This is a genomic window from Mycobacterium sp. E3247, from assembly GCF_001667785.1.
In the GTDB taxonomy this organism is placed as follows: Bacteria; Actinomycetota; Actinomycetes; order Mycobacteriales; family Mycobacteriaceae; genus Mycobacterium.
Genome location: NZ_LZJG01000116.1, coordinates 1 through 50,519 on the forward strand (window position 1 = coordinate 1; position 50,519 = coordinate 50,519).

The following is a 50,519-nucleotide window of genomic DNA, read 5'->3' on the forward strand; positions in this document are numbered from 1 at the left end:
CGTTGGATTTCACCGAACCGAGCAGGGCGCCGCCGCCGGGCGCCGTGTCGCCGTAGGTGTGTGCCAGCGACCGCAACTCGGTGCGGTCACCGAGGCGGGTGCCCGTGCCGTGGCCCTCGACCATCCCGACGTCTCCGGGCCCGATCCCGGCCTGCGCCATGGCGCGCCGGAACAGGCGGACCTGGGCGTCCCCGCTGGGGGCGCTCAGTCCGGCGCTGCGACCGTCCTGGTTGACGGCGGTGGCGCGCACCTCGGCGACGACCGGGCGACCGGCGCGCAGCGCGGCCGATTTGCGTTGCAGCACAAACATCGCCGCCCCTTCGGCCCACACAGTCCCGCTGGCCTGTGCGCTGTACGGCCGGCAGTGGCCGTCGTCGGAGAGGGCGTGCTGTTTGGAGAACTCGACGAAGAACCCGGGCGAGCCCAGCACGTTGACCCCACCCGCCAGCGCCAGATCGCAGTCACCGTTCTGGATCGAACGCACGGCGAGGTGGAACGCCGCCAGCGCGGACGCGCACGAGGAGTCCACCGTCAGCGCCGGGCCGGCCAGCCCCAGCGTGTACGCGACCCGGCCGCTGATCACGCTCAGGGCCGTCCCGGCGAGCAGGTGGCCGCTGTGCCGGGAGAAGCTGGACATCTGCGGGCCGTATCCGGTAGCCGAGGCGCCGACGAAGCACCCCACATCGTGCCCGGCCAGGTCGTCGGGGTTGATGCCGCTGTTTTCCAGCGCGCGCCAGGACACCCGGAGCACGACGCGTTGCTGGGGGTCCATGGCGACGGCCTCCCGCGGGGAGATGCCGAAGAACTCGGGGTCGAACATCGTTGCGCCGGAGAGGAATCCACCGCGATCGTGGATCTCCTTGAAACCGCCGCGCCGCGAACCGGCGAGCAGCTCGCGCACCCGCCAGCCCCGATCGGCGGGGAACGGCCCCAGCGCCTCACGCCCGTGTGACAACAGTTCCCAATACTTGTCGGCGCTGTCGATGCCGCCCGGCGCTTCGAGCGCCATGCCGACGATCGCCACCGGATCGGACGCCCCGTCGAACCCGTTGTCACCCATCGGCATTCACCCGCTGCGCAACCGCATCGAGGTGGTCGTTGAGATAGAAGTGCCCGCCGTCGTAGAGGAACATCTCGAAGGCGCCCGCGGTGTGGTCCTGCCACAGCCGCAAGGCGACCGGATCGACGCGGTGGTCGTCGCGCGCCCCCAGTACCGAGATGTCGGCACCGATGCGGACGCCGGGGGCGCATCGGTAGCGGTTGACCGCTTGGTAGTCGGCCCGCACCGCGGTGGTCAGCAGCTCGGCGAACTCCTCGTCGGCGAGCAGCTCGGGGTCGGTGCCGCCGAGATCGGCGATGTCGGCTAGCAATCCGTCGTCGGTGGTGGGGAGTTCGGGCATGGCGGCAACCGCGGACGGCGCCGGCCCGGCCGAGACCCACAGGCGCTGCACCGCCGTGTCGCGGGATTCGGCGACCCTGGCGAACTCGAAAGCGACGACCGCACCCATGCTGTGGCCGAACAACCGCAGCGGCGCGACCCGGCTCCACGGTCCGCCGTCGAACAGGTCCTGGGCGAGGTCGTGCACGGTGTCGGGGGCCGGATGGTCCAGCCGGTCCGCGCGCTGCGGGTACTGGACGATGTACGTGTCGCCGCCCGCGGCCAGCTCGGACGCCAGCGCCCGGTAGCCCGCCGCGGCCGCGCCGGCGTGCGGAAACACGACGGTCGCGCCGGGCCGCCGGCCCCCATTCCTGCCCGGCACCCGCTTGATCCAGGATGCGAATTCGGTGGGCATGCTCACCACGTGGTTGAAGGTCATTGCGGCGTACCGGATTTCCCGCCGTGGTGGGCAGCCGACAGCACCGCTTCGGCGTCCATCTGGATGACCTCGAGATACAGCTCGGCCACCTGATCGAGCCGCTCGCCACCGCGCTCACGAGCGGCAAGCAGATCGGCGAGCGCCGCGACTGTCCGGGTGGCGAACACGTCCGCGACCATCACATTCGGGGTGTCGAGCCACGTGCGGATGCGGCCCACGGCCTGGGTGGCCAGCACCGAATCGCCACCGAGGGCGAAGAAGTCGTCGTCACGACCGACCCGCTCGGCGCCGAGCAGCTCGCCGAGGAGCGCGGCGAGCGCGGATTCCAGGGGCGTCGACGGGGCCCGGTAGCCGGGCTGCCCGGACAGCGAAACCGCCACTCCCAGGTCGCGTGCGACGGCGCGACGATCGATCTTGCCGGCGTCGGTGAACGGGATGCGCTCGACCAGCGCGACGTGGCGCGGAACCATGTGCGCGGGAACGAGTTCGCCCATCAGCTCCCGAATCCGCTCGGCGGTCAGCTCGGCGCTCTCCCTGCGGACGGCGGCGGCCAGCACCTCGGAGCCACCGGATCCGGGCAGCACCGCGGCGACCGCTATCGCGACGCCCGGCAGCCGGCGCAGCGCGGCCTCGATCTCGCCGAGTTCGACGCGGTACCCGGCGATCTTGACCCGGTGGTCGGCCCGGCCGACGAACTCCAGCGTGCCGTCGGGCCAGTAGCGGGCGAGGTCGCCGGTGCGGTACCAGGTCCGGCCGGCGTGCTCGACGAAGCGCTCGGCGGTCAGCTCCGGACGTCCGCGATAGCCCCGGGCGATGCCGCGACCGGACACCCAGAGTTCGCCCGCGACCCAGTCGGGGCAGTCGTCGCCCGCGTCGTCGACGACGCGGCAGGCGTTGTTCGCCAGCGGGACGCCATAAGGCAGGGCGGTCCAGTCCGTCGGCAGTTCGTCGGGATCATCGACCTCGAAAATGGTGTTGTGCACCGGGGTTTCGGTCGCTCCGCCCAGGCCGGCGAAGCGGAGGTTCGGCGCCTCGGCTTTCAGGCGGCGCGCCACCTCGGGGCGCACCCAGTCCCCGCCGGTGGGAATCACCCGCACCGAGGAGAGCCTTCCGCGGCCGACCTCGAGCAGCATCTCCAGCCAGCCCGGCATGAAGTGCAAGACGGTCACCCGGTGGGCGTCGATGAGCCGGGCCCAGGCGTCGGGGTCGCGGCGCTGGGCCTCGTCGACCATGACGATCGACCCGCCGGTCCGCAAGGTGACGAAGACGTCCATCACCGAGATGTCACCTTCGAGCGTGGAGAGGGCCAGGCAGCGGTCCGCGGGGCCGATGTCGAAGTGGCGGGCGATGAACTCCACGGTGTTCATCGCGGCGTCGTGGGTCACCTCGACACCTTTGGGCTCGCCGGTCGAGCCGGAGGTGAACAACACGTAGGCGAGCTCGGCGGGATCGACCCTCGCCGGGCGCATCTCGGCGGAGGCGGTTGCGCCGCGCAGGACGCCGGCGAGGATCAACTCGGGCACGGGCAGTTCCAGCCGCTGCCCGCCGCACACCAGGGCCAGGCGCACGCCGCCGGTCCGCAGGATGCGTTCCGCGCGATCGCGCGGCTGGTCGACGCCGATCGGCAGGTAAGCCGCGCCGATGCTCAGGATGCCCAGCAGCGCGGGCACCTGCTCCGCGGTTTTCGGGCCCACCACCGCGACCGTGTCGCCGGCGCCCACGCCGGCCGCGTGCAGCGCGGCGGCCACCGCGAGCGCCCGGTCGCGCAGCTGGCCGTAGCTGAGGTCACCGGAGTCGGCGAACACCGCGGGCGCGTCGGGCCGCCGCTCGGCTTGCCGAAAGAACCCGTCGTGCAACGCTTCTCCGCTGGGGCGGGCGGTGCGGCCGTTGACGGCCTCCCGCACCACGCGCTGCGCGGCCGGCAGCGGCGCCGGCCCGGGTGTGTCCCAGTCGTCGTCGGCGCGGGCCAGCCCGAGCAGTTCGTCGATGTGGTAGGCGAACATGGCGTCGATGACACCGGGGGCGAAGATGCCCTCGCGGACATCCCAATTCACCAGCACGCCGCCGTCGAACTCGGTGACCTGAGCGTCGAGCAGCACCTGCGGACCCTGGGAGATGAGCCACGCGGGCGTGCCGAATTGCGCCGTGACCTCGCGGCTGAACAGCGCGCCGAGTCCCAGGGCGCTGGTGAACACCACCGGTGCCAGCACCTGGGTGCCGCGGTGCCGGCTGAGGTCCCGCAGCACCGACAGCCCGGGATAGGCGCAGTGTGCGGCGGCGGTCCGCATCGCGTCCTGCACCGCCTCCGCCCGCGCCGCCGGCGTGCGGGTTCCGGTGAGGTCGACATCGAGCAGCAGCGAGGAGGTGAAGTCGCCGACCAGCGAGTCGACGTCGGGATGCAGGGGTTGGCGGCCGAACAGCGGCACGTTCAGCAGGAAGCGTGAAGTGGTCGACCAGCGCGCGAGCGCGTTGGCGAACGACGCGGCCAGCGTCATGGCCGGGGTGATCCCGCGGGCCTGCGCGCGGGCGAACAGTGCGTCGCGGGTGTCGGGGTCCAGCCAGTGCCAGAGCCGGGCGCTCCTGCGCGAGCTGCGGTCGCCGGTGGTGGGGAGCGCCGGCGGGTCCGGTAGACCCGGGATGCGCCGTGCCCACCACTCGCGGGCGGCACCGCGTGCCGGCTGGGGCCGCGCCTCGTCCGCCTCGATCGCCTGCCGGTATTGCCGGTAGGTGTAGTCCAGCGCGGGCAGTTCGTGCCCGAGGTAGAGGGCGGCCAGGTCGGTCATCAGGGTGCGATAGCTCATCGCATCGGCGGCCTGCATGTCCAGGTCGACGTGCAGGCGCGAACGCTCGCCGGGCAGCCGCGTCAGTGCGAGCTCGAACACGGCGTCATCGAGCTGCTGGTGCGATTTGGTGTCGCGGATGGCGGCCAGCCGCTGATCGATGTGGTCGCGGTCCAGGTGGCGGAAGTCTTCGACGGCGACCGGGAAGTCGTCGCCGGCCGCGGTTTCGGCGATGCGCTGGGTGCCGTCGGGCAGGAACCGCACCCGCAGCATCGGATGGCGCCGGGCCAGGGCCGCGGCGGCCGCGCGCAGCCGCTCGGGATCGATGGGACCGCCGTCGAATTCGACGTAAAGGTGTCCCGCCACACCGCCCAGCTGCTGACCGTCCTGGCGGCCGACCCACATCGCGTGCTGCATCGGCGCCAGGGGGAAGGGATCGCCGGCCGCACCCGCCGGCGTTTCGGCGGGCGGCGGATCGGCGGACCCGTCCCGGCCGGTGAGCAGGTCGGCCCAGGCCTCGAGCGTCGGGGCGGCGGAGAGCGTGGCGAAGTCGACCGGGATGCCCCGACGTCGCCAGCGGCCCGCCAACGTCATGATCCGGATCGAGTCCAGGCCCTGACCGATGAGGTTGGCGTCCGGCTGCAGACCGTCGGCATCGACGCCGAGCAGTTCGGCAACCTCCGCCCGGACGTCTTCCGAGCGCACCGAGGCACGCACCACGAACCCTCCCTGAATTAGCACAGGCTGCCCTAAGTTGTGGTTACCCTATCCTTACTCCCGGATCGCCGCTACTACGCCCCCCATGCCTGAGGACCTCATGACCGCGAACACAGGGCAGCCCCCGGCCGGGGCCCTCGACGGGTTCGTGCCGTTCCCCGCCGAGCGGGCCGCCGCCTACCGGGCGGCCGGCTACTGGGCGGGGCGCACACTGGACACCATCCTGAGCGACGCGGCGCGCCGGTGGCCCGGCCGCACGGCCGTGCTCGATGCCGTGGGCGGCGTGGGCTTGACGTATGCGCAGCTCGACGAGCGTGCCGACCGTGCCGCGGCGGGACTGCGCGGTGCGGGCATCGCGCCGGGCGACCGGGTGCTGCTGCAGCTGCCGAACGGGTGCCAGTTCGCGGTGGCGCTGTTCGGGTTGTTGCGGGCGGGCGCCATCCCGGTGCTGTGCCTGCCCGGACACCGGGCGGCGGAACTGGGGCATTTCGCCGCCGTCAGCCAGCCCACGGCGTTGGTGATCGCGGGCGCCGCAACCGGTTTCGACTACCGCGCCATGGCGCGCGAGCTCGTCGCGGACCACCCCGGGCTCGAGCACGTCATCGTCGACGGCGACCCGGGCCCGTTCACCTCGTGGGCGCAACTCTGCGCGCAGGACACCACCCTGCCCCCCACACCGTCGCGCGACCCGGAATCGCCTGCGCTGCTGCTGGTTTCGGGTGGCACCACTGGCACACCCAAGCTCATCCCCCGCACCCACGAGGATTACCTGTTCAACGCGACCGCCAGCGCCCAGGTCTGCCGGCTCACCGCCGACGACGTGTACCTGGTGATGCTCGCGGCGGGGCACAACTTCCCGTTGGCCTGCCCCGGGCTGCTCGGCGCCATGACGGTGGGCGCCACCACCGTGTTCGGCACCGACCCCAGCCCGGAGGCCGCCTTCGCCGCCATCGAGCGTCACGGCGTCACGGTCACCGCGCTGGTGCCGGCCCTGGCCAAACTGTGGGCGCAGGCCCGCGAGTGGGAGCCGGTGACGCCGAAGTCCCTGCGGCTCTTGCAGGTTGGCGGCGCGAGGCTGGAGCCCGACGACGCCCGCCTGATCCGCACCACCCTGACGCCGGGGCTGCAGCAGGTCTTCGGGATGGCGGAGGGGCTACTCAATTACACCCGGCCGGACGATCCGCCCGAGCTCGTCGACCACACCCAGGGGCGCCCATTGTGCGCGGCGGACGAATTGCGGGTGGTCGGCGCCGACGGTGAACCGATCGAGCCGGGCGAGGAAGGCGAGCTGCTGGTGCGCGGCCCGTACACGATGAACGGCTACTACCGGGCCGCGCGCGACAACGAGCGCTGCTTCGATCCCGACGGCTTCTTCCGCAGCGGTGACCTGGTCCGGCTTCGACAGGACGGCTATCTGACGGTCACCGGGCGGGTCAAGGACGTGATCTGCCGCGGCGGTGAAACCATCTCCGCGGCCGACCTCGAGGAGCAGATGCTGCGCCACCCGTCGATCTTCGCGGCGGCCGCAGTGCCGCTACCCGATCCTTACCTCGGCGAAAAGATCTGCGCGGCGGTCGTTTTCACCGGCCCGCCGGTGACGTTGGCCGAGTTGAACGCGCACCTCGACCGGCGCGGCGTGGCCACACACGCCCGGCCCGATGTGTTGTTACCGATGGCCGCGCTACCGACCACGCCGATCGGCAAGGTGGACAAGAAGGCCATCACCAGGCGGCTTTCGGTGCAAGCACCCTCGTCGAGCTGAGCCGACCCGCGTCAGCCGGTGTCCTTAACGCGCAACGCATTGAGGAGCCGATCCATCACGGCGCCGGCATCAGCGCGCGCCTGGCGCTGATCGTCCGCGCGGGCGATGTAGAGCGTCGCCTCGCGCAACGCACCCATGACGGTGAGCGCCGTCGCCTCGACGGGTTGCGGCGGGATGCTGCCGGATTCGATGGCGTCGGTCAGCAGCGCCGTCACGAAGCCGATGTTGTATCGGTGCCCGATGTCGCTCCAGCGTTCCCATCCCAACACCGCCAGCGCCTCCAGCAACACGATGCGCTGAACCTCGGGTTCGGCGCACGCGTCCAACCACAGGCCCGCGCACAGCCGCATGATCTCGACCGGATCGGAGTGCCCCGCCGCCGCGACGGCCTCCCCCATCCGGGCGGCCATCTCGCCCTCTACCTGCTCGAACACCGCCGCGAAGAGCTCAGTCTTGTCGGCGAAGTGGTGGTACAACGCGCCGCGCGTCACTCCCGCGTCGCGCACGATCGTCTCCAGCGATACCTCCGCGAACCCCCGCTCGGCGAACAGGGGCCGGGCGGCGCTGACCAGCGCGCCACGCGTGTCGGCGGCGCGCTCGGCCTGCGTGCGGCGACCGTCTTGCGCCATGCCACCCTCACTTTCACACGTAGGTATGCATTGTCATACACACCGCATGAAGGTTGCGGGACGGCCTGGCGCGGCGTCGTTCAGAACACCCTGAACCGGCGGACGATGTCCAGGGCCGACGGGTCGCCCTCGGCCCGAACGCCAAGTCCCTCCCAGGTGCCGCGCTGGGTCACCCACCGCACGAACGCCTGTGAATCCGACACGATCCGCGCGGCGGGCTCCCCCTGGGCGCCCAGGTGCAGCGTCCGGGCGCACATTCCGTCGAGGCGGATCTCGAGACCGCCGCGCAAACAGTCCAGCAGTTCGGTGTTCTGCTGCGGCAGCGCAGCCTCGATCCAGTCCAGCGTCGGGGCGAGCCGGAGCTCGTCGACGGGCGGGGGATCCGACCGCAACGGGCCATCGGGCGCGAACAGGTCGTACCGAAGGTGGACGAAGGACTCGAAGACAAAAGTCGTGGGCACGACCGAGGCCGGATACGTTCCGACATCGCCGATCGGTATGTCGATGTCTTGGCCCTCGACCGCGGCCAGCACGTCCAGGCCGCGTGCGCTGACCGACTCGTAGTCGGCCAGCACCTCGGCGGGGGTCATGGAGCGACGCGAGTCGACGTAAAGATCCGCCGCGCGTTCGGCGGGCAGCCCACCGGGATCGGGCAGCTTTGACGGGTCGACCGCCAACCAGTAGCTACACGCCATGTGCGACACCAGGTCTTGGACGGACCAGCCGGGACATCCGCTGTCGGCGGCCCACGTCGACCCGGGCAGGCGGGAGCACACGTCCAGGACGGTCGCGCGCTCCTCCGCGATGGCTTCAAGCGTGGTACTCATCAATTTCCTCCCTCATACATACCGTATGTATCAACATACACACTGTATGCATGAAGTCAACAGCGTGAGCGCTGCCGACGCCCGCCAAGTTCCGTGTTCGATGCGTTTGAAGCGGTTCGTGGCGGCGCTAGCCGCCGCACTTCCACCACATCGTCAATCGACTTGCTGCGCTGACGTTTTCACTCATGACGAAAGTTGTTGCCCGCGGCCGACACTGGTGTCCTCGCAGTAATGGTGCGCATCTTCGCGCCGGCGTCCGATGCCCCAATCGGGGCGATGCCAATTCGCGCATTCAACCGGCCGTGGCCCAGACCGCAGCGAAATCTTGGGGATGACCCCTTGGCGCTCTGAGCGCGACGATCTGAAACGATGCGCTATCCGCAGCAAAAATGTTGCCGCACAATGGGATGGCCGCCCATATCCGATGACGGCGACCGCTTCGGATAGTGGCTTGACTTAAACGCAAAGTGCGCATAACGGATACGCGCGGTCGCTCCCCTTATTGCCCCAGAACGCTCGGGCCGTTTGCTCGACAAGCGCAAGAAGTGTTCGGCTGGTACTATTCCGCCGTGGCCGTACCTGGGATATGGTGACCGAGGCCCGTTTTGCAGGAATGACAGAGCCAGGAATGGCTTCGTCAAGATAGCGCCGGCTATCGGGGAAGACATCGACGGATTGGGTCGAGACGTCGATGTAAAGGCTTGGTAGAGCACTGTTTTGGAGTTAACCGCGCGCGAATTCAGCGCGTTCGCGTTGTGGTTACCTTGCACGGCACAGACGATGGCAATGGGGTGGATTGCTCAGAAATCCTCTGAGATTGCCGGGTTCAAGGGGGCCCACTATGGTTGCGCCAGCATGCGGGAGCAGCGGCTCTAACCGCAGCGAGGACAACGTCGTTCAGCAACTTTCAAGCAGTCGGGTCAAGTCCGTTCGGAATTGACGCCGCTAACCGACGAAGGAAAGGTAGCGCATGTTCCTGGGCACGGTGGACGACTGGACGGCCGAGGGCACCGTCGTGTCCTGGTATCCCACCGCGGACACGTACGCGCGCGCCACCGAAGCGCAATATCATCCCGCCCCGGTCAGTTACCAGCAGTCGCAGCATCTTCGGTATTACCGGCGGCAGGTCAGCCTCGGTCGTGACATCCCGCGGTTGTGCATCGGTGCCTGGGAGATCAGCGGCGTCTGCGATATCGATGCGATGACGCAGGCGCTGAACAGCCATGTGCGGCGCCACGACGCCTACCACGACTGGTTCGCCCTCCGCGGCAAGGACGACGAGATCCTCCGCTACGTGATTGCCGACCCGGAGAGCATCGCCCTGGCGCCAACGGTTCTCGGAGAAATGGCTCCGCTCGGGATCCGCAAGCTGATCCTGGACACGCCCGATCCGCTGCAATGGGATTGCTTCAGCTTCGGAATCATCCAGGGCGAGGACCGTTTCACGATCTTCATTGCCGTCGACCACTTACGCGCCGACGGCATGTCAGCCGGTGTGATCTTCCTGGACATCCAGACGGCGTACTTCACCGCGCTGCAGCAGGGCCACGTCGCGCTGCCACCGGCACCCAGTCACCGCGAATACAGCGCAAAGCAACGTGCCCACACCGCCGCCCTCGATGAGGATTCGCCCGAAATCCGGCGCTGGCGAGCCTTTCTCGCCGCGAACAACGGTGCGCTGCCGAAGTTCCCGCTCGAACTCGGCGAGGCCTCCGCGGACACGCCTGGTGCCATCGACGTGTTCAACCTGATCGATGGCGACCAGGGCCGGCGTTTCGAGGCGACGTGCCGCGCCGCGGGAGCCCGGTTCAGCGGTGGCGTGTTCGCCTGCGCCGCACTCGCCGAACATCGATTGACCGGCGCGGCCACGTACTTCGGGCTCACTCCCTTCGACAACCGGCGAGATCCCGCCCACGCCACCGCGGTGGGTTGGTTGGCCAGCTTCGTCCCGCTGGCGATCCCGACGGCGGGTGCCTCCTTCGCCGAGGTGGTCAGCGCCGCCCAGGTATCGTTCGACGCGAACACGTCACTCGGCGCCGTCCCCTATTACCACTTGCTGGAGAGGGCGGACGGATCGTGGGGGCCTCTCGAGGTTCCGGACCGGCCCGTCCCGATGCTGTCCTACATCGACATCCGCAAGCTCCCGTTCGGTGACTACTTCGACGGCCTGCGTGCGGGGATCTGGGGTGACAACCGGCTATCGGAGACGGTGTGCATGTGGGTCAACCGCATGCACGACGGAACGCAGTTGGTGGCCGCTTACCCGGGCACCGAGGTCGCCCGCGGGTCCGTCCTGCGCTACGTCGAGACGATGCGTGCCGAGTTCACGCGCGTAGCGGACGCCGGGCTGCACGTCGACGCCTGATGCAGTTCTCTTCTCGTGCGGAGGGTCTCGGTATCAATGAGGCCGCGGCAATCGCGTGCCGAGCGCGAGCGGTCGAAGCGGGGCGCCGGTGACGAGGCTGGCGTTTCTGGACCAGGCCGCCTTATTGCGGCTGCGGGCCACCGGTCAAGGCAGCACGGTGCAGTGCACGTGGCTGTACGACCGCGACGTGCACCTCGACGCGTTGCGGGGCTTCAACGAGGATCTGGGCGCCGGCCTTCTCGGCCGGCGGATCGAGCGTTCGCCGCTGCCGTTCGGGCGTCATCGCTGGGTGCTGGATAACCGCGCACCCGACATCGCACTGGAACCACGGCAACCGCGGTCGCAGGTCGGCGCGTGGGTCGAAAGACGCGCGCAGGTGCCCGTCGATCCCGAGGACGGTCCGGTGTTCCATCTGGGCGTCCTGCCGTTGGATGGCGGCGGTGCGGCGGTCACCTTGGTGGCATCACACTGCGTTGTCGACGGGCTCGGGCTCATCACGGCGGTCACCGAAGCGGTCAAGGGTGAACGACGCAATTTCGGCTATCCCCAGCCACATTCACGGGCCCGGCTGCGCGCCGTGTGCGAGGATCTGATCGACGCCGTTCGCGGCCTGCCGGCGGCCATTCGCGCACTGATGGTGACGCTGGCCATCACGCTCAAGGCTCCGGCCGGCCCCCGTGGGGCGCATCAGCCCGGGCCGCCCTCCCCTATGGGCGATGACCAGACGGCGCTGCCATCGGTGACTGTGCAAACCGACGCCGCGGCATGGGAAGCGCGGGCGCGCAGTCTCCAGGGCAGCAGCAACACGCTCTTCATCGCGTTCGCGGCTCGCCTGGCTCACCGCATGGGCAGGGTGCTCGCCGACGGGAACTCGGCGACGGTCGTGCTTCCGGTCAGCGATCGCACCGCCGCCGACGACCGCGCCAACGCACTGACCTCGATCACCCTCACCGTCGACGGAGCCGCGGTGACCAACGACTTGGGTTGCGTGCGTGCAGAGGTCAAGCGGCTGCTGACGTCGCTGCAACACCAGCCCAACGAGATGCTCGCCGCGTTGCCCCTCGTCCCGTACACGCCGCGCCGGCTGGTCCGGCACGCCGAAGGCATCGCGATGTCGACCGGCCGGCTCCCGGTCGGCTGCTCCAACCTCGGGAGCCTCGACGCCGCGGTCGGGCGCATCGACGGTGAGGATGCCGACGAGGTCTGTATCCGGCTGGCCGAGCAGGGCGTCACCCGCGGCCGCCTCGAACAGATGCAGGGCCAATTGTTCTGCACCACAGGCACAATCAACGGCAGCCGGTTTCTCAATGTGATCGCGTGCCGGGCCGACGCCGACAACACCGCGGCACAGACCCGCGATCTGGCGTTGAGTGCACTGGCAGATCTGCAGCTGTCCGCCACCACGGTCTATGCGGGGCGGATTTGACGGCGGAGCCGAAGGTGACGGCGCCCGAACACGCACGTCGCCTCAGGTATGTGGGTATCGGTGCCGGCATCGCGGCCTGGGCGGCGGTGATGCTGTGGTTCGCGATCAAGATCGTTCCGCTCGACGTGTACTGGATGTCGTACTACGCCGCCGATTACACGCACGGCTTCGTGCGGCGCGGGCTCGCGGGTGAACTGGTGCACTCGGTGCCGGGCCACTACTTCGCGGCCACGCTGAGCCTGCGGTGGTTGTCGACGGCGGTCTACCTGTGCGCGCTGGCGACGGTCGCGGGCGTGATCCTCGTCGGTCGCCCTCGGTCGGGGCGCAGGCTGACGGTGGCGATGCTGATCCCGTTGTTGCCCTTCGGTGTCCCGTTTGCGGCCTATTCGGCCCGGCCGGACCTGTTCGGTGGGGCGGCCCTGGCGCTTTTCTCCTGCGCGCTGGTGGTCGCGCGTTCCCGCGCCGTCGCAACGGCGTGGTGCGTGGCCTACGGCGCGGCGATCGCGGCGTTGACGCTCGTGCACGAGGCGGTAGGGCTGCAGTTCGCGTTGGGGTCCGTGCTGGCGGTCCTGGTCCTCGGAAGCGCGCTGAAGAACAGTTGGGGGCTTGGCGCGCTGCTCGCGGTGGTGCCGGGCGTCGTCGCGACGGCCGCCGTGGCGGCGTTCGGTCGCCACGACGTCGCCGCGCAACTGTGCGCGTCGGTTCCCCACCGCCTGGTGCCCAACCCGTTCGCCACCGTGACGTCGCCGACCACGTTGCTGCGCTACGTCATTGACGGGCGAACGAGGCAGACCGACTATCACGACTGGGTGTGCCGCAACGTGATGCCGAATTACGACAACGGGATCGGCGATGCCATCCGGACCGTCGGCCACATCGGGATAGTCGGCCTGACGATGTCCCTCCTGTTCGGTGCGGCCGCCGTCGTGGCGACGATGTGGGGACTGGGCAACGCCTCGGGTGTGCCACTGGATGCGTTCGTCGAGGCGCTGCGCGGGCGGATGGCGTGGGTCATCGCCGCCCTGCTGTTGGTGAGCCCGGTTTTCCTGACCGGCTACGACTGGACCCGCTGGCTGACGGTCGTGGCGCTGGATGTCGGCGTGGTGTTCATCCTCTTCGCGGCGCGCCGGCCGGAGATGGACCAGGAGCCCTCCCCAAAAGCGTTGCGGCGGTTCGCCGTTCTCGCCATCGCGCTCGCGTTGATCCCGATCGGCACGGTTCCCGGCTTCGGCGGACCCCGGATGATCTAGCCGGTACACGGATGTGGCCTCGCTGGCGGAAAGGCTCGTCGGGCATAACCGGACCGGCGGGCAGGGAGGCTGGGTAGCCGGGAGTTGTCGGTGGTCGCTGCGATGATGTGGTTATGTCTTTGACCGCCTCGCCTCCCGTGGAGGTGAATCCTGCCGAGCGCCTGGATGGGTTGTTCGAGGAGTTGGCGGAGTTGGCGGGTCAGCGTAATGCGATTGATGGGCGGATCGTGGAGATCGTCGCCGAGTTGGATCGCGACGAGCTGTGCGGTGTCACGGGCGCGCGCTCGGTGGCGGCGTTGGTGGCCTGGAAGCTGGGCTTGTCGTCGGCGAATGCCCACACGATCAGCACCGTGGCACACCGGCTACAGGAGTTTCCGCGCTGCGCCCAGGGCCTGCGGGAGGGCCGGCTGTCGCTGGACCAGGTCGGGGTCATCGCTGCGCGTGCCGGTGAGGGATCCGATGAGCATTACGCCGAGTTGGCGCGGGTCGCCACGGTCAACCAGCTGCGCACCGCGGTCAAGCTGGAACCGCGACCCGAACCTCAGACTCGGCCGCAACCGCAGCCGGCGATCACCAAGACCGCCGATGAGGAGTTCACCTGCTGGCGCATCAAACTCGCCCACCTGGACGCGGCGAAGTTCGACGCCGCCTTGGCCTCTCATCGTGATGCGCTGATCGCCGAGTGGAAACACGACCGCGACAACGGCGAGGTCGCAGCAGAGCTCGCGCCGCCGGTGCCGGGCACGCTCGAGGCGTTCATGCGCCTGGTCGAAGCCGGGTGGGATGCCGAGGCGGCCCGCCGGCCGCACGGGCAGCACACCACGGTGGTGGTGCATCTCGACGTCGAGCAGCCCGCCGCCGCGCTGCATCTGGGTCCGCTGCTCATCGAGGATGACCGCCGCTACCTGACCTGTGATGCCACCTGCGAGGTGTGGTTCGAACGTGCCGGCGAGGTCATCGGCGCCGGCCGAACGACGCGCACGATCAGCCGGCGGCTGCGCCGGGCGCTGGAGCATCGCCACCGCATGTGCGCGGTGCCCGGCTGCGGCGCCACCCGCGGCCTGCACGCCCACCACCTCCGGCACTGGGAAGACGGCGGCCCCACCGAACTGGCCAACCTGGTACTGGTCTGCCCCTATCACCACCGACTGCACCACCGCGGCCTGATCACCCTCACCGGACCCGCCGCCGACCTCACCGTCACCGACAGCCGCGGCAAACCACTTAGCCCAGCATCACTCGCGCGCCCACCCACCCTCGCCCCACCCGACGTCGCACCATGCCCCGGACCCACCGGCGAACGCGCCGACTGGTGGTGGTACGAACCCTTCCAACCACAACCACCACCACTCAACTAAGCGGGTTGCCCCGGCCTCATCCGAGCCGAAACACGCTTAATAGCAACCACTTTCGTTTGCCCCCGGCAGCCAAAGCCGGCTGCACGTCGCCGGACTCCGCGGACGGCTCCAAAAAGCTGCCATTGACCAATGTCACCATTTGGTGTTGACTGCGTGGCATGGCGGACGGTGTTCCGGCTCGCGGGTCATTGCGGTCCCGCGGTGCGGCAGCGGTGAGTACATACACCCTGCGGCCCGTCACCGGCCTGCTCCCGCCCGAGCGGGCATGGGGCTTGTGGCTGTCGCGGCGGATCATCGCCGGGATCATGGGGACCTTCGGTCCTCCGCTGGCCGGCACCCGCGTCGAACACGTCGACGCCATGCTGCCCGACGGCCGCCGCGTCAAAGGCGAATGGGTTTACGGACCGCGAACGCCGACGAGCGGGACCCCGCGATCGTCAACCAGCGCGGGCACAATCTACTACGTCCACGGCAGCGGTTACGCCGTGTGCTCGCCAAAGACGCACCGGCGCTTGACATCCTGGCTCTCATCCCTGACCGGCTTGCCGGTGTTCTGCATCGACTACCGACTGGCACCCCGCCACCGCTTCCCCGCCGCCGCCGAGGACGTCCGGGCCGGGTGGGACTGGCTGATGCAAGCCCGCGACATATCGCCGAAACGCACAGTGATCGCCGGAGATTCGGCTGGCGGTCACCTGGCCGTCGACATGTTGCTGCAACCGGAGATCACGGCCGATCACCCCGCCGCGCTCGCGCTGTTCTCCCCGCTCTACGACATCACCTTCGCGCTCTGCCTCGCGCGTGAACGCCTTCACCGCGATCCGGCGATCCGGGCCGCCGACGCGGCCCGCCTGGTCGCCATGTATCACACCGGCCTCGATCCCGCTCACCAACGTCTGACACTCAATGTGGCCGGCGGGCCGCCACTTCCGCCGACGTTGATCCAGGCCGGCGGCGCGGAGATGCTCCAGGACGACGCGCGTCAGCTCGCCGCCGACATCCGAACCGCTGGCGGTCGGTGCGAACTTCAGATCTGGCCACACCAGGTGCACGTCTTTCAAGCGCTGCCGCGCCTGACACCCGAAGCCGCCAAGGCCGTGACCTACGTTGCGCGGTTCATCGCCCACGCGTTGCAGGACGCGCGGGCGCTCGCCGAGGAGGTGCACTGAGCGATGTTGGACAGGCTGCTGGGCAGGGCCAAGACCAGCCGGGGCGCCTCGGCGGTGGTGACCGGTGCCGGAAGCGGCATCGGTGCGGCGTTCGCCGTCGAGCTGGCGCGCCGTGGCGGCGCGGTCGTGTGCAGCGACATCGACGAAGCCGCCGCCCAACAAACGGTCGACGCGATCACCGAACGGGGCGCCAGGGCCACCGCCGTCCGTTGCGACGTCTCGAAATTCGAGGACGTCCAGGCGCTGGCCGAGCGGTCGCAGGCGTGGTTTTCGGGGCCGCCGACGCTGGTGATCAACAACGCCGGTGTCGGCGCCCGCGGCGCGGCCATCGGCGATGCGCCACTGGACGATTGGGTGTGGACGCTGGGCATCAACTTGTGGGGTCCGATCCACGGCTGCCACGTGTTCACCCCGATCCTGCGCGAGGCCGCCCGGTCGCACGCCCCCCGCGGCATCATCAACGTGGCGTCCGCGGCGGCGTTCGGCGCGGCCCCCGGAATGGCCGCCTACAACGTCAGCAAGGCCGGCGTGCTGTCACTGTCGGAGACCCTGGCCGCCGAACTGGCCGGCACCGCGGTACGGGTCACCGTGCTGTGCCCGACCTTCGTGAAGACCAACATCATCGAGTCCGGCCGCATCAGCGAGGAGTCCAGCGAGCTGGCCCACCGATTGATGCGCTGGACCGGATTCTCGCCGGACAAGGTCGCGCGGATCTGTCTGGACGCGCATGACCGCGGCGACCTGTACTGCATGCCGCAACTGGACGCCAAGATCGGCTGGAGCATCAAACGCATGGCCCCGCAGGCCTATACGCGTGCGGCCGGCCTGATCTCCCGCATCAACCTGCCCTGATTCCGTCAACGAAAAGGAGCTCCCCCCATGGCGATCGACATGGAAGCCATGCTCGCCAAGATCAAGGATCGGCAGTGGGCGCTCGCCGACATCGACTGGGACGCGCCCGGTGCGGAGACCATTCGGCCCGAATTCCGCCCCAAGCTGAAGGCCTTCATGGCCGACCTGTGCTGGATCGAGAACGTGGGCGCCCGCGGGTTCGCCGCGCTGGCCAAGAAGGCGCCCGACCCGACGCTCGCGGAGATCTACCGCTACTTCCACGCCGAGGAGCAGCGCCACGCCAACGCCGAGATGGCGCTGATGAAGCGCTGGGGGATGCTTGACGACGGCGAGCTGCCCGAGCCGAACATCAACATCCGGCTGTCCATCGAGTGGCTCGACGCGTTCGCCGACAGCATGCCGCTGTCCGTGCTGGGCACCGTCATTCCGATGCTCGAGGTGGCCCTCGACGGTGCGCTGTTGAAGTTTCTGCTGGACACCGTGGAAGACCCGGTATGCCACCAGGTGTTCGAGAAGATCAACAACGACGAATCCCGGCACATCGCGGTCGATTTCGAGGTGCTCGACCTCATCGGACACGCCAAGGCGCGCCGACTGGCCATCGAACTCATCGGCCGCGCGGCGTCCCCGGGCCTCATCATCGGCATGCTCATGTACGTTCCGCTGCTCAAACGCATCTACGGCGAGATGGCCGAGATGGGACTCGAGCCCGAGCGGCTGAACAACGCGGTGAAGCGGTTCAAACAACTCGGCGAGCGCGGGGAACACACCTGGCGTGTTCCCACCTACCAGCTGCTCAAGCGGCACGCCGCGATGGTCGTCAACCCGCAGCATCCCTATCAGCTCCTGGCCGATTCGATGGTCTGGCTGTCGGACCGATACCCCAAGACGCTGCTGAGGCCCGTGCCCAGCTGGTTCAAGGAACTCACCTACAAACCGGCGGCCTGACCATGACAACCGACCGCGCCCACGCGGTGCTCATCATCGGGGCCGGCTTCACCGGCCTGGGAGCGGCCATTCGACTGGCCGACGCCGGGGTCGACGACGTCGTGATCCTGGAGCGCGGCGACCGGGTCGGCGGAACCTGGCGCGACACAACCTATCCCGGTGCCAGCTGTGACGTTCCCTCGCTGCTGTATTCGTATTCGTTCGTCAGGAACCCGGCCTGGTCGCGCACCTACTCCCCGGCCCCGGAGATCTGCCGGCACCTCGAGGACATGGCGACCAGATTCGACATCCGCCGCCGCATCCGGTTCGGCCACGAGGTCAGCCATCTGACCTTCGACGAGGGTGCCGGGATCTGGACCGCAACCACCAAGGGCGGCAAGCGGTTCCGCGCGCGCACCGTGGTGCTGGCCTCCGGTCCGCTGTCGGACGCGAGCTTCCCCGCCATTCGCGGCCTGGACAGTTATCGCGGACACAAGATGCACAGCGCGCGCTGGGACCACGGCTACGATTTCGCGGGCAAACGCGTCGCCGTCATCGGCACCGGTGCCAGCGCGATCCAGATCATCCCCGAACTGGTGAAGCAGGCCGGGTTCGTCAAGGTCTTCCAGCGCACGCCGTGCTGGGTCTTGCCGCGCCTCGACGCCGCCACCCCGCCGGCCGTGCAAGCCCTGTTCGCCAAAGTCCCTGCGGCCCAGCTACTTGCGCGTCAGGCCTTGTTCTGGGGCCACGAGGCCAGCGCGACTGCTCTGGTGTGGGACACGCCGCTGACCTCGCTGGCCGCGCGGCTCGGGCGGGCGCACCTGCGGGCGCAGGTGAAGGACCCGTGGCTGCGGCGCCAGCTGACGCCGGACTTCCGCCCGGGGTGCAAGCGCATGCTGGTCTCCAGCGACTATTACCCCGCCCTGCAGCGCGACAACTGCAAGCTCATCGACTGGCCGATCGCCACGATGAGCCCGGCCGGTATCCGCACCAGTGACGGTATCGAGCATCACGTCGACTGCGTCGTGTTCGCCACCGGCTACGACGTCCATCTGACCGGACCCCCCTTCGCGATCACCGGGCTCGGCGGCCGGTCCCTGGCCGACGAATGGGCCGGCGGCGCACAGGCTTACAAGAGCATCAACGTGCACGGATATCCCAACCTGTTCGTCATGACCGGACCCAACTCCGGGCCGGGCCACAACTCGCTGCTGGTCTACATCGAGGGTCAGCTGGAGTACGCGGTGCGTGGCGTCACCGCCGTTCTCGACAACGACCTGCGCTATCTCGATGTGCGAGAAGGCGCCCAGCGCCGCCACAACGACAACATCCAGCGACGCCTCACCAAGACGACGTGGATGTCCGGCTGCCGCAGTTGGTACCTCACCAAGGACGGATACAACGGCTCGATGTACCCGGGTTTCGCGACGCAGTATCTTCGCCAGATGAGGGATTTCCGCTACCAGGATTACCAAGCGGTGGCGCGGCGCGCGCCTGCCGTCTCGCCGGGCTGAACGCATGGCACCCGACCGCCCGCTCGACCGTTCTCCGAGAGCCGAACCCGGCACCATCGCCAGCGTGCTGCACAATGTGCGGCGCGCGCCCAAGCGCGTTCGGCGCCAGTCGCGCGAATACCGGCAATTGATCGAGACGGCGGTCTCGCAGCTGTTCGACGCGGCGGTCCGTCATCCCCACGGCGACCCCGCATCCGGCGAATACCGGATCGACGACCTGGCCCGGCTGGCCGGCACCACCACCCGCAACATCCGGGTCTATCGCGATCGCGGGCTGCTCCCCCCGCCGTTGCGCGTCGGTCGCATCGCCTTGTTCAACGACACCCATCTGACCCGGCTGCGGCTGATCACCTCGATGCTGGACCGCGGATACACCATCGCGCACGTACGCGAAATGCTCAGCGCCTGGGAAGAAGGCAAGAATCTCGGCGACGTGCTCGGCCTGGAGACGGCGATCGTGGGCACCTGGACCACCGAGAAGCCAGAGACCATGCCGCTTGTCGACGCGCAGCGACTCGTCGACGATCCGGAGGCCTTCCAGCGCCTGGTGGCGCTGCAAGTCATCCGGGTCGACGGGGACCTCGCCACGGTCACCCGTCCGAAACTGATCGAAGCGTTCAACGAAATCCGTGGCTACGGCGTCAAATTGGAAAAACTGATCGACCTACACGAGCAGATCGTGCCCGAAATCGACAAGATCAGCGATCTGCTGGTGCGCGCCGGGGCCGAGCACGTGCTGGATCGCATCAAGCCGGGTGAGCCCCTTCCGGCGGATGCCGAAATCGCCGAGCTGATCACGATGCTGGTGCGCTTCCGGACTCAAGCCGTGGCCACCGTTACCGCCACACTCGCGTCGTCGATCGAGTCCAACATCGAGTCACTGGTGAGCCGCATCCTGTCCGACTATCTGGAGTCCAGCTCGTCGGCCTGAACGTCACGCCTCAGTGTCCGCTCAGGGTCAGCCGCCCCTCCGTCTCAAGCACTTTCCGCGCGGTGATCTTTTCGGTCTTGCGGGCCTCGCGCTCGAGATAGCGCTGCTTGGACTCCTCGAATTTGTCGGAAGCCTGCTCGAGCTCCTTGACCAGCACCGCCAGATCGTCGCGCATCCGCGCGGCCTCGCCGCTGAAGTCTTCGCGTTCGAAGATGCGCCAGTTTCTGAGCACCGGCATCACCACTTCGTCCAGATGGATGCGCGGGTCGTAGACGCCGCCGACGGCGATGACCACCGCCTTGCGCCGGAACTCCGGCACCGTGAACCCGGGCATCTTGAAGTTGCGCAAGATCCGGTGCACCGACTTCATCGCCTGGTTGGGGGCGATGTCCAGGCCCGCCGCGCTGACGTCCCGGTAGAAGATCATGTGCAGGTTCTCGTCGTGGGACACCCTGGCCATCAGCCGCTCGGCGATGGGGTCCTGGGAGGCCTTACCGGTATTGCGGTGGGAAACGCGGGTGGCCAGTTCCTGAAACGACACGTACATCACCGCGTCGAACAAGCTCTCGGCAAACATGTCGCCCTGCTGATTCTGCCCCGGGCTGAAGCCTCGGGTCATTTGCTCCATGCGCAGCTTTTCCAACGCCACCGGATCGACGGCGCGGGTGACCACCAGGTAGTCGCGCAGCGACGTGCTGTGCCTGGCCTCCTCGGCCGTCCAGCGGTTGACCCACTGCCCCCACGGGCCGTCCATGCTGAAGTTCATCGCGATCTCGCGGTGATACGAGGGCAAATTGTCCTCTGTCAGCAGGTTCTGCACCATCGCGACCTGCGCGACGTCGGGCAGCCGGGTGTCTCCGGGCTCCCAGTCCTGACCGTCCAGCGCATGGAAGTTCTTGCCGTCGGACCATGGGACGTAGTCGTGTGGATTCCACTCTTTGAACATCGAAAGGTGGCGGTTGAGCAGACCCTCGACCACAGGCTCCAGCTCGTGGAGTAGCTGCAGGTTTGTCAGATCTTTGGACACAAAGCCCTCCAGTTATGTGTGCCGTCAAGTAACGCACAATGTATCTGTGTCATACGGTTACATAAAGATGACACGCCGGAAACTGCGCCAACTAGGGCCAAAGGTCCCTATGGCGGAAAGGGGCTCAGTGCGCCGCGGTGACCTTCGCCACCACCGGTCAGACGATCAGCGGCGGGCAACCAGATACGGCGCGAGAGTGGAGAGCTTTTCGCAGGTCTCTTCGAATTCGCGCTCGGGCGTGGACTCTTCGATGATGCCGGCGCCCGCTCGCAGCCAGGCCTTGCCGTCGCGTTCGTAGGCCGCCCGCAGCGTCAGCGCCGCGTCCAGGCCGCCATCAGCCGAAAACATCACGACCGCTCCCGAATACAGTCCGCGCGGGCTCTCGTCGAGACGCAGGATCGCTTCGACGCCGTCGGCTTTCGGGATGCCCGATGCGGTGACGGCCGGGAAAAGCGCTTCCAGCACGTCCATCCGGTCGTTCGACGGATCCAGCCGCCCCCTGACCGTAGACCCGAGGTGCTGCACGCTCCCGCGCTCCCGCACCGTCATGAAGTCGGTGACCGCCACACTGCCGGGTGCGGCGATCTCGGTCATCTCCTGCAGCGAGCTCCGCACCGAAATCGCATGCTCGACAATCTCCTTGGAATTCGATTCCAGATCGTCGCGCGCCTGCCGGTCGCGCGCCACACCGCGGCCCAGCGCGCGGGTGCCCGCCAGGGGCTCGGTCACGACCATCCCGTCGTCGCGGACGGCCGCGACGAGTTCGGGGCTGTAGCCGAGCGCGCGAATCCCGCCCAGCCGCAACAGGAACGACCGCACCGGGGTGTTGTGTCGGCGACCCAGCCGGTAGGTGGACGGAAAGTCCAGCGCGAAGGGGATTTCCAGACAGCGGGAGAGGATCACCTTGTGGTAGCGGCCCGCCGCGATCTCGCCGACGGCGGACGCCACCCGATCGCGGTAGCCCGAAGGGTCGGCGGCAACATCAAGGGCGCGAGCCTTCCCCGCGTCGGGCACACCGTCGCCCAGCAAGCCGAGAACCGTATCGCGATGAACCGCGGTCGCGCCCCACAGCTGCACCTCCTCCCGGGTCACCACGATGCGAGTGCGCGGCCAGACCACGCGGGCCAGCGGCGTTCGTGGCGCCAGCCGCTGTTGCAGCCCATAGCGGTACAGACCGAACTCGAACGCAATCCAGCCGAGGAGTTGGTCGGTCTCGAGCAACAGCCTGTCGACGGCTTCGCCGAGAACGGGGCCGGGCCGCCCCGACCACTCTTGCCGCCGGGTCACCCCGTCCCGGATGACGCGCACCTCGTCGCTGTCGAGCTCGACCATCGCGCGCACACCACTGCCCAGCACCCATTGACCACTGCGCTCATACAGGACGTACTCCTCGCCGACCCGCTCGGGCAGCCGTGCGACCAGCTCTGCGGCCAAGTCGGCCGGGTCGACGTGCTCGGGAAGCGGAATCGGTGACGACGTGGAGCCGGCGGAACTCGTCTGAACGCTGACCTCGGTCACGGTTAGTAAATGTAGCCTAACCTATCTAACGGCGCGACGGCCGATCCCCGCCACGGTCGATCGCGCCCCGCCCGCCAGCCAAAACTCCCGTCGAGCTAAAGCGCCGGCCATCCCCCCGCCAACGCGCGCACCCGGACCTCGGCGCCCAGTCCGGTCTCCCGTTTCCGCAGCTGGCAGGGTGCGACGGGGGCCGTCGACGACGGCCCGCCCCGCCCACCAGGACATCGGCGACACCAAACGTTTCCCGACCGTTTACGTCGCGGCCGCACAGCTCCCGGCCGGCCGGCGGTGATGTCTCCTAAAATCGGTGTCTAACCGTGTGAACCCGCTGGCCGGGGGACCCCTGTGGGTGCGGTCGCTGGACAGCTCCGTCGGAGCGTGTAAAGGAGTGGCGTCATGGACTCCTGCGCGGACGTTCGAGGGTTGCTTCGGCCGGACGACGGGCGCATCGTGAATCGACCCGCCTGATCGCTCAGTGCCGGCCAACCATTTCGAGAGGAACACCATGTTCGTAATCCGCCTCGCGAACGGCGAAGAGGTTCAGGGTGGCGACGGGGACGAACTCGAGATCAATCAGGATACGGGTGTACTCACGGTTTCCCGCGTCGACGGATTCGAGGAAATCACCACCCATTACTCGCCAATGGCGTGGGTGTCGGTGACGCACCGGAAGAAGGGCGTCGGGGTGCGGCCGTCGCTGATTTCGTCGAATCATTGACCCCCTATTGGGCCCACAGCAAATACACAGGACCTTCACACCAAATCCACGCCTGCCTCGGCGCCGGCCCACGCTCGCAAGCCCGCCACGCGCGGGCCTCTGACCAGGCAGATTAGCCGCCTTCGGCCGCCTCAGATCGGTCCGACACGCTTAAACGTCGTGCTTTGCATTCGAGTGGCGGTTTGACACCTGCGGGGATAAATTTTGCACGGTCGTCGGGATGTTCGTGGTGGCTCCGCTTGCGGACGGTGCTTTCCCTGATCACCGCACTCATCGAGGAAGGCATCGGATGCTGCAAGAGTTTTGGCTCAACTTCACCCACAACCTGTTCAAGCCGCTCCTGCTCTTCTTCTACTTCGGGTTCCTCATTCCGATCCTGAAGGTGCGGTTCGAATTCCCGTATGTGATCTATCAGGGTCTGACGATGTACCTGCTGCTGGCCATCGGCTGGCACGGCGGAGAGGAACTCGCCAAGATCAGCGCCGGCAGCGTCGGGGTGATCGTGGGCTTCATGGTGTTGGGCTTCGTGCTCAACTTCGTCATCGGCGGCATCGCCTACCTGCTGCTGAATTGGCTGACCTCGCTTCGACGAATCGACCGGGCGACGGTCGCCGGGTATTACGGGTCGGACTCGGCGGGGACGTTCGCCACCTGCGTGGCCGTCCTGACGGCCGTCGGCATGGCGTTCAACGCCTACATGCCGGTCATGTTGGCGGTCATGGAGATTCCGGGCTGTCTGGTGGCGCTGTACTTCGTGGCGCGCCTTCGCCACCGCGGGATGGACGCGGCCGGGAACATGGAGGACGAGCCAGGCTACATCGCGCCGGTCAAGGTGGCCGTCGGGCCCGGCGCCGCAGCCATGCCTCCGCACGGCCAGAGCCTCGAGGAGGCCGAGCATGAGCGCGGGCTGGAGGAGGAGCTGGAGCTCTCCCTGGAAAAGCTCGACCATCCGGACTGGGAGCCCGAGAGCCCGCCTCACACCGCCGGCAAAAAGCCGCCCATCTTCTCCCGGGAGCTGTTCCAGGAGGTGTTCCTCAACCCCGGGCTCGTCCTGCTGATGGGTGGCATCATCATCGGCCTGGTGAGTGGGTTGCAGGGCCAGAAGGTGGTCGCCGACGACGACAAGTTCTTCGTCCTCGCCTTCCAGGGCGTTCTCTGTTTGTTCCTGCTCGAAATGGGCATGACCGCCTCCCGGAAGCTGAAGGACCTGCGAACGGCCGGCCCCGGTTTCATCTTCTTCGCCCTGCTGGCCCCGAACATCTTTGCTCCCCTCGGCATCCTGATCGCTCACATCTACTCCTCACTCACCCATGCCGATTTCAAGCCCGGCACCTACGTGCTCTTCGCGGTGCTCTGCGGCGCGGCCTCCTACATCGCCGTCCCGGCTGTCCAGCGGCTGGCGATCCCCGAAGCCAGCCCCACCCTGCCGTTGGCCGCATCGCTCGGTCTGACGTTCTCCTACAACGTCACCATCGGAATCCCGCTCTACATCGAGGTCAACCGGCTGATAGCCCACTGGTTCTAGGGTTCGCCCCGCCGGGACGATCGTCGGGACCGCCGAATCATCCTGGACCACAGCGCCTTTGACGTGTTCCGATGGCCCGCCGGGTAGGGTCCGATTCCGCTCGTTGTTAATTGTTCGTAAAGACGGGTTGAGTCGGGCCCCCCGAACCGGCGGGTTTCCACTAAGTTCGGTGACGCCGCGCGTCGGTTGCCGTCCCGCGCAGGGCCCGACTGCGTCGCCGGGAGGCGTACATGCTCTACGAGTTGTGGCAGAACTTCATCCACAATCTCTTCAAGCCGCTGTTGCTGTTCTTCTATTTCGGGTTCCTGATCCCGATCCTGAAGGTGCGATTCGAATTCCCCTATGTGATCTATCAGGGCCTGACCATGTACCTGCTGGTGGCCATCGGCTGGCAGGGCGGTGAGGAACTGGCGAAGGTGAAACCGGCCGACATCGACAACATCGCCGGGTTCGTCGCTCTGGGCTTCGCGCTGAACGTCGTCGTCGGCGCGCTCACCTACTTCCTGCTCAGATACCTGACACGGCTGCGGCGCGTCGACCGGGCGGCGGTCGCCGGCTACTACGGATCCGACTCGGCGGGCACCTTCGCGACCTGCGTTGCCGTCCTGGCCGGCCTCAGGATCGCCTTCGACGCCTACATGCCGGTCCTGCTGGCGTTCATGGAGATTCCCGGATGTCTGGTGGCGCTCTACCTGGTGGCCCGGCTGCGGCACCGGGGGATGGACGAGGCCGGGTTCATGCCGGACGAACACGGCTACACCGCACCCGTAGCGGTGGGGCCGGGAGTGGCCGAGCAGCGGGAACGGGCCGAGGGAGACGACGACGTCGAACGCGGGATCGAGGAGGAGCTGGCCCTCTCGCTGGAAAAGCAAGAGCATCCCGAGTGGCACGAGGCCAACCCGCAGCGCAAGAACGCGCCACTGATGTCGGGCGCGATCTTGCAGGAAGTGTTTCTCAACCCCGGACTGATCCTCCTCGTCGGTGGTATCGCCATCGGTTTCATCGGCGCGCTGCAGGGCCAGAAGGTGGTGCACGACCAGAACGAGCTTTTCGTCGCGGCGTTTCAGGGGGTGCTGTGTTTGTTCCTGCTCGAGATGGGCATGACGGCGTCCCGCAAGCTGCGGGATCTCAGACTGGCGGGCAGCGGGTTCATCGTCTTCGGTTTGTTGGCGCCCAACTTGTTTGCGCTACTGGGTATCGTGGGCGCCTACTGCTACGCGAACCTCACGGACACCCACTTTCAGCCGGGTACCTATGTGCTGTTCGCGGTCTTGTGCAGCTCGGCGTCCTACATCACGCTTCCCGCGGTCCAGCGGTTGGGCATCCCCGAGGCGAGCCCGACGCTGCCACTCGCGGCGGCGCTGGGTCTGACGTTCTCCTACACCGTCACCATCGGGATTCCGCTCTACATCGAGATCAATCGGGCAGTCGCGCACTGGTTTCCGGCGAGTTGAGTACTAGCCCAGGACCGTGCGCACCACCGCGTCGGCCAGCAGCCGTCCGCGCGGTGTGAGGACGAGCCGGTCGGCGTCGGACACCAGCAACCCGTCCGCGACCGCACCTTGGGCGCGCTCTTGTTCGACGGGGCTCAACACTGCGCGCGGAAGCCCCTGGCGCAGTCGGGTTTTCAACAACACGTCTTCGGTGTGCAGGGCGTCGGCGTCCAACCGCTCGAATCCGCCCACCGGCAATGCGGCACCGGCCAGCGTCTCCGCGTAGGCGTTGGGATGCTTGACGTTCCACCAGCGGGTGGCGCCGACGTGGCCATGGGCTCCCGGCCCTGCGCCCCACCACTGACCACCGTCCCAATAGCCGAGGTTGTGCCGGCACTCACCGCCTGGCCGCGACCAGTTGGACACCTCGTACCACGACATGCCGGCCTCGGACAGCCGGGCATCGAGCAACTCGTAGCGGTGCGCCAGCACATCGTCGTCGGGGGCCGCCAGCTCGCCGCGCCGCACCCGTCGGGCCAGCGCGGTCCCTTCCTCGACGACCAGCGCGTAGGCGGACACGTGATCGACACCGGTGTCGATCGCCGTGTCGACCGAGCGCAGCAGATCGTCGTCGGACTCCCCCGGCGTCCCATAGATCAGGTCGAGGCTGACGTGTTCGAAGCCGGCGTCCAACGCTTCGCGGGCGGCGGCCGCCGACCTGTTCGGCGTGTGGATGCGGTCGAGTACCCCCAGCACCCGCGGTGACACCGACTGCATGCCCAGCGACACCCGCGTATAGCCGGCCGCCCGGACGGCGTCGAAGAAGTCCGGCCAGGCCGACTCGGGGTTGGCCTCGGTGGTGACCTCGGCGTCGGGTGCCAGCGCGAAGTGCTCGCGCACCATGTCCAGGATCGTCGCCACCCGCGTGCCGCCCAACAGCGACGGTGTCCCTCCCCCGACGAACACCGTGTTCACCGTCGGCCCGGAAAGCCGCTCGGCGGCCAGCTTCAGCTCCGTCCGCAGCGCCGCCAGCCAGGCGTCGGGGTTCACGCCACCCAACTCGGCAGGAGTGTAGGTGTTGAAATCGCAATAGCCGCAACGTGTTATGCAGAACGGAACATGGATGTACATCCCGAACGGGCGCCCGGGGACGGGCTGCAGATCGGGCAGCTCGACCGGTTCCTCGCGAAGTGCCATGCCAAATCTTCCCACGGTGCGCCCGTCGCGGCCGGGGGTCGATCCGGCCGACGAAATTCCGGGTGTTCTTACCGGGGCGGCCGATTTAATCGGGGTTTCGCTCACCGTGAGCCGATATTTGACCTGGTGACATGGGCCCCGATCGGGCATGGCACAATGGGTGCGTGACCGTCGCTCAGCCCAGCCTTCGCATTGCGCTCGTGGCGCGGCGGCACATTGATCTCAAGCGTGTTTGCAGCTGTTGCTGTCTCCCTTGATGTCGTAGACCCGCCCACCTGTACGTCCAGCTGGCATCGGATCTGCGCCGCCGATACCACCGGTGAGCTGCGCTTTCATGCCTGCGATGTCGAAAAGGAGACCTTTTCCAATGACCACCGCCCGACCCGCTGGGTCCCCGAATAAGGCCCGCAACGAGGGCCAGTGGGCGCTGGGAGACCGGGCACCGCTCAATCCCAACGAAGAGATGAAGCAGGCCGGCGCCCCCCTCGACGTGCGCGAGCGCATCGAGAATGTCTACGCCAAGGCCGGGTTCGACAGCATCGACAAGAGTGACCTGCGCGGGCGCTTTCGCTGGTGGGGGCTCTACACCCAGCGCGAACAGGGCTACGACGGCACGTTCACCGGTGACGAGAACGCCGATCTGCTCGAGGCCAAGTACTTCATGATGCGGGTGCGCTGCGACGGCGGCGCGCTGTCGGCCGCGGCGCTGCGCACGGTCGGGCACATCTCGACCGAGTTCGGTCGCGACACCGCCGACATCTCCGACCGGCAGAACGTGCAGATGCACTGGATCGAGGTCGAGAACGTCCCGGAAATCTGGCGGCGCCTCGCCGAGGTCGGCCTGCAGACCGCCGAGGCGTGCGGTGACTGCCCCCGCGTCATCCTGGGTTCGCCGCTGGCCGGTGAGTCGCTCGACGAGGTAATCGACCCCACCTGGGCGATCGACGAGATCGTGCGCCGCTACATCGGCAGGCCGGACTTCGCCGACCTGCCGCGCAAGTACAAGACCGCAATCTCGGGTCTGCAGGATGTCGCGCACGAGATCAACGACATCGCCTTCATCGGGGTCAACCACCCCGAGCACGGGCCCGGCCTGGACCTGTGGGTCGGCGGCGGCCTGTCCACCAACCCGATGCTGGCCCAGCGGGTCGGCGCCTGGGTGCCGCTGAACGAGGTGCCCGAGGTCTGGGAGGCCGTGACCTCGATATTCCGCGACTACGGCTACCGCCGGCTGCGGTCCAAGGCGCGGCTGAAGTTCCTGATCAAGGACTGGGGCATAGCAAAATTCCGCGAGGTGCTCGAAACGGAGTACCTCAAGCGGCCGCTGATCGACGGCCCGGCCCCCGAGCCGCTCAAGCATCCGATCGATCACATCGGGGTGCAACGGCTCAAGAACGGGCTCAACGCGGTCGGGGCCGCTCCGATCGCCGGCCGGGTCTCGGGCACCATCCTCTCGGCGGTCGCCGACCTGATGGACCGGGCCGGCTCCGACCGGATCCGGTTCACCCCGTACCAGAAGCTGGTCATCCTCGACATCGCCGACGACAAACTCGACGAGGTGCTCGCAGGCCTGGAGGCGCTCGGGCTGCAGACCACGCCTTCGCATTGGCGGCGAAACCTGATGGCGTGCACGGGCATCGAATACTGCAAGCTGTCGTTCGCCGAAACCCGGGGCAAGGCGCAGGTCTTGGTCCCCGAGCTGGAACGCCGGCTCGAGGACGTCAACGCCGCGCTCGACGTGCCGATCACGGTCAACATCAACGGTTGTCCTAACTCGTGCGCGCGAATTCAGGTGGCCGACATCGGCTTTAAGGGCCAAATGGTCGATGACGGTCATGGGGGCTCCGTCGAGGGCTTTCAGGTGCACCTGGGGGGCAGCCTCGGGCTGGACAGCGGATTCGGGCGAAAGCTGCGCCAGCACAAGGTCACCAGCGACGAGCTGGGTGACTATATCGATCGGGTGGTACGCAACTTCATCAAACACCGCAGTGCGGGAGAACGGTTCGCGCAGTGGGCGATTCGGGCAGATGAGGACGATTTACGATGAGTGGACAAGCAACGAAACGGACCGAGGCGCAACTGCGGGACCTGGCGGCGCGGGGTGCCGCGGAGCTCGAGGGCGCCAGCGCCATCGAGGTTCTGCGCTGGACCGACGAGACCTTCGGCGGAGTCAACGGGCCGCGCGGCTGGGCCACCTGCAACTACGTGCTGACGTCGAGCATGCAGGAGGCCGTGTTGATAGACCTGGCGTCCAAGGTCCGGCCGGGTGTGCCGGTCGTCTTCCTGGACACCGGCTACCACTTCGCCGAAACCATCGGAACCCGGGACGCGGTCGAATCGGTGTACGACATTCACGTGTTGAACATCACGCCCGAGCAGACGGTGGCCGAGCAGGACCAGCTGCTGGGCAAGAACCTGTTCTCCCGGGATCCGGGCGAGTGCTGCCGGTTGCGCAAGGTCGTGCCCCTGCGCCGAGCCTTGAGCGGGTACTCCGCCTGGGTGACCGGGCTGCGCCGCAGCGAGGCGAAGACGCGTGCCAACGCCCCGGTGATCGGTTTCGACGAGGGCTTCAAGCTGGTGAAGATCAACCCGCTGGCGACGTGGACCGACGAGGACATGCAGAACTACATCGACGAGCACGGTGTGCTGGTCAATCCGCTTGTCTACGACGGGTATCCGTCCATCGGCTGCGAACCGTGCACGGCCAAACCGCTGGCCGGGGCGGACCCGCGCAGTGGGCGCTGGCAGGGGCTGGCCAAGACCGAGTGCGGGCTGCACGCGTAGCCGGCGAAATCGCTTGATTCAGGCCGGCGTCAGCGTGGTCTGATCTTCGCCGGCGGGGCCGTCGCCGCGGTCGGCCGTCGCCTGATCGGCGATGAACGGCATTCGGGTCGCGCGCACGTAGACGGTGTCGCCCTCGCTCAGGGCCAGCGCCTCGGCGTCGCCGCGGGTGATCTGCGCGGTGAAGGGGCCGCCGGTGGCGGCGCTGGTCAATTCCACCCGCACCTCGAAGCCGAGCACGACCACGCGGTCGACGGTGGCGCGCACCACCCCGATCGATTCCGCGGTGCCGTCCCCGCCCGCAATCGCCATCTCGGGGTTGCGGCCCACCCGGATGTCATGTGGCCGAACCAGATTCCCGTTCAGGGTGGACACCGCCCCGAGAAACGACATCACGAAGGCGTTCGCCGGCGCGTCGTAGACCTCGGTCGGCGATCCCACCTGCTCGATGCGACCGTGATTGAGCACGGCGATCCGGTCGGCGACATCCAGGGCCTCCGCCTGGTCGTGGGTGACCAGCACTGTGGTCACGTGCACCTCGTCGTGCAGGCGGCGCAACCACGCGCGCAGGTCCTCACGCACCTTGGCGTCCAGGGCGCCGAACGGCTCGTCGAGCAGCAGCACCTGCGGGTCGACGGCCAGGGCCCGCGCGAGCGCCATCCGCTGTCGTTGGCCACCGGAGAGCTGGTTGGGGTAGCGATTTTGAAATCCGCTCAGCCCCACCACTTCCAGCAGGTTGTCGACCTTGGCCTTGACCTCGGCCTTGGGCCGCTTGCGGATCTTCAACCCGTAGGCGACGTTGTCGCGAACGGTGAGGTGCTTGAACGCCGCATAGTGCTGGAACACGAAACCGATGCCCCGTCGCTGCGGCGGCACCCGCGTGACGTCCGAGCCGTTGATCGTGATCGTTCCGCTGTCGGGCTGGTCGAGCCCGGCGATGGCACGCAGCAGGGTCGATTTACCGGAACCGCTGGGACCCAACAGTGCCGTCAGCGAACCGGAGGGCACGACGAAGTCGACGTTGTCCAAGGCCACGAAGTCGCCGTAGCGCTTGTAGGCGTTGCGCACGACGATCGCGTGGTCGACGGGGCCGTTGTTGTCGTCAGTCATCTACGAGTCTCCATGTCAGGCCTACCTCGCCGCTCGTACTCGGCGGACATCCAGAATCACTTGGAAGATCAGGACCAACACCGCAACACCCATCAGCAGCGTGGACAGCGCGTACGCCCCGTACTCGGCGCCGCGGTTGTACCGATCCGACACCAGCAACGTCAGGGTTTGCGACTTACCCGGCAGGTTCGACGACACGATGATGACGGCACCGTATTCGCCGAGGGTGCGCGCGACGGTCAGCACGATGCCGTAGGTCAGGCCCCATCGGATCGATGGCAGGGTGATCCGCCAGAAGGTCTGCCACCAGCCCGATCCCAGCGTTGCGGCGGCCTCTTCCTGGTCGGTGCCCAGTTCGTGCAGCACCGGTTCCACCTCCCGGACGACAAACGGCAGGGTGACGAAGATGCTGGCAAGCACGATGCCGGGCAGCCCGAAGATGATCTTGAACCCGAGGTCCTTCTCGACGAAGCCGAACGCGCCGGCCGAACCCCACAACAGGATCAGGGCCACGCCCACGATGACCGGCGACACCGCGAAAGGCAGATCGATGACCGCCTGGAGCACGCCCTTGCCACGAAACCGGTTGCGGGCGAGCACCAAAGCGGTCGGAATGCCGAAAACCACGTTCAGCGGCACCACGATGGCGACGACCAGCAGGGTCAGGTTCAGCGCCGATATCGCCGCGGGCGTGCTCACCCAGTCGAAGAACTGACCCAACCCCGGCCGGAAGGTCCGCCACAGGATCAGGGCCACCGGGACAACCAGCAGAACGAAAAGGTACGTGAGCGCGATGAATCGGATCAGGTATCGGACCCTGGGACTCAGCGTCACGCGGCCAGCTCCTCACGCTTGGCCGCGCGCCCACCCACGACCCTCAGCAGGAAGAGCACGACGAACGAGATCGACAGCAACACGATGGATATCGCGGCGGCACCGGTGCGGTCATCGTTCTCGATCAGGGTCCGTATCCATTGCGAGGACACTTCGGTCTTGCCGGGCACCGCACCACCGATCAGCACCACCGACCCGAACTCGCCGATCGCGCGCGAGAACGCCAGGCCCGCACCGGACATCAGCGCGGGCGTCAAAGACGGCAGCACGACCGAGGTGAAGATCTTGGGAGCGGTGGCACCCAACGACGCCGCCGCCTCCTCGGTCTCCCGATCGATCTCCAGCAGCACCGGCTGCACCGCGCGCACCACGAACGGCAGGGTGACGAAGGCCAGCGCCACCGCCACGCCCCACGCCGTGTGCTGCAGATGCAGACCCACCGGGCTGTTGTTGCCGTAGAGGGCCAGCATCACCAGGCTGGCGACGATGGTGGGCAGCGCGAACGGCAGGTCGATGATCGCGTCGACCAGCCGCTTGCCGACGAAGTCGTCCCGCACCAGCACCCAGGCGATGACCAGACCGAAGACCAGGTTCACCAACGCGACCCCGGCGGAGATGGTCAGCGTCACCCGGAACGACTCCACGGCGGCGTTGGAGGTGACCGCCAACCAGAACGCGTGCCAGCCGCCGCCGGCGGCCTGCCACGCGATGGCGGCCAGCGGCAGCAGCACGATGACCGAGAGCCACAGCGTGGCCACGCCCACCCGCAAAGACGTCGCGTTCCCGCGGGACGCCCGCCGGCCGTCCGCCGGGCGGCGCCCGTCGCCGCCCAGCTCGGGCCCGACCGCCCGGGGACCGGGCGTGAGCGCGGCCGTCATCCCGTGGCCTGCGTATAGATCTTGGTGATGCTGCCGGTGGTCTTGTCGAACAACTGCGGGTCCGTCGTCGACCAACCCCCGAGGTCGGCGATCGTCCACAGTTTCGCGGGCGCCGGGAACTGGCCGCGAAACTCGGCCGCGACGGCCGGGTCGACCGGCCGAAAGCCGGCCTGCGCCCACACCTTCTGCGCCGTGGCCGTGTACTGGAAGTTCTTGAAGGCGACCGCGGCGTCCAGGTGTGCGCTGGTGCTCACCACCGCGACCGGATTATCGATCTTGAACGTCTGCGGCGGGTTGATGTGCTCGACCGGCTTGCCCGCACGCTCCGTCGCGATCGCTTCGTTCTCGTAACTGATCAACACGTCCCCACTGCCCTGGACGAACACATCGGTAGCCTCCCGTCCCGAACCCGGACGCAGCTTGACGTGTTCGTGCACCAGCTTGCTGATGAAGTCGACGCCGGCCTGCGGGTTGCTGCCGCCTTCGCTCTTGACCGCGTACGGCGCCAGCAGATTCCACTTGGCCGACCCCGAACTCAGCGGACTGGGGGTGATGACCTCCACGCCAGGCCGCAGCAGATCGTCCCAGTCCTTGATGTTCTTCGGATTGCCCTTGCGCACCAACAACGTCACCACCGACCCGAACGGAATTCCCTTGGTGGCGTCGGTATTCCAATCTTTCGAGATCTTTCCGGCTTTCACCAGCCGGGTGATGTCCGGTTCGACGGAGAAGTTCACGATGTCGGCCGGCTTGCCGTCGAGGACACCGCGTGATTGGTCACCGGAGGCGCCGTAGGAGGTGATCACCTGCACGCCCTTGCCCTCGTCGGCGGCGTTGAACGCCGGGATCACCTTGCTCCAGCCGGGTTCTGGGACCGAATAGGCGACCAGCGTGATGCTCGTGCGCGCGTTGGCCGGCCCGCCCCCGCCGACGACATCGCTGGGACCGCCGCTGCACCCGGCCACGACAGCGACGGTCAGGGCGAACGTGACCATCGACCGCCAACGGGGTGCGATGTCGTTGAGCATTCGGGCCTTCCAGGACGGGGACTTAAGGAGACAGCGGTCCCGATGCTGCGGAAAGGCGCCTCATCCGACGGGAGATATCACAAACCCCATACCAGACCGCACACGGGTTTGGCAGTCAGCGACAACAGTGCACGAAGACATGGCGCTCCACGACACCCGATGTCACCTGCATGGCGGGAAGCCTAACAGGAATCGGTGGGGCCGCCACCGCTCGAGTGCCTGGCGGGCGGCCTGCATGCTCAGTGCGTCAGCAACCACGCGACGATCACCAGTACCACGAGCGCGACGAGAATCAACGTCACGTGTGACCGAGGCATGAGCGCTACCCGGGCGCCTCACCGGCGTGGCGGGCACGACGCATCAGGGCGATGCCCTTGCCGAGCAACCCATCGAGCAGGCCCGCCGTGACCGCGGCGACCAAGAGCACGACCGGCATCACCACCATGGCCTGGAGTACGAAAGCGAGCCCGGAAAGCCACAGCTCGTTGCCGTCCCACCAATTCAGGAACGCGGTCACGGGCTCACCCTATTCGGCCTTGCGCCGGAAAACCAATGTGCCAAGATCGGCGCATGGCTGCCCCGTCGTCCGCGCCCGAGTCGACGGCCTGCCTCATCGCCGGCGGGGGCCCGGCGGGCATGGTGCTGGGGTTGCTGCTGGCCCGCGCCGGTGTTGACGTCACGGTGATGGAAAAGCACGCCGACTTCCTGCGCGACTTCCGCGGGGACACGGTGCACGCGAGCACCCTGGGACTGCTCGACGAACTGGGATTGGGCGGGCGGTTCGCGCAGATTCCGCATCGGCTCATCGACACCGTCCACATGGAGATACAGAACGCGCCGCTGGCGCTCGACCTGACCCGCCTCCCGGGCGCGCACAAGCACATCGCCCTGGTGCCGCAATGGGACTTCCTGGAGCTGCTGGCCACCGCCGCGGAGGCCGAGCCGACCTTCCGGCTGTTGCGCAGCACGGAGGTCACCGGCGTCATCCGCGACGCCGACCGAGTCGTCGGCGTCACCTACCGTGACCAGGCCGGTGAGGCGAAAAGCATGCGCGCCGAGCTGACCGTGGCCTGCGACGGTCGCTCGTCCACGGTGCGTTCGGCGCTGGGCCTGGATCCGCACAGTTTCGGCGCGCCGATGGACGTGTGGTGGTTCCGGCTGCCCCGCCAACCCGGCGACCCACGCGGACTGGCCGGCGTGCTGCGGGCCGGACACGCGGTCATCGTGATCGACCGCGGCGATTACTACCAGATCGCTTACATCATCCCGAAGGGGACCGACGCCCGGCTGAGGTCGCAAGGCATCGAATCGCTGCACCGGGCGCTGGTCGGCATGGTGCCCTGGCTCGGAGACCGCGTGCAGACGCTGACGTCGTTCGATGACGTGAAACTGCTTGACGTACAACTGAATCGGCTTCGGCGCTGGTATGCCGGCGGCGTCCTGTTCATCGGCGACTCCGCGCACGCGATGTCACCGGTCGGCGGCGTCGGGATCAACCTTGCGGTGGCCGACGCGGTGGCCGCCGCGCGCATCCTGGCGGGCGCGTTGCACGCGGGTCGGGTGCCCACCTGGCGGTTGGCGCGCGTGCAGGCGCGTCGTTGGCTTCCCACGGTGCTGCTGCAGACGGCACAACGGGTGATCCACGCCAACGTGATCGCCGCGGCGGTCAGCGGAAACGAACATCGCGCGCCCCTGGGTGTGCGGCTGGTGGGCCGGTCCGCGGCGATGGGGCGGCTGGCCGGCTACCTCGTTGCCATCGGTCCGCTGCCCGAGCACGCGCCGGGGTTTGCCCGACGCCGAGATTGAACCAGACGGACGCCACGTGGGCGAAAGAATGGACGCCGGGCCGCTCAACAGATGATGATGTCGGGATGGTTTTGCACGCCCAGCCCGATGACCAGCCCGCCGACGCCATGCCCGAGGAGGCGTTCCAGGCGGCCCCGGCGGTCCTGCCCTCGCCCATCGACTTCAGCGCGCCGGCGCCGCTCGCTTCCAGCGCGGCACTGCGGAACCCGTTTCCGCCGATCGCCGACTACGCGTTTCTGTCGGACTGGGAGACGACGTGCCTGATCTCCCCCGCGGGATCGGTCGAATGGCTGTGCGTGCCTCGGCCGGACTCCCCCAGCGTGTTCGGTGCCATCCTGGATCGCAGCGCCGGCCACTTCCGGCTCGGGCCCTACGGCGTCTCGGTGCCCTCGGCCCGCCGCTACCTGCCCGGCAGCCTGATCATGGAGACCACGTGGCAAACCCACACCGGGTGGTTGATCGTGCGTGACGCGCTGGTGATGGGACCGTGGCACGACATCGAGCGCCGATCGCGGACCCATCGCCGCACCCCGATGGACTGGGACGCCGAGCACATCCTGTTGCGCACGGTGCGCTGCGTCAGCGGGACCGTCGAGCTGATGATGAGCTGCGAGCCGGCGTTCGACTACCACCGCGTCGGTGCCACCTGGGAATACTCGGCCAACGCCTACGGCGAGGCCATCGCGCGGGCCGCCAAGCAGCCCGACGCCCACCCGACGCTGCGGCTCACCACGAACCTGCGGATCGGGCTGGAGGGGCGCGAAGCGCGCGCACGCACGCGGATGAAGGAGGGGGACGACGTGTTCGTCGCCCTGAGCTGGACCAAGCACCCGGCACCGCAGACCTACGAAGAGGCCGCGGACAAGATGTGGCAGACCACCGAGTGTTGGCGGCAGTGGATCAACATCGGCAACTTCCCCGACCACCCCTGGCGGGCGTACCTGCAGCGCAGCGCGCTCACGTTGAAGGGTCTGACGTACTCGCCCACCGGGGCGCTGCTGGCGGCCGCGACCACGTCGCTGCCGGAAACGCCGCAGGGCGAACGCAATTGGGACTACCGCTACGCGTGGGTGCGTGATTCGACGTTCGCGTTGTGGGGCCTCTACACGCTGGGTCTGGACCGCGAGGCAGACGACTTCTTTGCGTTCATCGCCGACGTCTCCGGCGCCAACAGCAACGAACGGCACCCGCTGCAGGTGATGTACGGCGTGGGCGGCGAACGCAGCCTGGTCGAAGAGGAGCTGCACCACCTGTCGGGTTATGACCATGCGCGGCCGGTGCGCATCGGCAACGGCGCCTACGACCAGGTCCAGCACGACATCTGGGGCTCGATCCTCGATTCGTTCTACCTGCACTGCAAGTCCCGCGAACAGATCCCGGAGAGCCTGTGGCCGGTGCTGAAGAAGCAGGTGGAAGAGGCCATCAAGCACTGGCGGGAGCCCGACCGGGGCATCTGGGAGGTCCGTGGCGAACCCCAGCACTTCACGTCGTCGAAGGTGATGTGCTGGGTGGCGCTCGACCGCGGGGCGAAGCTCGCCGAGCGCCAGGGCGAGAAGAGCTATGCCCAGCAGTGGCGGGCCATCGCCGAGGAGATCAAGCAGGACATTTTGGAGCACGGGGTGGATTCTCGCGGGGTGTTCACCCAGCGCTATGGCAGCGACGCGCTGGACGCCTCGCTGCTGCTGGTGGTGCTGACCCGCTTCCTGCCGCCCGACGACCCCCGGGTGCGCAACACGGTGCTGGCCATCGCCGACGAGCTCACCCAGGAAGGCCTGGTGCTGCGCTACCGGGTCGAGCAGACCGACGACGGGCTGGCCGGCGAGGAGGGCACGTTCACGATCTGCTCGTTCTGGCTGGTGTCGGCGCTGGTGGAGATCGGCGAGGTGGCGCGGGCCAAGCGCTTGTGCGAGCGGCTGCTGTCCTACGCCAGCCCGTTGCACCTCTACGCCGAGGAGATCGAGCCGCGGACCGGCCGGCACCTGGGTAACTTCCCGCAGGCGTTCACCCACCTGGCGTTGATCAACGCCGTGGTGCACGTGATTCGCGCCGAGGAGGAGGCCGACGGGTCCGGGATGTTCCAGCCGGCCAACGCGCCGATGTAGGAGCGGCGATCGCGAGCGCGGCCGTCAGGCCGGGCGAAGCGGGTCGCCGCCGTTGCTGTAGTCGCGATCGCGAGCGCGGCCGTCAGGCCGGGCGAAGCGGGTCGCCGCCGTTGGTGTAGTCGCGATCGCGAGCGCGGCCGTCAGGCCGGGCGAAGCGGGTCGCCGCCGTTGCTGTGGTGGCGGGTCAGCTCAGTGCGCTCACTTTGTCCCGCATGACTTGGGCGATGTCCAGCGCGCTGGAGTTCACGTCCCCCTGCGCGTCCGGTGACGCGCCGGGTGTGCCGAAGAAGTCGACTTCGACTTCGATCAGGCAGTTGTCCCGCACGCCGACGGCCCTGGCGGCGGGAAGCGATGGGGGCGAGAACAGGGTGGGTGTGTTCCATCGCATCGAAATCGTCGCAGCGACAACGGAAACGGCGTTCTGTACGTGACTGACTTGCACTTTCAGCGGCAGACTTCCGCCCGAAATGGGCACCGTCTTACCGTCGCATTCCTGCCACTGCCTCGAGACGCTGGCGAACAGGGCGTTGGCTACGGCGGCGGTGGGCAAGCTGATCGCGGCCTCTTGCACCCTGGTCACCGTCACGGCGGACCCGGCATCGGGCCGCCAGGTCGTGAGCGCAAAGCCTTTCACATTGGCGGACCGGTAGGCACCCGCCTGCATCATCACCGCCACTGCGAGGCAACTGTCGGACCACCCCGCGCCCGTACCCGCCAACAGCTCGGGGCCCCCGACAAGCGGCGGGAAACGCGGGTCGGGCTCCAGCGGTTGCTTGACGATGCGGGATAGCGCGCTCCTGCCCAACAGCACCCGATTGAGGGCCTGCCCGTCGAGGGATCGCGGCGTGAGGTTCGCTGGTGGCCGCGCCGCGCCGGCGACCGTGACGGAGCAACCCGTCGCCAACATCAAGACGACCAGAAGCGCTGCCGCACAACAACGTCGACCCCGACCGCGGCGCTTATCGGACAACGCGGCGACAGACGCGGGCCGCGGCACTTCAATGCGACGAATACTTCCCATGAGCTTTTCGGCTACCTCTCACCCCCACCGAGTTTAGGTTTCGCGACACCACCAAGACGGCACGTACACGTCAACACAGCCCAACCCCAGAAAAGTCCCAGCCTGGTGCCAGCTGCGCGTCAGCTCAACGCGCTGACCTTGTCCATCAGCGCGTGCGCGATGTCGATGGCGCTGTGGTGTACGTCACCGGTTCCCTCGTCCCTCGGTTGCGTCGCGCCGAAGAACGCGACGTCGACTTCGACGAGGCAGTTCCCCCGAATGCCGAGCGCGCGCGCTTCGGGGCGCGGTCCGCTGGACGGTAGGCCGGGCAACTGGGTATCGATCGAAAGGGTCGCACCCACAACCGAATCGGTGACGCGCACGTCGGAGATGTTGTCGGAGAAGACGATTGCGGGGCGGTCGGTGATGATGCTGGGACGCCCGATGGTCACGGTGGTGCCGTCGCAGTCGCGCCACTGCTGGGTGAACTGCTGGAACAACGCGGCGGCCCCACCGGCGCTGGACAGGGCGACCACGCCCTCGGCCACGCTGATCACCTTCGCCGGCCCGCGCAGGTTCCACCACGTCTCCCGCGCCGCGTTCTTGACGTCGCCGGATTGGTAGGCGTTCTTGACCATCATGGAGGTGACGCCGATGCAGTTGAGGGGTGAGACCGCCCCGAACGCGGGCGGCAACACCTCGGGCCCGCCGAAGCGCCCCGGAAGTTCGGTCTTGGCCACGAAGGACTGACCGAGCAGCTTCGACAGCTCGCCGTCGTCGAGGAGCACCTTCTTGACGGCCTGCCCGGTGACCGGGTGGGGCTTCAAACCCGGCGCGGGGCGCGCGGTGCCGGCGACGGTGCAGCCGGTGGCCAGCGCTACGACGGCCAGGCAGGCGAGGACGATGCGGCCGGTTCTCATCAGTTGTTGCTCGAGACTTTTCGCAACATCGCCTCGACGACGTCGATGGCCCTGCTCCCGGCTTGCACATGCGGGCCGTCGGCGACTTTGACGTCGGCGACGACATCGGCGCGCACGCCCACGGCCCGCTCGTCCGGGGCCGGCCCAGTGTGATGGTTGTCCCACGCGCTGACGGTCGCCGACAGGACCGGCCCGTCGACGCGGATACCGGTCGCCTTGGAATACAACTCGGTGTTGCTCGAGTCGTGGGTGTACATCGTGACGGTGACGCCCTCACAGCGTTGCCATTGCGTGACGAACGACGCGAAGAGCCGTTGCGCGTCGGCCGGCGACGCCAGCTTGATCGCCGCCGCCGTAGCACTGGACACCGCCACGCCGGAGTCGTAGTTCCAGTAGTCCTCCGTCGCGACGGCACGGACGTGGCCGGGTTCGTAGACGATGCGCATCGCCGGCGCGACGAGCCCGAGACATTCGATGGGTGCGGCGCCGCCGCTGTCGCGAATCCCGTTGGGCAGCATATCGATATCTCCAACCAACGGGGGGGCGTGTGGCGGCAGCTGGTTGCCGACGGCCGCGCTGACCTCCTCGGTGTCCGGCAGGATTTGCTCGAGCGGCAGCGCTGCTCCGCCGAGATGCCCGGCGCGCGTGGCCGTGCCGGTGACGGTCGTGACGCATCCGGTGCTCAGCAGGCCGATACCAGCCACAGCAGCGGCCCGCGTGAGCATCACGGCTACTTCTTGCCCTTCTCACCCGCGGCGTCGGTGGACAGCGCCGCCACGAAGGCCTCCTGCGGCACGTCGACCCGCCCGATGGTCTTCATCCGCTTCTTGCCCTCCTTCTGCTTCTCCAGCAGTTTGCGCTTGCGGGTGATGTCCCCGCCGTAGCACTTGGACAGCACGTCCTTGCGGATCGCCCGAATGTTCTCGCGGGCAATGATTTTCGATCCGATGGCCGCCTGCACCGGCACCTCGAACTGCTGGCGCGGAATCAGCTCTTTGAGCTTGGTGGTCATCTTGTTGCCGTACGCCGATGCCCCGTCTTTGTGGACGATCGCGCTGAACGCGTCGACGGCCTCGCCCTGCAGAAGGATGTCGACCTTGACCAGTTGGGCCTCCTGCTCGCCGGCCTCCTCGTAGTCGAGGCTGGCGTAGCCGCGGGTTCGCGACTTCAGCGAGTCGAAGAAGTCGAAGATGATCTCGCCGAGCGGCATGGTGTAGCGCAGTTCGACCCGCTCGGGTGAGAGGTAGTCCATGCCACCCAGCTCGCCGCGGCGCGACTGGCAAAGCTCCATGATGGTGCCGATGAACTCGCTGGGCGCGATGATGGTGGTCTTGACGACGGGCTCGTAAACCGTGCGGACCTTGCCCTCGGGCCAATCGGACGGGTTGGTCACGATGATCTCCGTCTCGTCTTCCTTGATGACGCGGTAGACGACGTTGGGTGACGTCGAGATCAGGTCCAGATCGAACTCGCGTTCCAGGCGTTCGCGGGTGATCTCCATGTGCAGCAGGCCCAGGAAGCCGCACCGGAACCCGAAGCCCAGCGCCACCGACGTTTCTGGCTCGTAGGTCAGGGCCGCGTCGTTGAGCTGCAGCTTGTCCAGCGCATCACGCAGGTCCGGGTAGTCGGAGCCGTCCACGGGATACAGGCCCGAGTAGACCATCGGCTTGGGTTCGCGATAACCCGTCAGCGCCTCGGTGGCGCCGTGCCGGGCCGTCGTCACCGTGTCGCCGACCTTGGACTGGCGGACGTCCTTCACGCCGGTGATCAGGTAACCCACCTCACCCACTCCCAAGCCCTCGCTGGGCTTCGGTTCGGGCGAGACGATGCCCACCTCGAGCAACTCGTGGGTGGCGCCGGTGGACATCATCTTGATCCGCTCACGCGGGACGATCTTGCCGTCCATCACCCGGACGTAGGTCACCACGCCGCGGTAGATGTCGTAGACGGAGTCGAAGATCATCGCGCGGGTGGGCGCGTCGGCGTCGCCCTGCGGCGGGGGCACCTCGCGCACCACATGGTCGAGCAGGTCGGCGACGCCCTCCCCGGTTTTGCCGGACACCCGCAGCACGTCGCCGGGTTCGCAGCCGACGATGTGGGCGAGTTCGGCGGCGTAGCGCTCGGGGTCGGCCGCGGGCAGGTCGATCTTGTTGAGCACCGGGATGATGTGCAGGTCGCGGTCCAGCGCCAGGTAGAGGTTGGCCAGCGTCTGCGCCTCGATGCCCTGGGCGGCGTCGACCAGCAGCACCGCGCCCTCACACGCCTCCAGCGCGCGAGACACCTCGTAGGTGAAGTCGACGTGGCCCGGGGTGTCGATCAGGTGCAGGACGTAATCGGTTTGATCGACGCGCCACGGCAGCCGCACGTTCTGCGCCTTGATGGTGATCCCGCGCTCCCGCTCGATGTCCATCCGGTCCAGGTATTGCGCGCGCATTGACCGCTCATCGACGACGCCGGTGAGCTGAAGCATCCGGTCCGCCAGCGTGGACTTGCCGTGATCGATGTGGGCGATGATGCAGAAGTTCCGAATCTGCGCCGGCGCGGTGAAGGTCTTGTCGGCGAAACTGCTGATGGGAATCTCCTGGTCTGCACATGCTTGCGGCCGCTTGAACACCGGCTCATGGGTATGTCCAGGGTATCCAGGGCCGGCCGCCGAGACCTACTCGGACACAATCGCGCCCGGGCGCGGCGCGTCTATGCTGCGAATATGGCGTCTGCCCGCAAATCCCAGTGGAAGACGTTCCAGCGGTTCGCGGAAAACCTGGTGTTCGACCGGGCCCCGCGACTGGCCCGGCACGTGCAGAACTCGCAGTCCGTGCTGCGGGAACTGCAACAGGCCGTCAAGATCACCGCGAACGTCATCGCGGCCGCCGCGCCGCAACAGCCCGCGATCGCGGCGGGCCGCCCGGTGACCAACACGAGCTTTCCCACCGCGCAGCGCGCGCGCAAGCTGGTCTACGCGCCCGACCTCGACGGCCGGGCCGATCCCGGCGAGATCGTCTGGACGTGGGTGGTCTACGAGGACGACCCCACGCGCGGCAAGGACCGCCCCGTGCTGGTGGTCGGTCGCGACCGCCGCGTCTTGCTCGGGTTGATGGTGTCCAGCCAGGAGCGCCACGCCGAGGACCGGGACTGGATCGGGATCGGTTCCGGCGCGTGGGATTACGAGGGCAGACCGAGCTGGGTCCGGTTGGACCGGGTGCTCGACGTGCCCGAAGAGAGCATTCGTCGCGAGGGCGCGATCCTGGACCGGGAGATCTTCGACGTCATCGCCGCCCGGCTACGGGCGGACTACGCCTGGAGCTAGGACTCCCGCCGAACGTGTAACCACGGCGAAAAAACGGCCGAATCTTCGCCCTGAGTGCACGTTCGGCGAACCGGCGGGTCAGCCCTGGGTGATGTAGGACTGCAGCTGCTGCTGCTCGGCCTCGAGCTCTTCCATGCGGGTCTTCACCACATCGCCGATGCTGACGATGCCGATCAGCTTCTTGCCGTCGAGCACCGGCACGTGGCGCACCCGGTTCTTGGTCATCAGCACGCTCAGGGAGTCGACCGTGTCGGCTTTGGTGCACGTGGCGACGGTGACGGTCATGATCTTGGAGACCGGCCGCGACAGCACGCTGGCGCCATGGGTGTGCAGCTGGCGCACCACGTCACGCTCGGAGACGATGCCGACGACGCCCTCGTCGCCGACCACCACCATGGCCCCGATGTTCTGCTCGGCGAGGCCCGCGAGCAGCTCTTTGACCGTCGCCTCGGGGTTGATGGTCACCACCGCCGCGCCCTTGTTCCGCAAGACGTCTGCAATCCGCATCAAGGCCTCCAAGCCGGTTGTGATCCGCTTCACATCAGGCTACGGCTAACTTGCGCGGCGCAAAAGCCGCGACGAGAACCGGTGGCCGATCCGTGTCCATACCCTGACGTCGTCGTTCGAAACCACCCCGGGGCCGCGTCGGCCCGGATCGCCCGATTGAGCTGCCGCCGCGCGCCCGGGCTTGCAAGATAGGGGCCATGATCGAGATCACGCTGCTGGGAACCGGGAGCCCGATCCCCGACCCGAACCGTGCCGGGCCGTCGACGCTGGTGCGCGCCGGCGGCCAGGTTTTCCTGGTGGACTGCGGGCGTGGCGTGTTGCAGCGCGCGGCGGCGGTGGGTGTGGGCGCGGCCGGATTGTCGGCGCTGCTGATCACCCATTTCCACAGCGACCACATCGGGGATCTGGGCGATCTGCTCATCACCCGGTGGATCAGCACCTTCGCACCGGATCCCGCACCGCTGCCGATCATCGGACCGCCCGGGACCGCGGAGACGGTGGAGGCGACGCTGCACGCGTTCCGCCACGACATCGAGTACCGGATCGCCCATCACGCCGACCTGAACGCCCCGCCGGCGGTCGAGGTCCACGAATGCACGGAGGAGATGGTGTGGGACCGCGACGGGGTGTCGATCCGCGTGGCCCCGACCGATCACCGGCCGGTCGCGCCGACCGTCGGGTTCCGAATCGACTACGGGGCCGCGTCGGTGGTGCTGGCCGGGGACACGGTGCCCTGCGCCGGCCTCGACCAGCTGGCGGCGGGCGCCGGCGCGCTGGTGCACACCGTGATCCGCAAGGACATCGTCGGCAACATCCCGCAACAGCGGCTCCAGGACATCTGCGACTACCACTCGTCGGTCCAGGAAGCGGCGGCGACGGCGGCGCGCGCGGGAGTCGGCACCCTGGTCATGACCCACTACGTGCCGGCGCTGGTGCCGGGCCAAGAAGAACAGTGGCGGGCGTTGGCGGGCTCGGAGTTCGGCGGGCGGATCGAGCTGGGCGACGACCTGCACCGCGTCGAAATCGACGCGCCTTAACGGTCATTCGGGAGGTCGCTGCGCCGGGCTACGCCAGCCGGGTGACCTCCACGACGACGTCGAGATCGGTCGCCCCCTGACCGGAGTAGATGCCCTTGAGCGGAGGCACGTCGGTGTAGTCGCGACCGGCACCTACGCTGACGTACTGCTCGGAGATCTCGGTTTCGTTGGTCGGGTCATAGCTCCACCAGCCGCCCGTCCAGGCCTGGATCCAGGCGTGGCTGCGCCCGTCGACGGTGTCGCCGATGACGGCGTTGCGCTTGGGATGCAGGTAACCCGACACATAGTGCGCGGGAATCCCCATGGCCCGCAACAACATCAGCGACAGGTGGACGAAGTCCTGGCAGACGCCCCTGCCCTCGTTCAACGCGTCCAGTCCCGACGAGTGCACGCTGGTGGTTCCCGGAAGATATTCCAGCTCGCCGCGCACCCAATGGGCCGCGGCGGCGACGGCCTCTACGGGCCGGTGGGATTTGACGATCTTTTTCGCCACCGACCCGACCTTCTTGCTCGCCGGGGTGTGCGCGGTGGGACGTAGCAATTCGTCGAACCGATCGATCACCGCCTCCGACCGCAGTTCGCTCCAGTCGACGTCGGTCACCGGCGGTTCGGGCCCCTCCGTTTCGACCACCGAGGAGGACGTCACCGTGAGGTCGGAGTGCGGCGCGTGCAGATCGAAAGCCGTTACGGCCGTGCCCCAATAGTCGACGTAGCGATAGGACCGCGTCGCGGGGATGGTTTCGACGCGATTGAGGATGACGTTCTGCCTGGAGTTCGACCGCGGGGTCAGCCGCGCTTCGTTGTAGGAGGCGGTGACCGCCGACTGGTATGCGTAACCGGTGGTGTGCACCACCCGCAGCCGCCACATCAGTTGTCCCCCGGCCGGCCGACCAGCCGGGTCCGATCGCCGGCGTCGGACCACGCCACCCAGGGGGTGACGTGAAAGTACTGGACCGACAATGCTTCTCCTACCTCGTGACAGGTTCGCTGCAGCCCGGCCAGGCGGAATTCCAAGGACTCCAGGAGCACACCGGGCTGCACGAATTCCAGTTCGCTGCGGGCCTGGCCAAGCAGCCGCTGCGCCTCCCCCGTCGCCCCGATCCGGCTCTGCCGATTGTGCAGCAGCTCGTCGAGGTTGTGTTCGGCCAGCCGCAGCGAATAGAACACCGACCGCGGGAAAAGCCGGTCGAGCATCATGAATTCGACGACCCGGCCGGCGTCCAGCACGCCGCGGTAGGTGCGCAGGTAGGTGTCGTGCGCGCCCGCGGAGCGCAACAGCGTCACCCATGCCGGCGACGACGCGCTGTCGCCCACCCGGGACAGCAGCAGCCGCACCGTCATGTCGACCCGCTCGATCGCGCGGCCCAGCACCATGAAGCGATAGCCGTCGTCGCGCGACAGCGTCGAGTCGGCCAGCCCGGCGAACATCGCTGCCCGGCCCTCGATGTACGCCAGGAATTCATGTGGCCCAAGGCGTTTGGCGGCGCGCTCGCGTTCGGGCAGGGCATGGTAGGTGGTGTTCAGGCACTCCCAGATCTCGCTGGACGTCACCTCCCGGGCGGACTTGGCGTTTTCGCGCGCCGCCGTGATGGCGTCGACGATCGACGAACCCCCGGATGCGTTGGTGCTGAAGGCCACCAGGTCGGTCAACGACCACACGTCGAGGTCGTGGGTGGGGGGATCGATGCCGAGCACCCGCAGCAGCAGGCGGGACGCCTGGTCGGGGTCGACGCTGGAATCCTCTAGCAGCTGGTGCAGGACCACGTCGAGAATGCGCGCCGTGTCGTCGGCGCGCTCGACGTAGCGCCCGATCCAGAACAGCGCCTCGGCATTGCGGGCCAGCATCAGCGCCTCCCCCGCCGCTGTTGCTGCTGGAGCTGCTGTTCCTGGGGCAACTCCGTGAGTTGCGACTGTGTTTGCGACATCCGCTGCCCGCCGTCGAGCGCCGGGTCGGGAATGGACTCCGGCAGCGAGCGCACCACTTCGGCCGCGCCGAGCTCCCGGTCGCTGTCCGAGCCCCGCGATGCCAGCACCCAGGTGTCCTTCGAGCCACCGCCCTGGCTGGAGTTGACCACCCGGGAGCCCTCGACCAGAGCCACCCGGGTCAGCCCGCCGGGCAGCACCCACACGTCGTCGCCGTCGTTCACCGCGAAGGGCCGCAGGTCGACGTACCGGGGCGCCAGGGTGTTCCCGATCTGCGTCGGCACTGTCGAGAGCTCCATCATCGGCTGGGCGATCCAGCTGCGCGGGTCGTCGCGGATCTTCTTGGCCACGGCGGCCAGCTCTTTGTCGGATGCTTCCGGCCCGAACACGATGCCGTAGCCGCCGGACCCCTCGACCGGCTTGAGCACCAACTCGTCGATCCGGTCCAGCACCTCTTCGCGTTCGTCGTCGAGCCAGCACCGATACGTCTCGACGTTGGCCAGCAGCGGCTTCTCCCCCAGGTAGTACTCGATCATGGTGGGCACGTAGGTGTAGACGAGCTTGTCGTCACCCACACCGTTGCCGATCGCGCTGGAGACGACCACGTTGCCGGCGCGCGCGGCGTTGACCAGGCCGGCCACCCCCAGCACCGAGTCGGCGCGGAACTGCAGCGGATCCAAGAAGGCGTCATCGATGCGCCGGTAGATGACGTCGACCTGCACCTCGCCGTCGGTGGTGCGCATGTAGACCTGGTTGTCCCGGCAGAACAGGTCGCGACCTTCGACCAGCTCGACGCCCATCTGCCGGGCCAGCAGCGAGTGCTCGAAGTAGGCCGAGTTGTACACCCCGGGGGTCAGCACCACCACCGTCGGGTCGGCCTCGTTGGTGGCCGCGGAGTTGCGCAGGGCCCGCAGCAGGTGCGAGGCGTAGTCGTCGACCGCGCGCACCCGGTGCGTGGCGAACAGGTTCGGGAAGACCCGCGCCATGGTCCGCCGATTCTCCATAACATACGAGACGCCCGACGGCGACCGCAGGTTGTCCTCGAGGACACGGAAAATGCCCTTCTCGTCGCGGATCAGGTCGATGCCGGCGACGTGGATGCGGACGCCGTTGGGCGGGACGATGCCCATCGCCTGGCGGTGGAAATGCTCGCAGGAGGTGATCAGCCGGCGGGGAATGATGTCGTCGTTCAGGATCTCCTGATCGCCGTAGATGTCGTCGAGATACATCTCGAGCGCCTTGACGCGCTGGATGATGCCACGCTCCAACCGGCTCCACTCGGCGGCCGAGATCACCCGCGGGACCAGGTCGAGCGGAAACGGCCGCTCCTGGCCCGACAGCGAGAACGTGATGCCCTGGTCGAGGAATGCGCGGCCCAGGGCCTCCGCGCGCGCCTTGAGCTCCGAGGCGTCCGACGGCGCGAGCTCGGCGTAGATGCCCTTGTAGGGGCCCCGGACGGCGCCCTGTGCGTCGAACATCTCGTCGAAGGCCATCGAATAGATGTCCGACGACGTGTTGTACCCGCCGAAGATCCGCTCGGCGCGCGCAGCACGCAACCCCCGCCTGTTTTCCTCAAGCTGGCTCGGAAGACTCACTTTTCAGATGCTGCCTCAAATTGACGTTAGGGCAGGCCACGGGTTCCCGTTTTGGGAGAAAACGTAACCGACTGATAACCTGGGCAGTCGCTGTGGTGATATCCGGCACCCATACAAACGTCGAATCGAAGAAGGAACTTACAAGCGTGGCCAACATCAAGTCGCAGCAGAAGCGCAACCGCACCAACGAGCGCGCTCGCCTGCGCAACAAGTCGGTGAAGTCTTCGCTGCGCACCGCTGTGCGTGCATTCCGCGAGGCCACCCACGCCGGCGACAAAGAGAAGGCCACCGAGTTGCTTGCGGCGACCACCCGCAAGCTGGACAAGGCCGCCAGCAAGGGCGTGATTCACAAGAATCAGGCGGCCAACAAGAAGTCGGCCCTGGCCCGGGCGCTCAACAAACTCTGAGCCCGGCCCGCGCTCACCGGCCCCGGTGGGCGGCCAGCTCGGCCACCGTCCTGACCGCCGACTCCAACGCGTAGTCGGCGTCCGCCGCCGCTCCTTTGACGTTGGCGTTGAGCGTCGCCACCACCTTCATCGCCGCCGCAACACTCTCGCGCGACCAATACCGCGCCTGCTTCTGGGCCTTCTGTACCCGCCAGGGGGGCATCCCCAGCTGCGAGGCCAGCCGATAGGGATCGCCCGACAGCGGGCCGACCCGGCCGATCGTGTGGACCGCTTCGGCGAGCGCGTCGGCCAGCACCACCAGCGGCTCACCCCGCATCATCGCCCACCGCAGCGCCTCGGCGGCGCCCGCGACGTCACCGGCCACCGCCTTGTCAGCGATGTCGAACCCCTTCACCTCGGCCTTGCCGCTGTGGTAGCGGCGGACCGCGGCGGCGTCGACGACCCCGCCGGTGTCGGCGACCAACTGCGAACAGGCCGCCGCGAGCTCCCGCACGTCGGAGCCGACCGCGTCCAGCATCGCGGTCACGGTGTCCTCGTCCACCTTGACCCGCAGCGCGCGGAACTCCTTGCGGACGAAGTCGATTCGCTCGCTGGCCTTGGTGATCCGCGCGCAGGGGTGCACGACGGCACCGAGCGACTGCAGCTCGGTGGCCAGCGCCTTGGCGCGCCCGCCGCCCGAATGCACGACCACCAGCATCGTGCCCAGCGGGACGTCCGCCGCGGCGGCGGCGATCACCGCGGCCGCCTCCTTGCCCGCTTCCCCGGCGGCCTCCAGCACGACGATGCGCTCATCACCGAACAGCGACGGGCTCAGCAGTTCGGCGAGCTCGTAGGTGCTGACGTCACCCGCCCGCATGCGGCTGACGGGGACGTCGGCCTCGTTCTGCGAACCGGCCCGCCGGCGCGCCGCCCGCAACACGTCGGCCACCGCCCGCTCGACCAGCAACTCCTCGTCACCCAGGACCAGGTGCAACGGCGAATCCTCGCTCACCCCACGATGGTGTCACGGCGGACCGACTACGCCGCTCTGAGGATCCAGGGCCGTCGACAACCACCAGGCCAGCGCGCAGAGCACAGCCGTCAATGCGGCCACCCGGGCGGCGGCGCCGGACCGGCGGCGCCCGCGCAGCCGGGTGACCGCGACGACGATCAGCGCGGTAACCCCCGCGACCAGCAGCACTCCGGGCACCCCGGCCGGAACGGGCACCGTCGCCGCCGGCGCGCCGGCCGACCAGTGCGCCACCCGCACCACCCACCACAGTTCCGGGCCGGTGAAACGGATCAACAGCTGGGCGCCGGCCGGCCACGGCACGCTCAACACCGACGCCGCGCTGCCGAGCACGGTGATCGGCGCGATCGCCGGGGCCGCCGCGAGGTTGGCGCCGACTGCGACCAGGCTGACTCGCCCGGAAATACCCGCCACCAGCGGGGCGGTCACCACGTGTGCGGCCACGGCGATCGCCAGGGCGTCGGCGAGCGGCCTGGGGCAGCCCCGGCTCACCAGGCGCCGTGACCAGACCGGCGCGATGACGACCAGCGCGG

43 protein-coding genes and 1 pseudogene are annotated in these 50,519 nt (G+C 68.0%); 21 read left to right on the plus strand and 23 right to left on the minus strand.

Translation table 11 applies throughout. The features are described 5' to 3' along the window. From A9X04_RS06000 to A9X04_RS06010, 3 genes are all read right to left on the minus strand, one after another. Positions 1 to 1,060: polyketide synthase (locus tag A9X04_RS06000; protein WP_067918739.1), on the minus strand; the 1,060-nt coding region annotated here is incomplete at its 3' end. Next, positions 1,053 to 1,817, minus strand: a complete 765-nt coding sequence (locus A9X04_RS06005; RefSeq protein ID WP_067918674.1) for a thioesterase II family protein — start codon at positions 1,815 to 1,817, stop codon at positions 1,053 to 1,055. The genes A9X04_RS06000 and A9X04_RS06005, both read right to left, overlap by 8 nt. Next, a complete protein-coding gene (locus A9X04_RS06010; protein ID WP_067918676.1) occupies positions 1,814 to 5,317 on the minus strand; it encodes a non-ribosomal peptide synthetase in 3,504 nt (1,167 codons plus the stop codon). Before A9X04_RS06010 ends, A9X04_RS06005 begins: the two co-directional genes overlap by 4 nt. A 97-nt stretch (positions 5,318 to 5,414) precedes the next feature. Here A9X04_RS06010 and A9X04_RS06015 point away from each other — a divergent pair, with 97 nt between their 5' ends. Next, the gene (locus A9X04_RS06015; protein ID WP_067918678.1) at positions 5,415 to 7,076 is read left to right on the plus strand and encodes a (2,3-dihydroxybenzoyl)adenylate synthase; all 1,662 of its coding nucleotides are present in this window, start codon (positions 5,415 to 5,417) and stop codon (positions 7,074 to 7,076) included. A gap of 11 nt (positions 7,077 to 7,087) precedes the next feature. Here the strand turns inward: A9X04_RS06015 and A9X04_RS06020 are convergent, their stop codons facing one another. Next, a complete protein-coding gene (locus A9X04_RS06020) occupies positions 7,088 to 7,705 on the minus strand; it encodes a TetR/AcrR family transcriptional regulator (protein WP_067918680.1) in 618 nt (205 codons plus the stop codon). Positions 7,706 to 7,785: 80 nt separating this feature from the next. Continuing rightward, positions 7,786 to 8,532, minus strand: coding sequence for a maleylpyruvate isomerase family mycothiol-dependent enzyme (locus A9X04_RS06025; protein ID WP_082974831.1), 747 nt, complete (start codon positions 8,530 to 8,532; stop codon positions 7,786 to 7,788). 970 nt (positions 8,533 to 9,502) lie between these two features. Between A9X04_RS06025 and A9X04_RS06030 the strand changes: the two genes are divergently transcribed. From A9X04_RS06030 to A9X04_RS06070, 9 genes are all read left to right on the plus strand, one after another. Further along, the gene (locus A9X04_RS06030; RefSeq protein WP_067918682.1) at positions 9,503 to 10,897 is read left to right on the plus strand and encodes a condensation domain-containing protein; all 1,395 of its coding nucleotides are present in this window, start codon (positions 9,503 to 9,505) and stop codon (positions 10,895 to 10,897) included. Between the two features lie 88 nt (positions 10,898 to 10,985). After that, positions 10,986 to 12,323 carry a hypothetical protein gene (locus tag A9X04_RS06035; protein ID WP_067918685.1) on the plus strand — a complete coding sequence of 446 codons (1,338 nt, stop codon included), beginning with the start codon at positions 10,986 to 10,988 and terminating at the stop codon, positions 12,321 to 12,323. Positions 12,324 to 12,337: 14 nt separating this feature from the next. Further along, the gene (locus tag A9X04_RS06040) at positions 12,338 to 13,573 is read left to right on the plus strand and encodes a hypothetical protein (protein WP_369828922.1); all 1,236 of its coding nucleotides are present in this window, start codon (positions 12,338 to 12,340) and stop codon (positions 13,571 to 13,573) included. Between the two features lie 113 nt (positions 13,574 to 13,686). Further along, positions 13,687 to 14,931 carry an HNH endonuclease signature motif containing protein gene (locus A9X04_RS06045; RefSeq protein ID WP_067918688.1) on the plus strand — a complete coding sequence of 415 codons (1,245 nt, stop codon included), beginning with the start codon at positions 13,687 to 13,689 and terminating at the stop codon, positions 14,929 to 14,931. A 158-nt stretch (positions 14,932 to 15,089) separates the two neighbouring features. Next, positions 15,090 to 16,100 (plus strand): alpha/beta hydrolase, encoded by a 1,011-nt coding sequence (locus A9X04_RS06050; RefSeq protein WP_082974833.1) that lies wholly within the window; start codon positions 15,090 to 15,092, stop codon positions 16,098 to 16,100. A 3-nt stretch (positions 16,101 to 16,103) separates the two neighbouring features. Beyond that, positions 16,104 to 16,952 carry an SDR family oxidoreductase gene (locus tag A9X04_RS06055; protein WP_067918689.1) on the plus strand — a complete coding sequence of 283 codons (849 nt, stop codon included), beginning with the start codon at positions 16,104 to 16,106 and terminating at the stop codon, positions 16,950 to 16,952. Between the two features lie 27 nt (positions 16,953 to 16,979). After that, positions 16,980 to 17,900 carry a reductase gene (locus A9X04_RS06060; protein ID WP_067918690.1) on the plus strand — a complete coding sequence of 307 codons (921 nt, stop codon included), beginning with the start codon at positions 16,980 to 16,982 and terminating at the stop codon, positions 17,898 to 17,900. Positions 17,901 to 17,902: 2 nt separating this feature from the next. After that, on the plus strand, positions 17,903 to 19,393 hold the full coding sequence (locus A9X04_RS06065; RefSeq protein WP_369828923.1) for a flavin-containing monooxygenase: 1,491 nt from the start codon (positions 17,903 to 17,905) through the stop codon (positions 19,391 to 19,393). A 4-nt stretch (positions 19,394 to 19,397) separates the two neighbouring features. Next, the gene (locus tag A9X04_RS06070; protein ID WP_067918691.1) at positions 19,398 to 20,324 is read left to right on the plus strand and encodes a MerR family transcriptional regulator; all 927 of its coding nucleotides are present in this window, start codon (positions 19,398 to 19,400) and stop codon (positions 20,322 to 20,324) included. A 10-nt stretch (positions 20,325 to 20,334) separates the two neighbouring features. Here the strand turns inward: A9X04_RS06070 and A9X04_RS06075 are convergent, their stop codons facing one another. Both A9X04_RS06075 and A9X04_RS06080 read right to left on the minus strand, forming a co-directional pair. Next, positions 20,335 to 21,351 carry an acyl-ACP desaturase gene (locus A9X04_RS06075; RefSeq protein WP_067918692.1) on the minus strand — a complete coding sequence of 339 codons (1,017 nt, stop codon included), beginning with the start codon at positions 21,349 to 21,351 and terminating at the stop codon, positions 20,335 to 20,337. A 165-nt stretch (positions 21,352 to 21,516) separates the two neighbouring features. Then, complete coding sequence (locus A9X04_RS06080) at positions 21,517 to 22,869, minus strand: salicylate synthase (RefSeq protein ID WP_067918694.1); 1,353 nt, start codon at positions 22,867 to 22,869, stop codon at positions 21,517 to 21,519. 505 nt (positions 22,870 to 23,374) lie between these two features. On the opposite strand from A9X04_RS06080, the gene A9X04_RS06085 reads away from it, so the two are divergent. The 3 genes from A9X04_RS06085 (at position 23,375) to A9X04_RS06095 (ending at position 26,566) form a co-directional block, all read left to right on the plus strand. After that, positions 23,375 to 23,587 (plus strand): hypothetical protein, encoded by a 213-nt coding sequence (locus A9X04_RS06085; protein WP_067918747.1) that lies wholly within the window; start codon positions 23,375 to 23,377, stop codon positions 23,585 to 23,587. Positions 23,588 to 23,876: 289 nt separating this feature from the next. After that, positions 23,877 to 25,112, plus strand: a complete 1,236-nt coding sequence (locus A9X04_RS06090) for a sodium-dependent bicarbonate transport family permease (protein ID WP_067918696.1) — start codon at positions 23,877 to 23,879, stop codon at positions 25,110 to 25,112. Positions 25,113 to 25,342: 230 nt separating this feature from the next. Further along, on the plus strand, positions 25,343 to 26,566 hold the full coding sequence (locus tag A9X04_RS06095) for a sodium-dependent bicarbonate transport family permease (protein ID WP_067918698.1): 1,224 nt from the start codon (positions 25,343 to 25,345) through the stop codon (positions 26,564 to 26,566). Between the two features lie 3 nt (positions 26,567 to 26,569). Here A9X04_RS06095 and hemW read toward each other — a convergent pair whose 3' ends face one another. Next, a complete protein-coding gene (gene hemW, locus A9X04_RS06100; protein WP_067918700.1) occupies positions 26,570 to 27,742 on the minus strand; it encodes a radical SAM family heme chaperone HemW in 1,173 nt (390 codons plus the stop codon). A 131-nt stretch (positions 27,743 to 27,873) separates the two neighbouring features. Between hemW and A9X04_RS32220 the strand changes: the two genes are divergently transcribed. From A9X04_RS32220 to A9X04_RS06110, 3 genes are all read left to right on the plus strand, one after another. Next, positions 27,874 to 27,999 (plus strand): Ms4527A family Cys-rich leader peptide, encoded by a 126-nt coding sequence (locus tag A9X04_RS32220; protein WP_369804534.1) that lies wholly within the window; start codon positions 27,874 to 27,876, stop codon positions 27,997 to 27,999. A 110-nt stretch (positions 28,000 to 28,109) separates the two neighbouring features. Next, the gene (locus A9X04_RS06105; RefSeq protein WP_067918702.1) at positions 28,110 to 29,789 is read left to right on the plus strand and encodes a nitrite/sulfite reductase; all 1,680 of its coding nucleotides are present in this window, start codon (positions 28,110 to 28,112) and stop codon (positions 29,787 to 29,789) included. Beyond that, the gene (locus A9X04_RS06110) at positions 29,786 to 30,526 is read left to right on the plus strand and encodes a phosphoadenylyl-sulfate reductase (protein WP_067918704.1); all 741 of its coding nucleotides are present in this window, start codon (positions 29,786 to 29,788) and stop codon (positions 30,524 to 30,526) included. The genes A9X04_RS06105 and A9X04_RS06110 overlap by 4 nt, the downstream gene beginning before the upstream one ends. Positions 30,527 to 30,544: 18 nt before the next feature. On the opposite strand, the gene A9X04_RS06115 is transcribed toward A9X04_RS06110, so the two are convergent. From A9X04_RS06115 to A9X04_RS06135, 5 genes are all read right to left on the minus strand, one after another. Continuing rightward, entirely contained in the window at positions 30,545 to 31,633 is a 1,089-nt protein-coding gene (locus tag A9X04_RS06115) for a sulfate/molybdate ABC transporter ATP-binding protein (RefSeq protein WP_067918706.1), read from the minus strand. Between the two features lie 21 nt (positions 31,634 to 31,654). Further along, positions 31,655 to 32,467, minus strand: a complete 813-nt coding sequence (gene cysW, locus A9X04_RS06120) for a sulfate ABC transporter permease subunit CysW (protein ID WP_067918708.1) — start codon at positions 32,465 to 32,467, stop codon at positions 31,655 to 31,657. Then, positions 32,464 to 33,345 carry a sulfate ABC transporter permease subunit CysT gene (cysT, locus tag A9X04_RS06125; RefSeq protein WP_067918710.1) on the minus strand — a complete coding sequence of 294 codons (882 nt, stop codon included), beginning with the start codon at positions 33,343 to 33,345 and terminating at the stop codon, positions 32,464 to 32,466. Before cysT ends, cysW begins: the two co-directional genes overlap by 4 nt. Continuing rightward, on the minus strand, positions 33,342 to 34,373 hold the full coding sequence (locus A9X04_RS06130) for a sulfate ABC transporter substrate-binding protein (RefSeq protein ID WP_067918712.1): 1,032 nt from the start codon (positions 34,371 to 34,373) through the stop codon (positions 33,342 to 33,344). The genes cysT and A9X04_RS06130 overlap by 4 nt, the downstream gene beginning before the upstream one ends. Before the next feature lie 322 nt (positions 34,374 to 34,695). Continuing rightward, the gene (locus tag A9X04_RS06135) at positions 34,696 to 34,890 is read right to left on the minus strand and encodes a hypothetical protein (RefSeq protein WP_067918713.1); all 195 of its coding nucleotides are present in this window, start codon (positions 34,888 to 34,890) and stop codon (positions 34,696 to 34,698) included. 53 nt (positions 34,891 to 34,943) lie between these two features. Here A9X04_RS06135 and A9X04_RS06140 point away from each other — a divergent pair, with 53 nt between their 5' ends. Then, positions 34,944 to 36,179: an FAD-dependent oxidoreductase gene (locus A9X04_RS06140; protein ID WP_067918715.1), complete on the plus strand. Its 1,236-nt coding sequence runs from the start codon at positions 34,944 to 34,946 to the stop codon at positions 36,177 to 36,179. Between the two features lie 65 nt (positions 36,180 to 36,244). Continuing rightward, positions 36,245 to 38,281, plus strand: coding sequence for a glycoside hydrolase family 15 protein (locus tag A9X04_RS06145; RefSeq protein WP_067918716.1), 2,037 nt, complete (start codon positions 36,245 to 36,247; stop codon positions 38,279 to 38,281). Positions 38,282 to 38,465: 184 nt separating this feature from the next. Here the strand turns inward: A9X04_RS06145 and A9X04_RS06150 are convergent, their stop codons facing one another. The 4 genes and pseudogenes from A9X04_RS06150 to lepA all read right to left on the minus strand — a co-directional run bounded on the left by A9X04_RS06150 (position 38,466) and on the right by lepA (position 42,927). Then, positions 38,466 to 39,188 (minus strand): sensor domain-containing protein, encoded by a 723-nt coding sequence (locus tag A9X04_RS06150; RefSeq protein ID WP_067918718.1) that lies wholly within the window; start codon positions 39,186 to 39,188, stop codon positions 38,466 to 38,468. Positions 39,189 to 39,421: 233 nt separating this feature from the next. Beyond that, a complete protein-coding gene (locus A9X04_RS06155) occupies positions 39,422 to 40,201 on the minus strand; it encodes a sensor domain-containing protein (protein ID WP_067918720.1) in 780 nt (259 codons plus the stop codon). Continuing rightward, positions 40,201 to 40,926, minus strand: coding sequence for a sensor domain-containing protein (locus tag A9X04_RS06160; RefSeq protein ID WP_067918749.1), 726 nt, complete (start codon positions 40,924 to 40,926; stop codon positions 40,201 to 40,203). The genes A9X04_RS06155 and A9X04_RS06160 overlap by 1 nt, the downstream gene beginning before the upstream one ends. A 5-nt stretch (positions 40,927 to 40,931) precedes the next feature. Then, positions 40,932 to 42,927: pseudogene (gene lepA, locus A9X04_RS06165) on the minus strand (translation elongation factor 4). On the opposite strand from lepA, the gene A9X04_RS06170 reads away from it, so the two are divergent. Continuing rightward, positions 42,909 to 43,508: a type II toxin-antitoxin system PemK/MazF family toxin gene (locus A9X04_RS06170; RefSeq protein WP_067918724.1), complete on the plus strand. Its 600-nt coding sequence runs from the start codon at positions 42,909 to 42,911 to the stop codon at positions 43,506 to 43,508. The pseudogene lepA and the gene A9X04_RS06170 overlap by 19 nt on opposite strands. Before the next feature lie 78 nt (positions 43,509 to 43,586). Here A9X04_RS06170 and A9X04_RS06175 read toward each other — a convergent pair whose 3' ends face one another. Then, on the minus strand, positions 43,587 to 44,015 hold the full coding sequence (locus A9X04_RS06175) for a CBS domain-containing protein (protein ID WP_067918750.1): 429 nt from the start codon (positions 44,013 to 44,015) through the stop codon (positions 43,587 to 43,589). Positions 44,016 to 44,212: 197 nt separating this feature from the next. On the opposite strand from A9X04_RS06175, the gene A9X04_RS06180 reads away from it, so the two are divergent. After that, entirely contained in the window at positions 44,213 to 45,052 is an 840-nt protein-coding gene (locus A9X04_RS06180; RefSeq protein ID WP_067918726.1) for a ribonuclease Z, read from the plus strand. Between the two features lie 28 nt (positions 45,053 to 45,080). Here the strand turns inward: A9X04_RS06180 and A9X04_RS06185 are convergent, their stop codons facing one another. From A9X04_RS06185 to A9X04_RS06195, 3 genes are read right to left on the minus strand one after another with little or no spacing between them, the layout of a single operon-like run. After that, positions 45,081 to 45,920, minus strand: a complete 840-nt coding sequence (locus A9X04_RS06185; protein WP_067918728.1) for a transglutaminase family protein — start codon at positions 45,918 to 45,920, stop codon at positions 45,081 to 45,083. Further along, complete coding sequence (locus A9X04_RS06190; RefSeq protein WP_067918730.1) at positions 45,920 to 46,897, minus strand: alpha-E domain-containing protein; 978 nt, start codon at positions 46,895 to 46,897, stop codon at positions 45,920 to 45,922. Before A9X04_RS06190 ends, A9X04_RS06185 begins: the two co-directional genes overlap by 1 nt. After that, positions 46,897 to 48,570, minus strand: coding sequence for a circularly permuted type 2 ATP-grasp protein (locus tag A9X04_RS06195; protein WP_067918732.1), 1,674 nt, complete (start codon positions 48,568 to 48,570; stop codon positions 46,897 to 46,899). Before A9X04_RS06195 ends, A9X04_RS06190 begins: the two co-directional genes overlap by 1 nt. A 146-nt stretch (positions 48,571 to 48,716) precedes the next feature. On the opposite strand from A9X04_RS06195, the gene rpsT reads away from it, so the two are divergent. Further along, on the plus strand, positions 48,717 to 48,977 hold the full coding sequence (gene rpsT, locus A9X04_RS06200; protein ID WP_067918734.1) for a 30S ribosomal protein S20: 261 nt from the start codon (positions 48,717 to 48,719) through the stop codon (positions 48,975 to 48,977). A gap of 13 nt (positions 48,978 to 48,990) precedes the next feature. On the opposite strand, the gene holA is transcribed toward rpsT, so the two are convergent. Beyond that, entirely contained in the window at positions 48,991 to 49,950 is a 960-nt protein-coding gene (gene holA, locus A9X04_RS06205) for a DNA polymerase III subunit delta (protein WP_156764237.1), read from the minus strand. 30 nt (positions 49,951 to 49,980) lie between these two features. Beyond that, positions 49,981 to 50,519: ComEC/Rec2 family competence protein (locus A9X04_RS06210; protein ID WP_197509064.1), on the minus strand; the 539-nt coding region annotated here is incomplete at its 5' end.

Coding starts and splice junctions, on each gene's coding strand:
- A9X04_RS06070 (WP_067918691.1), top strand. CDS start 19,398: ATGGCACCCGACCGCCCGCTCGACCGTTCTCCGAGAGCCGAACCCGGC.
- A9X04_RS06015 (WP_067918678.1), top strand. CDS start 5,415: ATGACCGCGAACACAGGGCAGCCCCCGGCCGGGGCCCTCGACGGGTTC.
- A9X04_RS06065 (WP_369828923.1), top strand. CDS start 17,903: ATGACAACCGACCGCGCCCACGCGGTGCTCATCATCGGGGCCGGCTTC.
- A9X04_RS06180 (WP_067918726.1), top strand. CDS start 44,213: ATGATCGAGATCACGCTGCTGGGAACCGGGAGCCCGATCCCCGACCCG.
- A9X04_RS06060 (WP_067918690.1), top strand. CDS start 16,980: ATGGCGATCGACATGGAAGCCATGCTCGCCAAGATCAAGGATCGGCAG.
- hemW (WP_067918700.1), bottom strand. CDS start 27,742: ATGGCACTTCGCGAGGAACCGGTCGAGCTGCCCGATCTGCAGCCCGTC.
- A9X04_RS06160 (WP_067918749.1), bottom strand. CDS start 40,926: ATGCTCACGCGGGCCGCTGCTGTGGCTGGTATCGGCCTGCTGAGCACC.
- A9X04_RS06175 (WP_067918750.1), bottom strand. CDS start 44,015: ATGCGGATTGCAGACGTCTTGCGGAACAAGGGCGCGGCGGTGGTGACC.
- cysT (WP_067918710.1), bottom strand. CDS start 33,345: ATGACGGCCGCGCTCACGCCCGGTCCCCGGGCGGTCGGGCCCGAGCTG.
- A9X04_RS06045 (WP_067918688.1), top strand. CDS start 13,687: ATGTCTTTGACCGCCTCGCCTCCCGTGGAGGTGAATCCTGCCGAGCGC.
- A9X04_RS06185 (WP_067918728.1), bottom strand. CDS start 45,920: ATGTGGCGGCTGCGGGTGGTGCACACCACCGGTTACGCATACCAGTCG.
- A9X04_RS06020 (WP_067918680.1), bottom strand. CDS start 7,705: ATGGCGCAAGACGGTCGCCGCACGCAGGCCGAGCGCGCCGCCGACACG.
- A9X04_RS06090 (WP_067918696.1), top strand. CDS start 23,877: ATGCTGCAAGAGTTTTGGCTCAACTTCACCCACAACCTGTTCAAGCCG.
- A9X04_RS06110 (WP_067918704.1), top strand. CDS start 29,786: ATGAGTGGACAAGCAACGAAACGGACCGAGGCGCAACTGCGGGACCTG.
- A9X04_RS06130 (WP_067918712.1), bottom strand. CDS start 34,373: ATGCTCAACGACATCGCACCCCGTTGGCGGTCGATGGTCACGTTCGCC.
- A9X04_RS06085 (WP_067918747.1), top strand. CDS start 23,375: ATGTTCGTAATCCGCCTCGCGAACGGCGAAGAGGTTCAGGGTGGCGAC.
- A9X04_RS32220 (WP_369804534.1), top strand. CDS start 27,874: ATGGGCCCCGATCGGGCATGGCACAATGGGTGCGTGACCGTCGCTCAG.
- A9X04_RS06170 (WP_067918724.1), top strand. CDS start 42,909: ATGGCGTCTGCCCGCAAATCCCAGTGGAAGACGTTCCAGCGGTTCGCG.
- A9X04_RS06050 (WP_082974833.1), top strand. CDS start 15,090: ATGGCGGACGGTGTTCCGGCTCGCGGGTCATTGCGGTCCCGCGGTGCG.
- A9X04_RS06025 (WP_082974831.1), bottom strand. CDS start 8,532: ATGAGTACCACGCTTGAAGCCATCGCGGAGGAGCGCGCGACCGTCCTG.
- A9X04_RS06030 (WP_067918682.1), top strand. CDS start 9,503: ATGTTCCTGGGCACGGTGGACGACTGGACGGCCGAGGGCACCGTCGTG.
- A9X04_RS06140 (WP_067918715.1), top strand. CDS start 34,944: ATGGCTGCCCCGTCGTCCGCGCCCGAGTCGACGGCCTGCCTCATCGCC.
- A9X04_RS06115 (WP_067918706.1), bottom strand. CDS start 31,633: ATGACTGACGACAACAACGGCCCCGTCGACCACGCGATCGTCGTGCGC.
- A9X04_RS06190 (WP_067918730.1), bottom strand. CDS start 46,897: ATGCTGGCCCGCAATGCCGAGGCGCTGTTCTGGATCGGGCGCTACGTC.
- A9X04_RS06055 (WP_067918689.1), top strand. CDS start 16,104: ATGTTGGACAGGCTGCTGGGCAGGGCCAAGACCAGCCGGGGCGCCTCG.
- A9X04_RS06005 (WP_067918674.1), bottom strand. CDS start 1,817: ATGACCTTCAACCACGTGGTGAGCATGCCCACCGAATTCGCATCCTGG.
- A9X04_RS06095 (WP_067918698.1), top strand. CDS start 25,343: ATGCTCTACGAGTTGTGGCAGAACTTCATCCACAATCTCTTCAAGCCG.
- A9X04_RS06150 (WP_067918718.1), bottom strand. CDS start 39,188: ATGTTGGCGACGGGTTGCTCCGTCACGGTCGCCGGCGCGGCGCGGCCA.
- A9X04_RS06145 (WP_067918716.1), top strand. CDS start 36,245: ATGGTTTTGCACGCCCAGCCCGATGACCAGCCCGCCGACGCCATGCCC.
- A9X04_RS06155 (WP_067918720.1), bottom strand. CDS start 40,201: ATGAGAACCGGCCGCATCGTCCTCGCCTGCCTGGCCGTCGTAGCGCTG.
- A9X04_RS06105 (WP_067918702.1), top strand. CDS start 28,110: ATGACCACCGCCCGACCCGCTGGGTCCCCGAATAAGGCCCGCAACGAG.